At 59.7% G+C, this 57,671-nt stretch carries 45 protein-coding genes and 3 pseudogenes (1 of these 48 running past the window's edge); 9 read left to right on the forward strand and 39 right to left on the reverse strand.

All coding sequences use genetic code 11. The features are described 5' to 3' along the window. Positions 1–120 precede the first annotated feature (120 nt). The 28 genes and pseudogenes from panD to RRH01S_RS24690 form a co-directional block, all read right to left on the reverse strand. Complete coding sequence (panD, locus tag RRH01S_RS24555; RefSeq protein WP_015084481.1) at positions 121–573, reverse strand: aspartate 1-decarboxylase; 453 nt, start codon at positions 571–573, stop codon at positions 121–123. A 441-nt stretch (positions 574–1,014) separates the two neighbouring features. Next, positions 1,015–1,941 (reverse strand): ArdC family protein, encoded by a 927-nt coding sequence (locus tag RRH01S_RS24560; protein WP_042475028.1) that lies wholly within the window; start codon positions 1,939–1,941, stop codon positions 1,015–1,017. A gap of 312 nt (positions 1,942–2,253) precedes the next feature. Further along, positions 2,254–2,841: a hypothetical protein gene (locus RRH01S_RS24565; RefSeq protein WP_042474572.1), complete on the reverse strand. Its 588-nt coding sequence runs from the start codon at positions 2,839–2,841 to the stop codon at positions 2,254–2,256. A 393-nt stretch (positions 2,842–3,234) separates the two neighbouring features. Then, positions 3,235–3,570, reverse strand: coding sequence for a hypothetical protein (locus RRH01S_RS33600; protein WP_080705454.1), 336 nt, complete (start codon positions 3,568–3,570; stop codon positions 3,235–3,237). Next, positions 3,567–4,460 carry a DUF7007 domain-containing protein gene (locus RRH01S_RS24575; RefSeq protein WP_042474577.1) on the reverse strand — a complete coding sequence of 298 codons (894 nt, stop codon included), beginning with the start codon at positions 4,458–4,460 and terminating at the stop codon, positions 3,567–3,569. Before RRH01S_RS24575 ends, RRH01S_RS33600 begins: the two co-directional genes overlap by 4 nt. After that, the gene (locus tag RRH01S_RS24580; protein WP_042474579.1) at positions 4,457–4,933 is read right to left on the reverse strand and encodes a UCP036055 family protein; all 477 of its coding nucleotides are present in this window, start codon (positions 4,931–4,933) and stop codon (positions 4,457–4,459) included. The genes RRH01S_RS24575 and RRH01S_RS24580 overlap by 4 nt, the downstream gene beginning before the upstream one ends. Before the next feature lie 96 nt (positions 4,934–5,029). Continuing rightward, the gene (locus RRH01S_RS24585) at positions 5,030–6,784 is read right to left on the reverse strand and encodes a ParB/RepB/Spo0J family partition protein (protein WP_042474581.1); all 1,755 of its coding nucleotides are present in this window, start codon (positions 6,782–6,784) and stop codon (positions 5,030–5,032) included. A 673-nt stretch (positions 6,785–7,457) separates the two neighbouring features. Then, positions 7,458–12,566, reverse strand: coding sequence for a helicase-like domain-containing protein (locus tag RRH01S_RS24590; protein WP_042474583.1), 5,109 nt, complete (start codon positions 12,564–12,566; stop codon positions 7,458–7,460). A gap of 119 nt (positions 12,567–12,685) precedes the next feature. Next, positions 12,686–13,087: a DUF3085 domain-containing protein gene (locus RRH01S_RS24595; RefSeq protein WP_042474585.1), complete on the reverse strand. Its 402-nt coding sequence runs from the start codon at positions 13,085–13,087 to the stop codon at positions 12,686–12,688. Between the two features lie 12 nt (positions 13,088–13,099). Further along, entirely contained in the window at positions 13,100–13,705 is a 606-nt protein-coding gene (locus tag RRH01S_RS24600) for a DUF1419 domain-containing protein (RefSeq protein WP_042474587.1), read from the reverse strand. Between the two features lie 65 nt (positions 13,706–13,770). Continuing rightward, a complete protein-coding gene (locus tag RRH01S_RS24605; RefSeq protein ID WP_042474589.1) occupies positions 13,771–14,799 on the reverse strand; it encodes a DUF3991 and toprim domain-containing protein in 1,029 nt (342 codons plus the stop codon). 176 nt (positions 14,800–14,975) lie between these two features. After that, a complete protein-coding gene (locus RRH01S_RS34505) occupies positions 14,976–15,152 on the reverse strand; it encodes a hypothetical protein (protein ID WP_037126275.1) in 177 nt (58 codons plus the stop codon). A 293-nt stretch (positions 15,153–15,445) separates the two neighbouring features. Next, positions 15,446–16,372 (reverse strand): helix-turn-helix transcriptional regulator, encoded by a 927-nt coding sequence (locus RRH01S_RS24615; RefSeq protein ID WP_042474592.1) that lies wholly within the window; start codon positions 16,370–16,372, stop codon positions 15,446–15,448. Between the two features lie 50 nt (positions 16,373–16,422). Continuing rightward, positions 16,423–16,832: pseudogene (locus RRH01S_RS34855) on the reverse strand (helix-turn-helix domain-containing protein). A 74-nt stretch (positions 16,833–16,906) separates the two neighbouring features. Next, positions 16,907–17,053, reverse strand: a complete 147-nt coding sequence (locus RRH01S_RS24625) for a LuxR family transcriptional regulator (protein WP_234711723.1) — start codon at positions 17,051–17,053, stop codon at positions 16,907–16,909. Between the two features lie 157 nt (positions 17,054–17,210). Then, positions 17,211–17,963 (reverse strand): triose-phosphate isomerase, encoded by a 753-nt coding sequence (gene tpiA / locus RRH01S_RS24630; protein ID WP_042474595.1) that lies wholly within the window; start codon positions 17,961–17,963, stop codon positions 17,211–17,213. Positions 17,964–17,978: 15 nt separating this feature from the next. Beyond that, a complete protein-coding gene (fba, locus tag RRH01S_RS24635; RefSeq protein ID WP_042474597.1) occupies positions 17,979–19,019 on the reverse strand; it encodes a class II fructose-bisphosphate aldolase in 1,041 nt (346 codons plus the stop codon). After that, complete coding sequence (locus tag RRH01S_RS24640) at positions 19,020–20,027, reverse strand: class 1 fructose-bisphosphatase (protein WP_042474600.1); 1,008 nt, start codon at positions 20,025–20,027, stop codon at positions 19,020–19,022. Positions 20,028–20,121: 94 nt separating this feature from the next. Next, a pseudogene (locus tag RRH01S_RS35305) lies at positions 20,122–21,498 on the reverse strand (methyl-accepting chemotaxis protein); the annotation flags it as partial. An 882-nt stretch (positions 21,499–22,380) separates the two neighbouring features. Then, positions 22,381–22,965, reverse strand: coding sequence for an adenylate kinase (locus tag RRH01S_RS24650; protein WP_042474603.1), 585 nt, complete (start codon positions 22,963–22,965; stop codon positions 22,381–22,383). Between the two features lie 23 nt (positions 22,966–22,988). Further along, positions 22,989–24,947 carry an acetate--CoA ligase gene (gene acs / locus RRH01S_RS24655; protein ID WP_042474606.1) on the reverse strand — a complete coding sequence of 653 codons (1,959 nt, stop codon included), beginning with the start codon at positions 24,945–24,947 and terminating at the stop codon, positions 22,989–22,991. 28 nt (positions 24,948–24,975) lie between these two features. Beyond that, complete coding sequence (gene glpD, locus RRH01S_RS24660; protein ID WP_042474611.1) at positions 24,976–26,511, reverse strand: glycerol-3-phosphate dehydrogenase; 1,536 nt, start codon at positions 26,509–26,511, stop codon at positions 24,976–24,978. A 17-nt stretch (positions 26,512–26,528) separates the two neighbouring features. After that, on the reverse strand, positions 26,529–28,031 hold the full coding sequence (glpK, locus tag RRH01S_RS24665; protein WP_042474614.1) for a glycerol kinase GlpK: 1,503 nt from the start codon (positions 28,029–28,031) through the stop codon (positions 26,529–26,531). Positions 28,032–28,111: 80 nt separating this feature from the next. Further along, positions 28,112–28,795, reverse strand: a complete 684-nt coding sequence (locus RRH01S_RS24670) for an SGNH/GDSL hydrolase family protein (RefSeq protein WP_042474616.1) — start codon at positions 28,793–28,795, stop codon at positions 28,112–28,114. A 19-nt stretch (positions 28,796–28,814) separates the two neighbouring features. Continuing rightward, on the reverse strand, positions 28,815–29,768 hold the full coding sequence (locus RRH01S_RS24675; protein ID WP_042474620.1) for an ABC transporter permease: 954 nt from the start codon (positions 29,766–29,768) through the stop codon (positions 28,815–28,817). A gap of 1 nt (position 29,769) precedes the next feature. Then, complete coding sequence (locus RRH01S_RS24680) at positions 29,770–30,732, reverse strand: ABC transporter permease (RefSeq protein WP_042474623.1); 963 nt, start codon at positions 30,730–30,732, stop codon at positions 29,770–29,772. Between the two features lie 24 nt (positions 30,733–30,756). Next, entirely contained in the window at positions 30,757–32,253 is a 1,497-nt protein-coding gene (locus RRH01S_RS24685) for a sugar ABC transporter ATP-binding protein (protein WP_042474626.1), read from the reverse strand. A gap of 86 nt (positions 32,254–32,339) precedes the next feature. Next, positions 32,340–33,371 (reverse strand): ABC transporter substrate-binding protein, encoded by a 1,032-nt coding sequence (locus RRH01S_RS24690; protein WP_374188768.1) that lies wholly within the window; start codon positions 33,369–33,371, stop codon positions 32,340–32,342. Positions 33,372–33,723: 352 nt separating this feature from the next. Here RRH01S_RS24690 and RRH01S_RS24695 point away from each other — a divergent pair, with 352 nt between their 5' ends. Both RRH01S_RS24695 and RRH01S_RS24700 read left to right on the forward strand, forming a co-directional pair. After that, positions 33,724–34,365, forward strand: coding sequence for an SGNH/GDSL hydrolase family protein (locus RRH01S_RS24695; protein WP_042474631.1), 642 nt, complete (start codon positions 33,724–33,726; stop codon positions 34,363–34,365). A gap of 81 nt (positions 34,366–34,446) precedes the next feature. Beyond that, positions 34,447–35,535 (forward strand): ROK family transcriptional regulator, encoded by a 1,089-nt coding sequence (locus RRH01S_RS24700; RefSeq protein WP_042474633.1) that lies wholly within the window; start codon positions 34,447–34,449, stop codon positions 35,533–35,535. Positions 35,536–35,655: 120 nt separating this feature from the next. Here the strand turns inward: RRH01S_RS24700 and RRH01S_RS35250 are convergent. Next, positions 35,656–36,891, reverse strand: a pseudogene (locus tag RRH01S_RS35250) (methyl-accepting chemotaxis protein); the annotation flags it as partial. 1,601 nt (positions 36,892–38,492) lie between these two features. On the opposite strand from RRH01S_RS35250, the gene RRH01S_RS24710 reads away from it, so the two are divergent. Beyond that, a complete protein-coding gene (locus tag RRH01S_RS24710) occupies positions 38,493–39,251 on the forward strand; it encodes a DeoR/GlpR family DNA-binding transcription regulator (RefSeq protein ID WP_042474637.1) in 759 nt (252 codons plus the stop codon). A gap of 55 nt (positions 39,252–39,306) precedes the next feature. On the opposite strand, the gene hisN is transcribed toward RRH01S_RS24710, so the two are convergent. From hisN to RRH01S_RS24760, 10 genes are all read right to left on the reverse strand, one after another. Continuing rightward, positions 39,307–40,110 carry a histidinol-phosphatase gene (gene hisN, locus RRH01S_RS24715; RefSeq protein WP_042474640.1) on the reverse strand — a complete coding sequence of 268 codons (804 nt, stop codon included), beginning with the start codon at positions 40,108–40,110 and terminating at the stop codon, positions 39,307–39,309. A gap of 3 nt (positions 40,111–40,113) precedes the next feature. Further along, on the reverse strand, positions 40,114–41,052 hold the full coding sequence (locus RRH01S_RS24720) for a choline kinase family protein (protein ID WP_042474642.1): 939 nt from the start codon (positions 41,050–41,052) through the stop codon (positions 40,114–40,116). Between the two features lie 11 nt (positions 41,053–41,063). Further along, positions 41,064–41,993: a phosphotransferase gene (locus RRH01S_RS24725; protein ID WP_042474645.1), complete on the reverse strand. Its 930-nt coding sequence runs from the start codon at positions 41,991–41,993 to the stop codon at positions 41,064–41,066. Next, positions 41,983–43,248, reverse strand: a complete 1,266-nt coding sequence (locus tag RRH01S_RS24730; protein ID WP_042474649.1) for a Zn-dependent hydrolase — start codon at positions 43,246–43,248, stop codon at positions 41,983–41,985. The genes RRH01S_RS24725 and RRH01S_RS24730 overlap by 11 nt, the downstream gene beginning before the upstream one ends. Continuing rightward, positions 43,241–43,999 carry a DeoR/GlpR family DNA-binding transcription regulator gene (locus RRH01S_RS24735; RefSeq protein ID WP_042474652.1) on the reverse strand — a complete coding sequence of 253 codons (759 nt, stop codon included), beginning with the start codon at positions 43,997–43,999 and terminating at the stop codon, positions 43,241–43,243. Before RRH01S_RS24735 ends, RRH01S_RS24730 begins: the two co-directional genes overlap by 8 nt. Beyond that, positions 43,989–45,800, reverse strand: coding sequence for a dipeptide ABC transporter ATP-binding protein (locus RRH01S_RS24740; protein ID WP_042474655.1), 1,812 nt, complete (start codon positions 45,798–45,800; stop codon positions 43,989–43,991). The genes RRH01S_RS24735 and RRH01S_RS24740 overlap by 11 nt, the downstream gene beginning before the upstream one ends. Then, complete coding sequence (locus RRH01S_RS24745; protein ID WP_080705456.1) at positions 45,801–46,718, reverse strand: ABC transporter permease; 918 nt, start codon at positions 46,716–46,718, stop codon at positions 45,801–45,803. 1 nt (position 46,719) lies between these two features. Continuing rightward, on the reverse strand, positions 46,720–47,700 hold the full coding sequence (locus RRH01S_RS24750; RefSeq protein ID WP_042474658.1) for an ABC transporter permease: 981 nt from the start codon (positions 47,698–47,700) through the stop codon (positions 46,720–46,722). A 62-nt stretch (positions 47,701–47,762) separates the two neighbouring features. Then, complete coding sequence (locus tag RRH01S_RS24755) at positions 47,763–49,328, reverse strand: ABC transporter substrate-binding protein (protein WP_042474661.1); 1,566 nt, start codon at positions 49,326–49,328, stop codon at positions 47,763–47,765. Next, positions 49,301–50,770: an amidase gene (locus tag RRH01S_RS24760; protein WP_202034318.1), complete on the reverse strand. Its 1,470-nt coding sequence runs from the start codon at positions 50,768–50,770 to the stop codon at positions 49,301–49,303. Before RRH01S_RS24760 ends, RRH01S_RS24755 begins: the two co-directional genes overlap by 28 nt. A gap of 360 nt (positions 50,771–51,130) precedes the next feature. On the opposite strand from RRH01S_RS24760, the gene RRH01S_RS24765 reads away from it, so the two are divergent. The 6 genes from RRH01S_RS24765 to idi all read left to right on the forward strand — a co-directional run. After that, entirely contained in the window at positions 51,131–51,958 is an 828-nt protein-coding gene (locus RRH01S_RS24765; protein ID WP_042474665.1) for an N-formylglutamate amidohydrolase, read from the forward strand. Between the two features lie 139 nt (positions 51,959–52,097). Further along, positions 52,098–53,495 carry an ethanolamine ammonia-lyase subunit EutB gene (locus RRH01S_RS24770; protein WP_042474668.1) on the forward strand — a complete coding sequence of 466 codons (1,398 nt, stop codon included), beginning with the start codon at positions 52,098–52,100 and terminating at the stop codon, positions 53,493–53,495. Continuing rightward, positions 53,492–54,235, forward strand: a complete 744-nt coding sequence (gene eutC / locus RRH01S_RS24775; RefSeq protein ID WP_042474673.1) for an ethanolamine ammonia-lyase subunit EutC — start codon at positions 53,492–53,494, stop codon at positions 54,233–54,235. The genes RRH01S_RS24770 and eutC overlap by 4 nt, the downstream gene beginning before the upstream one ends. Before the next feature lie 569 nt (positions 54,236–54,804). Further along, complete coding sequence (locus RRH01S_RS24780) at positions 54,805–55,563, forward strand: isopentenyl transferase family protein (RefSeq protein ID WP_080705458.1); 759 nt, start codon at positions 54,805–54,807, stop codon at positions 55,561–55,563. Between the two features lie 76 nt (positions 55,564–55,639). Further along, positions 55,640–57,265, forward strand: coding sequence for a B12-binding domain-containing radical SAM protein (locus RRH01S_RS24785; RefSeq protein WP_042474679.1), 1,626 nt, complete (start codon positions 55,640–55,642; stop codon positions 57,263–57,265). A 112-nt stretch (positions 57,266–57,377) separates the two neighbouring features. Next, on the forward strand, positions 57,378–57,671 hold the 5' portion of the coding sequence (gene idi / locus RRH01S_RS24790; protein ID WP_042474681.1) for an isopentenyl-diphosphate Delta-isomerase. Its footprint extends 315 nt past the window's final position; only the first 294 of its 609 coding nucleotides appear in the window; its start codon is at positions 57,378–57,380; the stop codon falls past the right edge of the window.

A 57,671-nucleotide genomic window follows, 5' to 3' on the forward strand; every position in this document is an offset into this window, starting at 1 on the left:
TAACAACCGGAAAAGGACGTGGCAATGGTTCCTATCGAGGACCAACAGCAATGGTCGAAAGCGGTGCGGCACCAATCCATATCGATAAACGGCCAGGGACGCTGGCCGATTGTGTCAGTGCTATCCGGAAATGGAGGCAGGAAATCCATAGCTATTATCGGAAAGCTCGGAGGTCACTGCCATATCCAAAGAGTTGTCCGCGCGGCGAAAGACCTCGTAGGTGATCCTGTCGACTATTTCGTTGTTTTCTCCCAAGACCAGCACGCGTGGCTTGAGCTTGATGATGTCATCGACTTCGCAAAAGACGCTGGATGCGATGATAATCTCATCGCCTTGCTGGCACGTGCGAGCTGCCGCACCGTTGAGAATGCAGCACTTGGAGCCGGGATCACCATAGAGCACGTAAGTGCTGATCCTCGCTCCGGACATCTTGTTCCAGATCTCCACATATTCCAGCGGTTTCAGACCGACCTCCCGGCAGAAGTCCGCATCGATCGTGATCGAGCCGTGGTAGTTCAGTTTCGCGTCGGTCACTCGAATGCCATGTAGCTTCGCGCCCACGTACTTTTCCACGGCCTGCCCCTCTCCAGTCGATAAATTCGCGATGTTACCTATATTTGTGCGATGCAGCATACCGCAACAACCCACGCGGCGAACTTTGCTCCCTGCAAACAACCTGAGCAGGCGGGGAGGGTGGAAATTCCCTTTGTCGCCATTGGCGCTGGACGCCATGCCCTCGAAACCGTGGGTATGAAACGTTGGAATGGGAGCCAGTTGCGTTTGCTGCACGCCGTTCGGGCGCGATTTGTCACCCAGGAGGATTTATGCGCCAGCAGACAAAGCCGTTCATCGTCGAGAGGAAACCGTCCCGCAAACCCAAATCCGATGCGACGAGAACAGCAATATGGGGCAAGCTGGACCTCAGACAGACTGAGTATCCGCGAACCGCGCCAAAACACCAAGCGCCGACGGCCATCGCCGGTGACGACGGCCGTCGCTGAACCCCTGGCGCGTTCAAGCTGCCCTGCTTGCGCTTTCCGTCGCGCCCTGCAGATCGTGAAGATAGCTGACAGCGCGCTGCGCATGCGCTGCCGCCTGGAAGATGGCGCGCTTGTCGTTTGAGAGAACGGTGAGCCAGGACTGAAGGTACGAGGCGTGATCCGGTCGCGGCTCCAGCTCCGGAGCGATGCCGAGATCGGCACACAAGAAGCAGCTACCGAGCTCGGCGATCAGCTCTTCGCGGGCGCGTTCGGATCGATCCTTGTGATAACGGCTGAGATCCCTGTTCAGCCGAAGCGGGGCGCCGACCCAATGCACGCTCTCATGACTGAGGGTCGCCACATAGGAAGGCGCATCGCGAAAGGTCTCGAACGGCGGCATCTGGATGTGGTCGGTCGCCGGGGAGTAATATGCCTGTGATCCGCCATGCCGGATGACCGCCCCTGTGTTGCGGAAGAAGCGATCGGCAATCTCGATCCGCTCAACCGGATCGAGGGCTGGCGTCGGACGATGGTAGTAGTGGTCAGGTAATCCGTCGATCTGGCCAACGTTGAAAACGGAATATGCCTTGAGAAAGGGAATTTCCCGGTCGACATCGTTGCCGTTGCGGTCGGTCTCCGCCTTGGTGAAGCGGCTGGCGAATACGACGGTCGAGCCGGTTTCGCCCTTGCGAACCGCGGCGCCGAGCTCCAGCGCCTGCTTGAAGGTCATCCACATCGGAGAGGTAAACCCTCTCGCCATCCCCTCCGACCATAGGAGGAGCACGTTCATGCCCGAATAGGGCAGACCATTGTGCCTTAGCGGCCGGGTAATCCGACCTTCGGTGTTCGCGGCATTCCAAGGCTTCATCCAGGGACGAACCCCTTTCTCCAGATCGGCGACGATCCGGTCGGTAATCCTTGTATAGATGTCGGCTCGCTCGCCTTCGGCTTTCCTGCTCATGTCCAAACCTCCTTTTCCGGGGCCGCGCCGATCGCGGCCCGTCGCGGAGGTCCGAAGGCAGGAGCGCAATGGCCTGGAGGGCACCGGAACGGCCGGAACAGCGTGGAGGACGGCGAAGCCGTTGCGGCGACAGGCCGGCTCCTGCAGGACCGGCGACAGGGACGGGCCGCGATCGGCCATCTCCTCAACTCCTTTCCCCGCCTTTCCGTAGACTCAGGCATGGACATGCATAAAGGCCGGCCCCTGAGTGGAGCCGGCTGACGCAATCCGGAATAAAAGAGGAGGGCGGGGCCGATGCCCCGCTTGATGGCTTCAGCCGAGCGCCGCCATTTGCGCATCGGCCGCTTTGCGGTCAAGTGAAGCGCCGGGATTGTCGACCGGGCGATCAAACGGCTTCCAGGTTTCACCGACCACGTGCTCGTAGGCCGCGACGGCGCCCTCGGCTGCCATCCGAAGCGCATGGGCCTGAACGCCCATATCGGCTGCGAACTCACGCTTGCGCTGAGCGGCGCTGTCATATCCGACCGGGCCGTCGAGATCCTCGTCCCGGGCATCGTTCGATGCCTTGGCTGTGGCGTCGCGGGCCTCCGATACCGCGCGGGAGTAGAACTGACCGGCGCCATGCGCTGATCCAACGAAGGCGCCTACGATGCGTTGGAGATGGATCTGCATCGCTTTCTCACCGAGACCTTCGGCGAGGCTTGCCGAACTCGCAGTGACCATCCGCTCATGCTCATCGCGGATCCCGTCGCTGTCGACCACGGCGGTCCCGAAGCTCTCAGCGATCTTGAGGGCTTGCGCGCTATCGGGGCAGGTGAGGCGGACCATTTCGAGGGTCGCGCCCTTGCGGAGCTGCACGATGCGAGAGGAAGAGCGGTTGGAGGTCGCGGGCTTGGTCATGTCGGTTTCCTTTCTTCGGTTTCGTCCGAAGCGGCCCCGGCCCGTGCCGGTCTGCCCTTCGGTGCGGTCAAAAGGAACCGGCGAGAGACGGGCGCTTTCACAGGTCCTGGACGGCTGAGCGAGCGGAGCGGGCTTGCGGCCAAGCGGGGACACCCTGCGCAGGGCGCGGGATCGCTTTGCGAAGTGAGGCTGTCCTGGCCGCTCCGCGGCGCGACAGCGGCCTTGAAACGACCGACCGCCGGTTCAGACCGCAACGAACACGAAGGGCAGGCCGGCACGTGGTTGGAACTTGCACCCCGAAACCGAATGCCGAAACCGATGGCCATCCTCGCAAAGACCCTCGCCGGACACGCGGGATGTGCACTCCGCCAATACGCCGCCGGCGACCGCCTCTCATGCAGCCTGTCGCCAAGCAACTTCGCCTTGCTTCAGCCGCATGGTGGTGATGGCGCGATCCTGACGCTCCAGCTTCCGGGCGAGCGCCTCGATTTCGCCCCGACGCCCGAAGGTCAGCCGATCGACGTGATCCAGAAACAGCACCTCGTCGGACCGGGTCCATCGCGAGCCGGAGCGCTTGTGCGTGCGGTTCCTGGCTTTTGCCTTTTCGGTGACGACCAGGCGCTCGGCGCGCGCGGCGATCTGCCGATGGACGAGATCGAGGTGATGGCACGTTTCGCGCCGCGCTGCCTCCATGCGTGAAAGGAGCACCCACGGACTGACTGGGTTCATGCTCCGGTCCTCCGCTGCCGCCAGCCGATGAAGTCCGAAGGACCGTCATAAACAGCGTGACGCCGCTCCTCGATGACGAAGCCAAACGGTCCGCGGTTTGCGTATTCGCTGCTCGGAACGAGAAAACGGCGTTCGTCGGCACGGTGGTCCCGAATGCCGCCGCGCGTGGCAACCACCTCCGTCATGTCGGCATGGTGGCTGGAAAAGATCGCGGAGATCACGATCCAGTCGCCGGCATGCTTCGCCTCAAAAGCTTCCCGGTCCTTTGTCCAGGATTGGCCGGGCGCCAGTTCGCGGCCGTGGATCGCCTCCCACACGGATGGCCAGCTGTTGCGGATCGTCTCCTCGGCACATTTGCGCTCATAGGCCGTGAACAGGTCCGGGAAGCTATGAGCGACGATGGCCCATTCGGCGTCCTCCTCGTACCAGGGCGAGGATTTTCGCAGCACCGGAAGGACGCGGACATTGCGCCCAGCCGACAGATGAAACCCGCCATGGCAGGCGGTCATATGGGAGACAATGCCCTCGGCATAGATGGTCGCGAGCTGCGACGGACCCCATGGTGTGTTCGCCGCCACGCGGGTCTGGATCCGACCGAGATCGGAAAGTTCTCGCTTGTGCCGCGCGGTCTCGAACACACGAGTGCGAAACGCTGCCTCATCGTTGAGGCGGCCTTCGTGACCGTGGAAATCCTCCCGCGTCAGCTCTGAAAGTGGACGGATGATCCGCCAGGCGCTGGCGAGGAAGCTGACGCCATCACGCGCCGGCACCATTGCCAGGAGGATATCGGCGATCCGGGCGACCGGAAAGCCTGCCGCGCTAACGCCGAATTCCACCGCCGCGTCGTCGGCGGTCGGAACCATGTCGTATTGAAGATCGGGCGTGCTCATGCGGCAACCCTCCCTTCGACATGAGCAGCCGCAACCTCGTCGGCGGTCACCTCCCCGAGGACAGCGTTCGGATATCCGTGTTGTTTCAGCCAGGCCACGGCCGCTTCGCGATTGTCGGCGAGATGGACGAGGTCCGCATTCGCACCAGCGCGGTCGAAGAGGCGGATAGAACCGAGCGCGGGGCGCTCCAGAACCTTGAAGGTCAGATCGGAATCGAGACCGAAGGTTCGGTGAATGCGCATGACGACGGTATTCCTGCCGCCAAAATCCGCCTCATGCAGCGTGAAATACCCCGGCGAGGCGTAGTTGCCGGATTGGCGCGGACCTTCCTTGCGGATCAGGCGGCCGCTGCTGTTTCGGGTCTGCCAGGCAGCCAGCTTCTTCTTGAAACGCTCGGGCGGGCGAGGGTTGCCGTCGGACCAGGCGACGATGGAGCCGATCGGAGCGAGGTCATAGATCAGGGACGCAGACATCAGATATCTCCTTGAAATTCTTCTGTTGATGGAAACGAGACCGCCGCTGGTGATGGCCGGCGGCGGGGTGTCGATCAGATGAGAAAGGGAAGGTGGCTATTCGGCCGCAATCCCGTAGGCGGCTTCGTCCTCGTCGGCGGCGTCGTCACCGACCTGCGGATCGGCAACGTCGAGATCGGCCGCATCGCCGGCAACCCTGCCGCCCGCAAGCTCGTCTACAAGACCTTCCGTCGCTTCGTCGGAGGTGACGGTGTCCTCCTCTTCGACGATCTCACCTTGCTTGAGCAGTCCGGTAAGTTCCTTCGGATCGGGAGCGAACAGAGCTGCCGGATAGACGAAATGCCCGTCCTTGAAGTGCTCGACGAGCGCGGCGCGGGTCTCGCGGACCTTTGGGCGCGGCAGAACCACGGTATCCTTGCACGACGCCTCAAGTGCCTGCCGCGACAGGCAAAGCAGGAAGTCCTCCGTGCCCATGTTCGGGAGATATCCATCCGCACCGATGGCCTCGCCGGCAATGCGCGAGACGATACCGCTGTTCGACATGCCGCGGCGGCAAGAGAGCACATCGATCAGCATGGTGCGGGCGGCAATCCGCAACGTGTCGATGTCGAAGGACAGCTTGCCATCGCCGTCGAGCAGCCGAACCGCGTGGCGCGCAAACCGCTTCGGACCGAAGACGGTGTCGTTTGCACCGGAGTCGACCCGGACATTCAGGCCGGCAAAAGCGAGCACGAGGAGCGCCGTCAGCGTATCGTCCTCGATCGGGGCGCGGGCGAGCGCCTCGTGCAGCGCGTCGGTCCTGAGGTCTCCAATCATGTCGTGGCCCTTTTGCGTGACATCAGGTCGCTGCTTCGGCGCGTCGGTCACATCGTCGCCGGCGGTGGCGCCACCTCCAACGAGCGCTCCCTTGCCCCCGGTCTTCTTTTCCTCCGGCATCCGGTAGTGCACGGTCTGAACCTTGCCGTTCCGATCGAGGTACATGGCGGTGTGGTCGCCCTTGCTTGGCTTGCCATAGACGCGGGTTGCCTTCTGCGGCAGCTTCGCCTCGCCCCATTGCGTAACCTCGGCGATCACGCCCTTCTTGGGCAGATTGTTCGTCATCCATTCCTGCTGGGCGCCGAGATAGGCTTCGACGTTGGTGGTATAGCGGCTGTCATCATTGGCGGGGGCAAACAGATCCTCGATCCATTCGATGCCGTAGGCCTCCCTGAGATCGTCGCCGAAGCTCGCATCCTTTGCATACATGCGGGTTTTACTCAGCGCGTTGGCGATCTGGAACCATGTGACAGGCTGGCCCTTCTTCGGCTTGTGCGCCTTCCAGACTTCCTTCTGCTCATCGAGGTGTGCCGCCGCGATCGTTCGAAGCTGCTGCTCGTTCGGCATGTCGCCAAGCGCCATCTGGTCGAGCATGGCCGGCAAGACGTTGGCGAGCAGCCGCAACTTGCGAATCTGCCGGACGGGCAGGGCAAGCGCGACTGCAATTGCTTCCTCGGTCCAGTCGAGCGCGATCAGGCGTTCGATGCCGCGCCACTGGTCGACGGGGTTGAGCGGCTCCCTGGCAATGTTCTCGACCATCGACCGCATGGCGCCATTGTCGTTAGCGGCTTCGACGACGAGAACCTCGATCTCTTCGAGGCCTGCGGCGATCGCCATGCGGGTGCGCCGATGGCCAGCCTCAATGACGTAGCTGTTCCCGCCACCGACCTCCGGAAAGATGACAGGCGGCTGGATGATGCCGACGGCTTTGATCGTGGCGAGCAACAGGGCATCGGCTTGGGGAGTGGATTTGGACTGGCGGGTGTTGTCCGGGTTGTCCTTCAACGAGCGCGGATCGACCTTCATGATGTGCATGGGATTTTCCTTCTCCGGGATGCGGGACGCGGCTCTCTTGCCGGTCCTTCCTGTCTTCATTTCTTTCGAAGACACCTCCCGGACCGCAGGGCGGGCGGGCCGGCGCAACTGCGGCCGAGCGTCCCTGCTACGAAGGACAAGCGGGGCTGACAGCCCTGCGCAGGTCGAGGGGCCGGGATGCGGAGGCGGCGGTTGAGCGCGAGCGGCGACGGTCGGACCGGTCTGCGACCGGTTTCTTTTCCCTCCTCCTTCTATTGGTCCTCCATCCTTCGGGACGCTGCCGCTCACACTTTTTGGAGGATCCAAGCCTCTCCGACGTCGTGATTGTCCTGAATCACCCGGAGGATGCGAGAGCGCGGTTGATTCAAACGATTGAGCGTGTCGAGCTGATTTCCTGAGCGCGGTGAGGGCGCCGGCGACGCGAACGTTATGGCTGTCGCATCGACAAGCGGAAATCAGGACAAAAAAAGAGGGCCACGAGAAAACTCGGGCCCTTTAGATGTGAAGGTAATTTAAACCTCCAGAGGGGAACAGCTGCTGCGGCGGCACTGGGAGGAAATCCGCCATGTGCATCAGCTGTGAGCACTATGCTCAAATTTCGATCGGAAGGAAAGCAAATATTGTGCAACGCAGCTATGCAAATGCTGCGTTGCATTAAAACCGCTGATCCAGATCAAGCAGCCTCCGCCGGGGCGTCGTCGTTCTGAGCGGACGCGGTTGCAAGAGCATCGTCGACGTCGCGAAGCTGTCGGCGCTTTTCCGCAAGTTCGTCGGCGAAGGCGAAGGTGCCGCCTTCGCGGGAACGATAGGAGGCAAGCCGCCGGTGCGCTTCATCCAGACGATGGCGATAGCGCTCCCGCTCCTCTTCGAAACCGTCGAGCGCGTGCTCGAGTCGCGAAATCGCGCCGAGCGGGGTGACGGTGACCGCAAGATCGATCTCGTAGGCGGCACCAGTGCGCTGGAGCGTGGTGGCGTAGCGATACCCGTCACCCTTTCCGAAGCGCTCGCCGTCGTAGGCGAGATCGAAGCCGCCAATGGATGCGAGGTGTACCTCGCCCTCTTGCTGGAGCTGGAGGAGCGTGAGGATTTCCTTCATCAGCGCGCGACCGGCCTCCTTACGCTCATCGTAGTCTTTGCCGAGGACCTTTATCGCAAAGGCGTCGCCCGCCGTGGGCACAAGCAGACCGATATCCTGGCCGATCTCGCCGATGCGCCGGGTCGACACCTCGATGTCACGCTCGGCATCGCGCATCTGCCGTCGCACCGCGTACTGGTCATCATCATGCGCGGCGCGCAGCCTTTCCAGTCGCGCGATATCGGCCTCAAGGCCAGCCTTCTGCATCAGCCGCTCGTCGCCGGAAGCGATCGCCTTGGCCATCGCGAACTGGTTGGCCTGCCCGTCACCGAGGTCTTCGAGCCGGCGGATCGAGGTATCTCCGCTCAGCGCGGCGGCTATGAAGCGGGCCTTTCGCTCGTTGTTCTGCCACATGGAAGCGTCGAGACTGCCCTCAGTGGCATAAGCGAAAATGTCGACGACATCATGCTGGTTGCCCTGCCGGACGATGCGACCCTCGCGCTGTTCGATCTGGGACGGCAGCCACGGCACATCGAGATGGTGTAGCGCCTTGAGCCGGAGCTGCGCGTTGACGCCGGTTCCCATCGTATCCGACGATCCGATCAGGAACCGAACCCGGCCAGCCCGCACGTCGGCGAAGAGCCGCTGCTTAGCCTCGGTCTTCTTGTAGTCCTGCATGAAGGCGATTTCGGACGAGGGAACACCGAGCCGCACGAGCTCGTCACGGATCCAGCGGTAGGCCGAAAAGCCGCGAGTTTTCTCGACGTTGATGGTTCCGAGATCGCTAAAAGTCATCTGCGCGGCACCCGGCAGCTCGTAGGGTTTTTCGTCCGGCCGGACGTAGGTATCGTCGCTCGTCTCCTTCCAGATCCGGAAGGCATTGCGGACGAGAAGGTTGAGCTTATTGGCCTCCTCGTTGTCGTTTGCCGGTATGACGAGGCGGAGATCGATCGCCGCATGGCGGCCGTCGGTGATGACCGAGAGCAGGATATCGTCGCCGGGCTGCGCCGGCCCCTCGCGCATCTCGATCGCCTTGATGCGGGCATCGAGGATCTGCTGATAGGCCTTGAAGGCAGGCGTCGGCTTTGCTGTGAGGATCTGCCGTCGACCCGTGGAGATATCCGGCACCTTGACGTACTCGCGGAGATCCGCAGGCATGACGACATCAGCAAAGGCTCGGAACATGGCGATCAGTTCCGGGACATTGACAAAACTCGCGAAGCGGCTGACCGGCTTGTATTTACCGGACGGTTGGATCTCCAGCTCGGTCGTCGTATCACCGAAGCAGGACGCCCAGGCATCGAACTCGTGCAGCCCGCGCTCGAGCAGCGCTGCATGGCCGAGCAGGCGCTGGATCGAGAACATCTCGCCGAGCGTGTTGGTGATCGGCGTGCCCGAGGCGAGCACGAGCGCCCGGCCGGGGTTTTTGGTCTCGATGTAGCGAGACTTTACATAGAGGTCCCAGGCGCGCTGCGAGCCGTTCGGGTCGATACCCTTCAAAGTGCTCATGTTTGTGGGGAAGGAAAGCTTGCGGAATTCCTGCGCCTCATCGACGATGATCTGATCGACACCGATTTCGGCGATGGTGAGCAGATCATCCTTGCGGGTCGCAAGCCCTTCCAGACGTTCCTGCAAGCCTTCCTTCAGCCGCTCGAGGCGCTTGCGCGAGACGCGGTCCTCGCTGTCCACCTTTGTCAACAGATCCTCGTAGAGTTCCAGCTCATCGTGGATCATCTGTTGTTCGAAGGCAGACGGCACGGCGATGAATCTGAACGCCGAATGCGTGATGATGATCGCGTCCCAGGTGGCCGTCGCCGCGCGTGACAGGAAGCGGGCGCGCTTGTCCTTCGTAAAATTCGTCTCGTCGGCAACGAGAATGCGGGCGTTTGGATAGAGCGCGAGAAACTCGCGGGCAGCCTGTGCCAGGCAATGGCCGGGGACCACGAGCATCGCCTTGGCGATAAGCCCCAGGCGGCGCTGCTCCATGATCGCAGCCACCATCGTCATCGTCTTGCCGGCGCCGACGGCGTGCGCAAGATAGGTCGAGCCGGAGGAGATGATCCGCCAGATGCCGCGTTTCTGGTGCCCATAAGGAGCAAAGGCGCCTGAGGTGCCGGGAAGTTTCAGATGAGAGCCGTCGAATTTGCGAGGCGCGATATTGTTGAAGCGGTCGTTGTAGACCCGCGCCAAGCGGTCGATGCGATCCGGATCTGTCCAGACCCAGTTCTGGAAGGCTTGCCTGATCTTCTGCAGCTTGTCGCGCGCGGCCTCGGTATCGACGACGTTCAGAACACGCCGCTCGCCACCCACATCCTTGAAGATGTCGAAGATCTGCGGAACCCGGCTGTTCAGCGCATCGGCCAGCAACTCACCCGCATCACGGCGGCTGGTGCCCCATTCCGATGTGCCGGCCGCAGTAAGCCCAAGCTGCAGGGCCTCCACGGTCCAGCTCCCGAGCTCCGGCATGTGGTGGATCCTGATCTCGGCGCCCATCATCTCCTTCACGAACGCGACGACGTCGCTCGCCGGTATCCACGGCGCACCGAGGCGCGCGGTGATGTCGGAGGGACGAAGATCGGCGGGCTGCACCGCCTGAAGCGCGCGAACATTCCGCCCGAAGACGGGATCGAGCTCGGCGGCAGCTACGGCCACAGCCAGCTTGGTACGAACCGGCCCGGAGAGATAGGCATCGGAGGTCTGCCAGGAGCCGTCCGCGGGATCCCGGAAGATCGCGTCGCCGAGTTCGTCGACGACCGCATCGGCATTTCTGTGCAGCAGCTCGGCGATATGCTCGATGTCGACGCGACCGCGTTCGTTAAGCACGACGGCCAGCGCGTCCGCGGCGCTGGTGATTTCCGGCGGGGCAGGGGGCGAGATCACACGCTCGGAAAAAATCGGACCCGGTTTCGCCGTATCGGTGTCGAGGTCGTAATCCTCGATCGAAGCGACCAACCAGCAATCGGGATCGTCGAGGAACGGCTGCAGGTTCGGACGGCGGTGCGTTTCGCGCATCTCGCCGGATTCCTCATCCTCGCGGATCGAGACCGTGGTGTGGTTGATCGGACCGAAATCGCGTACGAAGCTCGACCAGGCGATGCGCAAGCGAACCTGCAGATCCCGCCATGGCCGATCCTGTTCCTGGGCCTTCAGCACCTCGCGCACCGCATCGCGGATCAGAATCAGCTTCTTGATGATGCCGACGTGCTTTTCGGATAGGCCTTCCCCTGATCGCCCTTTTCGTACGTTCACCGCCTGCGGAGATCCGCCGACCATCTGCATGAGACCGCGCTTGATGTCGATGAAGAAGCTTCCTTCCCTGATCTGTCGGTTTTCGGGCCGAAGATCGATGATCTCGCCGAGCTCATCCTCGAGGTCGATGTCGATCGCGGTTGCCTCGCCGTCATAGCGGCCTTCGGGAAGGAGCCGGATGGCCTGCAGCAGAGCCGCCTGCAGGTCTTCCTCGGCGCGCGGCCGGCAGGTGTAGGTTTCGCCAAAGGGTCCGGACGTGAGAGCATGATCACCGAGAACGAAACCGGGATGCCGTGCGAACCAGCGGTTGATGCGAATTGCGCCCTCGTCCTCGCTTTCGGGCCGCAGCTCCTCGAGATCGAGCCAGGCCAGATCGCTTGTCGGTTCACCGACCTTGCGCTTGCGAAAGAAGAGAAGGTCGACCACGACATCCGTGCCGGCGTCCTGGCGGAAGCTACCCTCCGGCAATCGGATCGCCGCGATCAGGTCGGCGGTCTTGGCGATGTGCTCGCGCGCCGTCGGGTCCGCCTTGTCCATCGTCCCGGAACTGGTGACAAAGGCGGCGAGCGCGCCGGGTTTCAGCAGGTCGATCGAACGGGCGATGAAATAGTCGTGCAGCCGAAGCCCGAGCGAGCGATAAGTCCGGTCAGAGCGAACAATCCGATCGGAGAAGGGTGGATTGCCGATCGCGAGATCATAGATCGGCGCCAGATCGGTTCGCACAAAGTCGCCGTTGATGATCCGCGCCTTCGGCTGAAGCAGCTTGACGATGCGGGCGGTGACGGGATCGAGTTCGACGCCGGTGAGGAAGGTCCTGTCGCGAAGCGCCGCCGGCATGAGAGCTGGAAACAGGCCCGTACCGACACCGGGCTCGAGCACGCGGCCGCCACGCCAGCCCATGCGCTGCAAGCCCGACCAGATTGCCCGGATGATGAACTCCGGCGTGAAATGGGCATATTGCGTGCAGCGGGCGAGTGAGGTGTAGTCAGCATCTGAAACAGCACTTTCGAGCGAGCCGCCGAGCTCACTCCAGCCCTTCCGGAAATCGAGCTCGCCAGGACGGCGGAACATCCCGTTCGCCAGTTCGCTCGCGCCGAAGCCGGTGAAGCGGACGAGTTGCGCCTGCTCCTTCGGAGTGGCTGGTCGATCCTGCTTCTCGATGTTGCTCGCGATCAGGATCGCCGCAACATTGACGCGGGCGCGATCCTTCCAGGATGCGGCCAAGCCTCGATCCGCATCGTCGAGGTAGAAGTTGCACCGGTTGCCCTGCCGCCGGGGCACCGGATGTTCTATCGTCGCGACCGGCAAGGCCGGCGCGGGAGAGGGCGGCGGCGGTTCGGGGTCGTCGTCATTGGCGGCGACCGTATCGAAGACGCCGAACGCTGTGACACCAAGGCCGAGGCCGGACGAGAGCGCGCTGCTGCCGAACACGTCGAGAGTGAAGGGATTGTTGCTCATGAAATTTTCCTCGGGAAATGGCGAGCGTCATCACCCCGCGGGAGCTACTTGCGGGACTGAAGGACACTCAGGGGGTTTGGGTTTGGTGGCCAAACGGGCCGGACTGGTCGCGAATTGCCTTAAGACTTCGCGATCAGGCTGAGCTGCATCGAGTCTTGACGAAATACGATACGAAGGTGCGTCGCCTCCGGAGCAGCCGTCATCATGGCTTCCAGCTGTTCCGCATCGATGAAATCGACGCCGTCGTCGCCGCCGAAGGTTCGGCGTTTGACGTCGAACCAGTCATCATTGGTGCGGGGATCGCATTCCTCGGCATAGACGACCAAAGGCTTGGTACCATCTGGCAATTTGCCGTTCGAGAGAAGGTAGACCCCATGGTCGCCGACGAGCCAGAGGCCCGGCTTTTCGTCCTTGCCAGGGCGCAGGCCGTAATAGGGATTGCGAAAGCCGCCATGGGCTTCCGCGTCGGCACGACCGCGGGCGATGACCTGGCGGACGGATGTGAGCGGGAAGGAAAGCATGGTGTACCTCCTTCACGCGGCGATTGGCGAGGGGAGGTGGCGCAGCTGCACCGGCAGCTTGCCTGTGACCTCGTCGTCGGTCAGATCGTCCAGCAGTTTTACCGTGCGGCCCATCTTGCTGCCGAAGAGCACGATTGTGCGCTTACCGCGCGCGGCTTCCTCCCAGCTATCGCCGGCAAAGCCACGATAGTCGTCCGCCGCGATGCTCCAGATGTGTTCCAGGCGTTCCTCGCGCGTCATGGCGCGCACGGGCCGGCTCTCACGCTCGATGATTGCCACGCGCATGCGCTCGGCCGCTTGCCCGTCGGAGAGGTCGCAATAGCCATGAAAATGTCGAATGGCGCCATCGATCGGCAAGGCGAAGAACACTGATGTCACCGAACCAGTCAGAAACTCGCGCATTGCAAACATCGCGCCGCGGATCCAGAGCGGTGGCAGGATCTCGAACATATAGTCATGCTCGCCCTCGCCGATCTCAAACCATTCGCCGGCATAGAGCGGCGAGGCGTCACCCTCCCAACGGTTCGGACGCTGGGCGTGCCGGTCAAACATGCGGAACATTTGCTGGCGTGAGGCCACGCCCTGGAAAACCTTGCGGATTGTGGGAGAGGGATTCATCTGCGGCTCCTTCGGATGGTTTCGGACCGAAGCGCAGCACTGTCCTTCCGACCTTGCCATCCTCTTCAGTCCTTCATGACACCTTCCGGGCCGCCGGCATCGCGGCCGGCCGGGTCAAGGGCCGGCTCCGCCGGGCGAAGCTTCCCTTGACGCGGGCGGTGCGAATGCGGCACGCCGCCTTCCTTTCTTTCCCGTTTTTCTTTCTCCCTGATCTTCAGGGTCTCGTTCCAGTCCTCCTCGGGCGGGCGGAGCCTCGACCAGTCGCAGCCGGTTTCGTGAGCGAGCGCCCGCAACCGCTCGGCAAACATCTCTCCTTGGGGATTGGCGTCTGTCGCGGCGACGAGGAGAGCATCGGGCCGCGAGGCCAACTGCCGCAACGCCCCCTCCGTTGACGGCGACCATCCGCCGCCCGTGCTGAGATACAGCGTCCCGTCCCGCGGCCCCTCGATGGCGGCAAGGCTCATGGCGTCGATCGCAGCTTCAGTGACGGCCAGGCGCAACGCTGTCTCCGGCCCGAGACGGAAGAGAACCTTCGTTCCTCCGGAGGCAAAGCCCCGATACTCAGGCCCTCGCGCCTCCCAGCCGGTGACAATCCCGGCATGGTCCGTATGCGCCGCCCACATGCTGCAACATGGACCCTCCCGAAGGCGGTCCTGCCTGATCGCGGCGCGGAGCAAAGGGACCGGCAGGAAACGGTCCCCGTAGAGATAAGCCCATGTCGACGAGCCGGGCCACGGACGACGACGTCCTTGCCAACGCTCAGGTAGAGCGAGATCGAATCCTTGATCGTGCCTCGAAGGCAGCCATTCCGGCTCGGTGATCGCGAAACCGACGAGGTCGGCGACCCTCCCGGCGCCTTCGAGAAAGCCGACATGATCGAGATGCTCGACAAGTCCGAACACATCGCCTTTTGCATCACTCAACGGGTCGAACCATCCGCGCCCCTCATGGGTGACGATGATGATCTCGCTCCCTCGGCGAAACTTGACCGCCCGACGGGTACTCTCCTTCGCATCGATGGCGAAGCCCGCATGCTCAAGAACGGCGGCACAACTCACCTGGTCGCGCAGCGCCTCTATATCCTTTCTGTTCATGCTTTTTCCTCTTTGCCTTCCTTGCCCGTCATTTCGCGGGCGCGCTTCCACCAGCCGCGAAGAGCAAAGGCGGCAAGGGCGCGGCTGACAATTGTCGGATCATGCAATAACCGCCCGCGGCGCAGCCTCCCTTGCGGCCTGCCGCTCGCGAGCGGCAACCCGAACGGCAAAGCGGCTCAATGAGCCGGCCAAGGGAAGAACTCGTGGACGATCTCGAGATCGTCGTCAGCGTCGATCTCGTCGGAAGGAAGCACGCCGTACTCGCCATCGACCGAGAAAAGGGTGACCGGGACCATCAGGTCGCGGGAGAGCTGGAAGGCGTGGGACTGAGCGAGGGAAAGATCGTGCGACATGTGAGAGGCTCCTTCGGGAGCGGGCCAATCCCGCTCGATGGCTCCTCAAAAGGCCCGACGGCGGGCGCGATCACCGCGAGGCGAAGCCGAAGCGGCCGCAGCTTGCTAGTGGACCCTTTACGGGTTGATCGTGGAAGATCCGGCGCCGGGCTAGGACGCCATCACAAAAGAGCGGGATTGGGCTGCTTCCGCTGGAGATAAAGGATCCACGCACGCCTATCGAATCTGCAGCAGTTTCCCGCCGCCCCAGCACCTACGATCGTTTCCGCCTTCGCTACCGCTCGACCGGAAACTCAGCGCATCCGGACCGTTTCCGAAGGCGTTTCGCCGAAAGCTTGATAATAGGCCGCCGCGAACCGCCCCATGTGGGTGAACCCTGCATTGCGTGCAACGTCAGCAATCGATCGGGAGCCACGATCGCCGATGAGAGCTCTACGGGCAGCTTCGAGGCGAATCGCTCTGAGATAGCCCAAAGGCGTGGTGCCTTTGAACCGTTGGAAGGCCCCCTGCAATGCCCTGACGCTCGTACCGGTCTCGGCTGCGATCAGGGCGACCGTGATGGATTGGGCCAGGTTTGCATGCAGGTAGTCGATGGCGCGTTTCACATGCCATGGGACAGCGGGCGAGACCGACTGTTCCAGTCGCGGCATGTAGCTGTTAGGAGCGACCTCCAAAAGTGCGATCATCGTCGCCTGAAACAGCCGCTCGATGGCAGCCGGTGACAGTCGATCTGCTTCTGAAAGATTGAGGCAACTCCAGACAAGATGGCCGAGCGCCGCCAACCGCAATCCTTTCTCGGAAGTCAGATCGACAATACGATCGAATTCGAGATCCGTCGTGACGGGACCATCCAGCAGTTCACTCACTTGCTGGACCATTGCCGCCTTTTCGAAGGACAAGCCGATATAGCTGGAATGTTCATGAGGAGTCAGCTCGTCGAAGTGCGCAAGATCTTCCAGAAAACCTGTTGCTCGGGTGGACAGGAAACGCGGCGAACCGGAACGCATCTCCGATGCACTCGAGGAGGGCAGGTAAAGAACGAATGCATCGGGCGCGTCATCGAAGCCAAGTTTCAGGGCTGAACGGCACTTTCCCTTCCAGGCGCTGAAACGGCCGAGGATGTAGTGTGTATCTCCTGCGGAACACACGTGGTCGCGGTCCAGCGGACCCGCCGGGCCGGCTTGCACCATGTCACCGTGTTGGAGTGCAGTATGATGCAATAGAACTCTCCAAATCTTCAAGCTCGCGGCGAAACAGGATCGACCCGAACCTATACGTCCCCCCGGGGACCGTTCACTGCCGTCGCAGCCATTGCCTTGACGAGGGATATGACCTGCCGGCGAACCGCAGGTTCCGCAATCCTGGCGAATGCGCCCTTGAGATCCCTGCCTTCGTCGGATTGGAGGAAGGCGCCCAGTCCTGTTTCCGCGGTGGAACCTCTCAGCCTTTTAGCTTGTCCGTCTCGGGTCTCGGAATTGAAGAAGGACGACGCCGGCACGCCCGGCACATTCGCGACGTTGGGCAACCGGCTCCCGCCGACGCGGTTCATGCCCTTTTCGTATTTCTGGACCTGCTGGAACGTCACGCCCAAAGCCTCGGCAAGCTTGGCCTTGTGCGGATCCTTGCCCCGACCTCGACATCGATCGGGCTCGGTGTTTTGGTCGCATTCTGATTTTTCACATGATTGGTCAATTCATCGCCATACCTGTCGTTGAAGGATCGTGGGTTTGCTGATCGCCATCCTGCGGCCAACGTCAGTCGGGCTTCGAAAGGCTTGCCTTTTCGAGAGCCTCCTGCATCGTGCTTGCCTCGAGTGCGACAAGCGCTTGCTCGAGAAATCCTTCAATTTCGATGACGCTCCTGCCCTGGAGCAGGGCGATTTCATCAACAGTCTTTCCCATCGACACCCATCGAAGGCAGGTCTTTTCGATGGGCGAAAGCATCCAATGTTCCATGACCAACCTGCTTTCGTTGGTGTTTATTTCATCCTCGAGCAATAGGGCGAACGATCCGCCCTATTGGTTTGTCTCGGGCTTCTGCAACAGACGGGCGGGTGGCCTATGTCCCGGTCGCCTCGCAGATCCGAAGAAAGCTCGCGGCGCGCAGGCTTGCGCCGCCGACCAGAACACCGTCGACGTTTTCAAGAGCAAGAATCTCGGCCGAATTCTCAGGCTTGACTGATCCACCGTAGAGGATCCGCAGCTGAGCACCGACCGATCCATAGGCATCGATCAGACTGGATCGGATGCAGGTATGAGCGGCAAGGATTTCGCCTTGGTCCGGCACGCGTCCGGTCCCGATCGACCAGACCGGCTCATAGGCGATGACCAAGGCGGTTTCGTTTAACGCGGCGGGCAGGCAATCCTGCAGCTGGCTTTTTAGGACGGCGAGGGTCTCCTGGCGGAGATGCTCCGCTTCCGTCTCGCCCACGCAAATCACGGGGATCAAGCCGGCGCTGAGCGCGATCTCGGCCTTGCGCCTGACGATCGCATCCGTCTCGCACTGATACTGCCGCCGCTCGGAATGACCTAGTATGACGATGCGGGCGCGGCAGTCGGCGATCATGCGGGCGGATATGTCGCCGGTGTAAGCGCCACCTTCCTGAGCGCTGCAATCCTGGGCGCCGAGAAGAATCCGGCTTCCGGCGGTTATCCTCACGGCGGATTGCAGAAGCGTTGCCGGAGGACATATAGCCACGTCTGCACTCAGTTCACCGATGTTCCATGCGACCTCTTCGATCTCGGAGAGATCGGCCGTAAGTCCGTTCATTTTCCAGTTGCCGACGATGAGCCGGCGGGGAGAGTTGCTCAAGGTCTTACCCCCAAATTAGTGGCTATAGCGCTTCGCCATCTCGGCGAGCGGCAGGGGTTTGATGCCGGAGGCATGTCCGGCGGCGCCGAACTGCTCGTATCGGTCGCTACAGACCGCTGCCATCGCCTCGATGCCTGGGGCGAGGTATTTGCGGGGATCGAACTCGCCAGGATGAAGGGCAAAGACGCGGCGGATCGCTCCCGTAAACGCCAATCTGAGGTCCGTGTCGACATTCACCTTCCGAACGCCGTGTCGGATGCCTTCCTGGATTTCTTCGACCGGAACGCCATAGGTTGGTTTCACGTCGCCACCATGCGCGTTGATCAGTTCCTGGAGTTCCGCCGGCACCGACGACGACCCATGCATGACGAGATGGGTATCGGGCAGACGGACGTGGATCTCCTTCAGGCGCTTGATGGAAAGGATGTCACCGTCCGGTTTGCGGGAGAATTTGTAAGCGCCGTGCGACGTGCCGATGGCGATGGCGAGAGCATCCACGTTTGTCAAGCGTACGAATTCGGCGGCCTCTTCGGGATCCGTCAGCAGCATGTCGCGGCTGAGCTCGCCGTCAAAGCCATGTCCGTCCTCCGCTTCGCCGCGTCCGCTTTCCAACGAGCCGAGATGGCCGATCTCGCCTTCGACCGACACGCCGACGAGGTGCGCCATTTCCGACACCTTGGAGGTGACGGCGACGTTGTCATCGAAGCTGAGAGGCGTGCGGCCATCTTCCGAGAGGGATCCATCCATCATCACGGAGGAGAAACCTGCAAGAATAGCCGACATACAGGTCGACGCCGAATTCCCGTGGTCCTGATGCATGCACACTGGGATGTGCGGATACATCTCGATTGCGGCGCGGATCAGATGCGACAGCGTCGCGTCGCCTGCGAAAGCACGAGCGCCGCGGCTTGCCTGCATGATCACCGGGCTGTCGGTGCGGGCCGCAGCCTTCATGATGGCAAGCATCTGTTCCATGTTGTTCACGTTGAAAGCCGGGATGGCGTAGCCATTCTCGGCGGCATGGTCGAGCAATTGACGAAGGGTGATGAGAGCCATTTAAGAGCCGATCTTCTCTTGCGAGGGATGGATTTGGTGAAGTTGCACCAGGCGTTCGATTTCGTTGCTCGACCCGAGCAAGACCGACACGCGCTGATGATGAGCCTGTGGTTGGATGCGAAGGATGTCTTCGGTTCCGGTGGATGCTGCACCGCCGGCCGCCTCGATGAGGAACGCCATGGGATTGGCTTCGTACATCAGGCGCAGCTTGCCGCCGGCGCGACGATTGGATTCGTCCGCCGGATAGAGAAACACCCCTCCACGCGTGAGAATGCGATGGACGTCGGCGACCATGGAGGCCGTCCATCGCATGTTGAAGTCTTGGCCGCGTGGCCCAGCCGATCCCGCAAGGCATTCGTCGACATAGCGGCGGATCGGTTCGTCCCAAAAACGTTGACGCGAGGAGTTCACGGCAAACTCGTTCGTTTCCGTTGGCACGCGCATCTGAGCATTGGTTAGTTTGAATTGCCCATCGGATGGATCCAGCGTGAGACCGACCACGCCGAGGCCGAATGTGATCACGAAGAGCGTGGACGGCCCATAGATGGCATAGCCGGCGCAGAGATAATCCCGGCCTTTGCGCAGAACATTGGTGTCACCGTCTGCCTGGACCTGGCTCACGGCAAAGATCGAGCCGACGGAAAGGTTCACCTCAAGGTTCGATGAGCCGTCCAATGGATCGACGTAAAGAATGAGGTCGCCAGCGGCAGGGGCTTTCAACCACGTGACTTCCTCCGCCTCCTCCGAAACATAGGCAGCGAGCGACGTCGCCTCTCCGCATGTCTCGCGAAACACTCGATCGGCCAGGACGTCGAGGAGCTTCTGATCTTCACCCTGGATATTCGTCGTCCCGGCGCTGCCAATATGGTTCTGAAAGGCTGCTTCCTTCAGATGGTCGGCAACTACGGTTGCGGACGCTGCGATGCTTTCAACCAAGCTTGCCAAGGCAGGATCGACTTTCCTCTGGAGCAGATAAGCGCCAAGTTCGGTGTCTGGTGTGATCGTCATGTTTCAACCTGTCATGTGAATCCCGAGGGATCCGATTTCGCTACTCCGCTTCAAACGCTGTTCCTGTCCCGCCATGTGCAATTCGGTTGCAACCTCAAGCCGCGCTTTGGCTGGCCGGTTGGTGCGACAGTTCCTCTGCGCTTGAGAAGCCCAATTCTCGTGCATTTCCTTCGATCTTGAACTGCTGAACCAGCCCCAGCAGGCTGTCGGCCTGGGAGGCGAGTTCGCGGCTTGCGGCCGTCGTCTCCTCGACCATCGCCGCATTGTGCTGTGTCATCTGGTCCATCTGGTTGACGGTCGCGTTGACCCCCTGCAGCGCACTCGACTGGTCGTGGCTGCCGCGGGCGATCGTCTCGACGTGGTGGCTGATCGTGACAATCTGGGTGCTGATCTTCGCAAGAACCGCGCCGGTTTCCTGAACCAGATGAGAGCCGGTGTTGACCTCGGTCGTCGACTTGTTGATGAGGACCTTGATCTCCTTGGCTGCCTTGGCGGAGCGTTGCGCTAGTTCGCGCACCTCCTGGGCAACGACAGCGAAGCCCTTGCCGGCATCGCCGGCACGGGCTGCCTCGACGCCGGCATTGAGCGCCAGCAGATTGGTCTGGAAGGCGATCTCGTCAATGACGCCGGTGATCTGCTCGATCTGGCGGGAGGCTTCTTCGATACGTCCCATGGCGTCGATCGCATTGTTGACGACGATGGCCGAGTCGTCGGCGCTGCGCTTGGCCTGGCGAACGATCTGGTCGGCATCCTTGGCACGCTCCGCCGACGAGCGAACCGTGACGGTAATCTCGTCGATGGCGGCGGCCGTTTCTTCGAGCGAAGCAGCCTGCTGTTCGGTACGTTTGGCAAGATCCTCAGCCGCCTCGGCCATCTGGTTGCCGTTGCCCTGGATCATTTCGACATTCTCGCGGATCTGACGCATCGTCGCCTGCAGGTGCAACATCGAACCGTTGAAGTCCTGTCGAAGCTGGTCGAGTTCTCCGTCGAGAGGAAGAGCGATGGTCACCGTCAGGTCTCCGCTCGCGAGTTTGTGCAAGCCGGACGCAACCGCCTCGACGGCGCTGCTGATGGCAGCCGCATCGCGGGTCTTGCGCAGATCGTCTTCCTGGCGTTGTTGCCGTGCGAGCGACCGCGACTGTTCCGCCTCACTTTCGATGCGGATCTTTTCGACCGCGTTGTTGCGGAATACGTCCAACGCTCTTGCCATTTCGCCGATCTCGTCGCGCTTTTCGACGCTGCCGATCTTTTCGTCGAGTTTGCCGGACGCAACCGCCTTCATCGATGCAGTCAGCGCTTCGATTGGAGACTTGATGGTTCGCAGCAGCAGGAAAGCAGCGATGCAACCAAAGAGCAGGGCAAGCACGGTCGTCACGACGGATATATGTTGCGCCTGATCCTGTGCGACGGAGGCATGATCACGCTGGACTTGAGCGAACTCGAGGATCTTGTTCCAAGAGTCGTTCATCCTGGCGCTCGCCGCCTGGAATGCCGCGTCACGAGCCCCGACTTTGACGAGGAGCTGATCGAATGCCTCCTGCGCCTGAGCAATCACCGCAACGGCCTTATCGGACAATTCATGGATGGGACCGTTGGCCGCGTGCTGTTCCTTCACCTTACCGAGATAGAAGCCCAGCCCTTTGAGGCGACCTTTTACCTTCTTGAGGGTGTCTTCATTCATTCCACCTAGAAAATCGGAGGAGGCGATCCGAAGTTCATAGTTCATGGAGTTGATCTTGTTCAGCGTTTCCGCGGTCGCCGCTTGTGCTGCCGCTTGGTCAGCGGGGATGTTCAAATAGGTTTGCAGTTTGGACTGCACATCCGACAAGGTTGAGAGATCGCTGGAAATCCCCTCCCGAAGTTTCCTTTCGTCGCTGTGCATTTCCCAGAGGCCGTCGATTGTCTTTGACACCTCTTCAGCAATCGTCCCTGCGGCAAGCAGGCTCTGTCGTTCATCCTGTTCTTGAGCGAACGACAAGCTCGTCGATATCTTGGCGCTCTGGTCGGCGAGCAGTGCCTTCAGCGCATCGCGCTTTGCTTCCGTCGCCTCGAGCAGGAAGGAGTTCATCCCGTCCTGAGCCTGCTTGATCGCCGACAGCGTGACCATCCCGCTCGAGCTGCTGGCAAGCTGGGTATTCAGCATGTTGCCCGAAAGATAGTTGACGAGGCTGAGCCCGGCGATGCCGATGAGTATCGGCGCCAGAAGGCAAAAAATCTTAGTCCGTATCGGACCGCGCAGCAGAAGGAAGTCAAAATGAATGCCCATGATTCTCCACCCAAGATAACGAGGTCCAATAATAATTATTCTGAGTGAATGAATATTGAGTAAAATCGATCTCGAATTGCTAATGTTTCAGGAATATTCCGCTGCGGTTGAATCCAGAACCTCCAGAATCCGGGCGGTCACGTCATCGACGGCTGCAAGACCATCAACCTGAAAGTACGGCGACCGATCCTTGTAGAACTCGCTGACCGAAAGGGTCTCGGCCCGATACGCCTTAAGGCGCAGTTCCAATGTCGCGGCATTGTCATCGGCGCGTCGCGCGCCGGCAGACTCCGTCGCTCTTCGGCAGATACGGTCGTAGAGTTCTTCCTCCGGGACAACGAGCTCGATGACGGCCGTCAAGGAATGCTCACCGAGCGACTGATCCAACGCGGCAGCCTGCGAGATCGTGCGCGGAAACCCATCGAGCACGAATCCGCGCTCTGCTTCCGGACTGGCAATCCTGTTTGCAACGATCGCCGAGACGGTGTCATCGGAAACGAGCCCGCCAGCTGCCATCGTCGCCGCGACGGCCGAACCGAGAGGCGTTCCCGCCTTTACCTCGGCCCGGAGGATGTCGCCCGTCGACAGATGCGGGATGCCGAGCTTTTCGCAGATGCGCTTGGCCTGCGTCCCTTTGCCGGAGCCGGGCGGGCCCATTAGTATCAATCTCATGGGGTAAGTCCTTTCCTTCGGTCTCACGCTGCCTCGGCCCTGTTCTGCCGGTTGGCGATCAGATCATCGACGACAGCCGGATCGGCAAGCGTCGAAGTGTCGCCCAGCGAGCCGAAATCGTCCTCGGCGATCTTGCGCAGGATGCGGCGCATGATCTTTCCTGAGCGAGTCTTCGGCAGGCCCGGCGCGAACTGGATCTTGTCCGGCGAAGCAATCGGGCCGATTTCCGCTCGGACGTGCTTGACCAGCTGCTGGCGCAACTCTTCGGACCCTTGGCTGCTCGCCATCAGCGTGACATAGCAATAGATGCCTTGACCCTTAATACTGTGCGGATAGCCGACGACGGCTGCCTCAGAGACGAGGTGATGCGAAACCAGGGCGGACTCGACTTCCGCCGTGCCGAGCCGGTGACCGGAGACGTTGAGAACGTCGTCAACGCGGCCGGTGATCCAGTAGTAGCCGTCGGCATCACGGCGACAGCCGTCGCCAGTGAAATACTTGCCCGTGTAGGTGGAGAAGTAGGTCTGGATGAAGCGCTCGTGGTCGCCATAGACCGAACGCGCCTGACCCGGCCAGCTGTCGGCGATGCAGAGATTGCCGTCGGCGGCACCTTCGATAAGCTTGCCTTCCGCATCCACGAGCTCCGGCTTGATGCCGAAGAAGGGGCGGGTGGCGGAGCCGGGCTTGAGGTCGGTCGCGCCCGGCAGCGGCGTGATCATGATGCCGCCGGTTTCCGTCTGCCACCAGGTGTCGACGATAGGGCAGCGCCCGTCTCCGACCGTGTGATAATACCATTCCCAGGCTTCCGGATTGATCGGTTCGCCGACCGAGCCGAGGAGACGCAGGCTTGAACGGCTTGAGCGTTTGACGAAATCATCGCCGGCGCCCATCAGCGAACGGATGGCCGTCGGGGCGGTGTAAAAGATGTTGACCTTGTGCTTGTCGATCACGTCCCAGAAACGGCCGGCATCCGGGAAGGTCGGAATTCCCTCGAACATCAGCGTCGTCGCGCAGTTTGCGAGCGGCCCGTAGACGATATAGGAGTGGCCCGTGACCCAGCCGACATCGGCCGTGCACCAGTAAATATCGCCGTGCTGGTAGTCGAACACATATTCATGGGTCATCGAGGCATAGACGAGATAGCCGCCGGTCGTGTGGAGTACGCCCTTGGGTTTGCCGGTCGAACCGGAGGTGTAGAGGATGAAAAGCGGATCCTCGGCCTTCATCGGCTCGGGCGGGCATTCCGCCGAAACAGAGCCTGCTTCCTCGTGATGCCAGAGGTCGCGGCCCGGCGCCCAGCCGATCTCCGCACCGGTACGGCGGATCACCAGGACGTTCTTGACCAGGACATGACCGCGCGCGGCGATATCGATCGCCTTGTCGACATTGGCCTTCAGCGGAACCGGCTTGCCGCCGCGCAGGCCCCCGTCGCACGTGATGACAAAGGTCGATTCACAATCGACGATGCGGCCACCCAGCGCCTCGGGCGAAAAGCCGCCGAAGACCACGGAATGGATCGCGCCGATACGGGCACAGGCGAGCATCGCATAGGCCGCTTCCGGCACCATCGGCATGTAGATGGTGACGCGGTCGCCCTTCTGGACACCATGCTTCTTCAACACATTGGCGAGGCGGCAGACTTGCTCGAAAAGTTCGTTATAGGTGATCCTCTTGTCGACAGAGGGATCATCGCCTTCCCAGATGATGGCGACCTGATCGCCCCTCGTCTCCAGGTGCCGATCGATGCAGTTGTAGGCGACATTGGTCTCACCGTCTTCGAACCATTTGATCGAGACGTCGCCGGTAAACGAGGTGTCCTTTACGCTGGTGTAGGGCTTGAACCAGTCGATACGCTTGCCGTGCTTGCCCCAGAACTGCTCAGGGCTGCCGACGCTTTCCTCGTACCATTCCTGGTACTCGGCCTTGTCGATCAGCGCATGGCTCTGCACCGGCTTGGTAACCGGGTATATCTTTTCCGACATTAAAACTCCTCAAACCCGCCAAAAAATCTCACTGCGCGGCAACCTGCCGCTGGACGACCTCAGAGATGAAACTGTCAAGAAGGGACACTTCGCTGTGGCTGAGATGGAGCCCCTTCTTCGAGCGTCTCCAGAGAATGTCCTTCGTCGTACGTGCCCATTCGTGCTCCATCAGGTAGAGCACTTCGGCTTCGTAAAGGTCCGACCCGAAATGCCGGCCGAGATCCTCGATCTTCCTGGCAGTGCCGAGAAGGACGGATGCCTTCGTGCCATAGCGGCGGACAAGCCGGCGCGCATGCGAAGTGGCGAGGAACGGATAGGCCGTGTGAAGCTTGGTGACCTCTGCCTCGTAGCCTTGAACCGGAAAGTCGCCGCCCGGCAGATGGCTCTTGGCGGTCCAGGGGGCGCCCTTGACGCCGATCGCCTCGCCGACCTTCTCCAGCGCATGTTCCGCCAGACGCCGGTAGGTGGTGAGCTTGCCGCCGAAGATATTGAGGAGCGGAGCCCTGTTGACCTCGCTGCCGACGAAGCCATCAAGCTTCAGCACATAATCGCGCGTCGCCTCCTGCGCCTTCGTGGCACCATCGTTGAAAAGCGGGCGTATCCCTGAATAGGTCCAGACGATATCGTCCTGCCTGACCGGCTCCTTGAAATATTCGCTGGCCGCCTTGCAGAGATAGTCCGTCTCCTCTTGCGAGATCCTGACATCCTTCGGATCGCCGCTAAAGTCGCGATCGGTGGTGCCGATCAGCGTGAACTCGTCCTCATAGGGAATGGCGAAGATGATGCGATTGTCGGGATTTTGGAAAAAGTAGGCGCGCGGCCCTTCGAACTTCTTCTTGACGACGATATGACTGCCCTGGACGAGGCGCACATTGCGGGCCTCGTTCTTGCCGAAGGCGCCTCGGATGACATGGTCTACCCAGGGACCGGCCGCGTTGACGAGCATGCGCGCGCGGTGAACCGTCGCGATCCCGGAGACCGTATCCACCGTCTCGATCGTCCAGAGCCCGTTCTCGCGCCGCGCCGAGACCACTTTGGTGCGCGGCATGACCAGCGCGCCCTTGTCGGCAGCATCGCGGGCGTTCAAGACCACAAGCCGGGCATCGTCGACCCAACCGTCGGAATATTCGAAGGCCTTGGTGAAGAGCGCCTTCAGTGGTTTGGCCGCCTCGTCGCGGCGCATGTCGAGAACCGCAGTCGGCGGCAGCAGCTTGCGGCCGCCGAGATGGTCATAAAGGAAGAGCCCAAGCCGGATCAGCCAGGCCGGGCGGATGCCGCCCTTTTGGTAGGGCAGCACGAAGCGCATCGGCCAGATGATGTGCGGCGCCATCGCCCAGAGCACCTCGCGCTCCATCAGCGATTCACGCACCAGTCGGAACTCGTAGTGTTCGAGATAGCGCAAGCCACCATGGATGAGCTTGGTGGCGCCAGACGAGGTGCCGGAAGCGAAGTCGTTCATCTCCGCCAGCGCAACTGAGTAGCCGCGACCAACCGCATCACGCGCGATCCCGCAGCCGTTGATACCGCCACCGATCACGAACAGGTCGTGGATCTTATCTTCCATATCGATCTCCCGTGACGTCACGCCGTTGCCGCGTAGGAAAGCGTGCTTGCAACGGCAGCGCGCCATTTCCGATAGCGTCGTGCGCGCTCGTCAGTGTTGAGGTTGGGGGTGAACCTGCTTTTCGCCTTCCAGTTCGCGGCAAAGGTTTGAAGGTCGGGCCAGACGCCGGCCTGCGAGCCAGCCAGTGCCGCAATACCGTAGGCAGTCGCTTCCTGGCTTTGCGATCGCTCGATGTCGCTTCCCAGGCAATCGGCCAAAGCCTGCATGGCCCAATCGCTACCCGACAGGCCGCCGTCGACGCGAAGGGTCGCGCCCCTGACCTCCATCGGGTAATCGCAGGCCATCGCCTCGAGCAGATCGCGCGTCTGGTAGCAGACGGATTCCAGGGTCGCCCGAGAAAGCTCTGCGATCCCTGTGCCTCTCGTCAGGCCAAAAATCGCGCCACGGGCTTGCGAATTCCAGTGCGGCGCGCCAAGGCCGGTGAATGCCGGCACCAGATAGACGTCTTCCTGTTCGTCAGCCAGATGCGCAAGACGGCCGGTCTCGTCGGCTTCCTTGATGAGCTTCAAGGAATCTCTCAGCCATTGAACCGCAGCACCCGCCATGAAGATCGAGCCCTCAAGCGCGTAGGTTGTTTTGCCATTGAGACGATATCCGATGGTAGAGAGCAGACGGTTGGACGACCGGACGATCTGATCGCCGGTATTCAGGACCACGAAGCATCCCGTGCCATAGGTCGATTTAAGCATTCCGGGTTTGAGGCAGGCCTGGCCGATCAAGGCTGCCTGCTGGTCGCCCGCAAGCGCCCGGATCGCAATTTGAGCGCCGAAGTGGCCGGCAATCGTCTGGCCGAAATCGTCAGCACAATCCTTCACCTCGGGCAAGAGAGCCCGCGGCACTCTGAAGGCGCCCAGCAATTCGTCATCCCAGCGGTTCTCGCGGATATCGAACAGCGCCGTGCGTGACGCGTTGGTCGCGTCCGTTGCGTGCACAGCGCCGCCTGTGAGCATCCATGTCAGATACGTGTCGATCGTGCCGCACAGCAACTGGCCATTCTCAGCCGCGCGCCGCGCGCCGTCGACATTGTCGAGGATCCAGGCGATCTTCGTGGCGGAAAAATAGGGATCGAGCAGAAGACCGGTTTTTTCTTGAATCAGCGGACCAAACCCATCCGCGCGAAGGACTTCGCAGGCGCCGTAGGTCCGCCGGTCCTGCCAGACGATCGCAGGATGGATCGGCTTCCCCGTCGACCGCTCCCAGACAAGGCATGTTTCGCGCTGGTTTGTGATGCCGATTGCCGCAACGTCCCGCGCTTCGATGCCTGCCCGCTTCAGAGCATTGCGGGAGGTCTCAAGCACAGACTCCCAGATTTCGGTGGCGTTGTGTTCGACCCAGCCGGACTTCGGAAACGACTGCGATATCTCTTTTTGATCGATCGCGATCGGCTGGGCATCGGGGCCGTAAACGATGGCACGGGAGGACGTTGTCCCCTGGTCGATCGCCAGAACATAGCCGGTCATGGAAGCCTCAAATCTTGTTGACGGGAGGGGACCGCCAGCGTCCTGGGAGGGAGACGCTGGCGGCCGGCGGCGGAAGACTGCTAAGCTGCAGCGTTCTTCGCCTCTTGTGAGAAAATCGCTTCGACCTTCGCCGCGATTGCCCGGCCGAGCGTGATGTTCGTCTCGGCAGAGAAATGGATCCCGTCGCAGCCATCGGTCTTGACGAACTCGCCGGCGTCGAGGAAGTCGACCTTCAGGAAATTGGCGAGCGCCTTGTACTGCTTTGCGAGTTCGAGGGACTTTTCGTAACCACCACCAAACATGCATTCGAACCATGGGTCAGGCATGGGAGCGAGCGGCGGCGGCGAAACGATCAGGAGCTTCGGCGCAGGGTAGGGCGTGCCGATACCACCGGCACAGGTGAGAACCTGTCCTGCAAGCTTGCCCATGCCGTTGGCGATCTCGTAGGGCGTACGGCGGAAGTAGGACTTGGTATCGTTGGTGCCGAGCAAAATGATCACAAGATCGAGCGGCAGGTGGCTGGCGAGCGCCATCGGCAGATAGGCGCTGCCGTTCAGCCGGGGATCGTTGGGGTCCTCGACGCTCGTTGTGCGGGCACTTAAGCCCTCCTCGATGATCGCATAGCCGTCACCCAGCGCCGCTGCCATGGCGCCGGTCCAGCGCTGCTCAAAGGGGTATCTGAGGGTAGGGGACGATTCCGGCACCGGAATCCATCCCCATGTGAGTGAATCCCCAAAACACAGTATTGAGCGGCTCTCTGCCATATCGTTATTCCTCCGATAACTACGAGTTGCGTGCCTTGAGGCCGTAGAAAATGGCCGCAAGCAGGATGATGAGACCTTGCGCGATGAGCTTCCCGGAGTCGCTGACGCCGAAGGACGTCATCACGACAAAGAGGAGCGCGAAAGAAAGGACACCGAAGAACGGCCCCCAGACGCCACCTTCCCCCCGGCCGAACACCACGCCGCCGAGAATGGTCGCCGCAACGGACAGGATCGGGAGATCCAGGCCGACACGAACGCTCCCGACCGCAATCGACGCCGTTTGAACGAGGGCGGCGATGCCGGCGATAAGGCCTGCGAGTGTGTGCGCCACGACAACCGTGCGTTCGACGGGAACGCCCGAGAAGTGCGCGGCTTCCGCATTGGCACCCACGGAGGTGACGTAGCGCCCGAACACCGTTCTCGACAGAAGCAGGGACAACAGCGCCGTCAGCACGACCCAGAACAGAACCGGGAGCGGCAGGGGACCAAGTTTCACATTGTAAATGGTGTTGAAGTAGGCCGGCACGTTCCCCGGCGGCTTGCCGCTGGACAGGAACTGGACGGCACCCACAAGGATGATGCTCACGGCAAGGGTCACAATGACCGCCGAGACACGCCGCTTGCCGACCATGAAGCCGTTGAACAGGCCAATTGCGGTGCCGGTGAAGAGCGCCAGCAGGACGAAACCTGTCGCCGACATTCCAGGAAGAAGGTTCGACGAAATGAAATAGTTGACGAGCAGGATGATGCCGCCGCCTGCAAGGTCAATGCTCTTGACGCGCATGACGAGCAGCTGTCCGAGGACGAGAACGCCGAGAGGGGCGACCTGGCGAATGAAGATCCCCATGACATTTGCATTGAGCATCTGCGGGCGCGAGACGAATAGAACGAGCAGAAGCAATGCAAAGACGTAATACGAAGGCGCGACCCTGAGCATTCGCTGAATTGCGGGATTGTTCGCGAAGCCTGACATTTTAGAGCCCCATCTTCTTGCGTGTCTGGAAACCGACGACAAGCAGCAGGATGCCGCCCTTGATCGCCGTCTGAATGAACGGCGAAACGTTGACCAGATTCATGCCGTTGGAGAGGAGCGCTAGCACCAAGGCTCCGATAATCGTTCCTTGCAGGCTGCCGACGCCGCCGGAGAGTTGCGTGCCGCCAATGGCGACGGCAGTGATCGCATCGAGCTCGAAGAGAAGACCGACATTCGGATCGCCGGACACGATGCGGCCGGCCAGGAACACGCCGGCAAGAGCCGCAAAACACGAGCAGGCGACATAGGCCAGGATGACATTGCGCTTGTCGGCCACACCGAAGTTACGTGTGGCGTCTTCCACGCCGCTGGAAATGCCTCCGCCGATCGCGAAGAGATGAAGTCCGAACCGTGAGCCGTAGAGCAATTTCCAGGCGACCAGGGCAACGCAAATGCCCCAGAATATCGGCATGGGGATGCCGAGGAACGACCCCGAGACTGAGCTGATGACGACATCCGGAATGGTCCCGCCGGAGACGGGACGCAAGATGCGCGCAGCTCCGAGCACGATATATTGCATCGCCAGCGTCGCGATGATCGGATGGACGTTGAGACGGGTGATCACAATGCCGTTGGTCAGGCCGAGCAAGGCCGCCAGCAGGAAGACTGCCGGTATCGTAATGTAGCCCGGGGCGTCCAACGCCAATATGGCTGTCGTGAAGCTGATCAGCGATCCGACGGAAAGGTCGAGGCCGCCGACGAGGATGACGAACAGCTGGCCGACCGCCGTGATGATCAGCGGCATTGCCTGGGCGATCAGGTTGAACAGGTTTTCACGGTTCAGGAACTGATCTGTCTGAACGATCAGCGCAATACTGAGGACGATGGTGATCAGCAGGGGAACGATCCAGAGACCTTGGCGGTTCTGACTTCCCGTAAATAGTCTTGCAAGGGTCTTAGTCATTGGATTGACTCTCTGATTTGGCGTTCACGCGCTCAAGGCGGCGTCGAGGATGTCGTGCTCGGTGGCCTTTGCGGCGGGCATCTCGGCAACAACCGTGTCGCCATGGACGACGTAGATGCGATCGCAGAGACCGATGAGCTCCACGGTTTCCCTCGACAGGACCAGCACGGCCCCACCGTTCTGCGTGAAGTCGCGAAGCAGCTTGTAGATTTCCGACTTGGCGCCGATGTCGACGCCGCGTGTCGGCTCTTCAATCAGCAGGATGTCGAGATTGGCGGCGATATAGCGCCCGAGCAGAACCTTCTGCTGATTGCCGCCGGAAAGAGCGCCAACTGGTGCAGACGTGTTGATCGTCCGCACGTTCAGCCGCTTGATCGTGTCGGCAACGACCTTCCGATAGTTCTTCGCGGGGGAAAAACCCCTCCGTGCCGAATGAAGGGCAATCTCGATATTGTGGGCAATCGGAAGGTTCAGGAACAGACCCTCTTCCTTGCGATCTTCAGGAACGAAGCCAACGCCCATCTGCTGTAGCTTGCGGATGCCGTTCTCGTTCGGCACGGGCAAGGCAAGTGACTTCCCCTGGAATGTGACAGTGCCGGAAAACGGCTGGAACTGGCCGACGAGCGAGCGCATGAGCTTCTGCTGCCCTTGCCCTTCCAGACCCGCGAGAGCAACAATCTCACCCTTGGAAACATGGAGCGAGAAAGGCTTCGTCGACGCGCCGATCTTGAAGTGCTTTATGTCGAGCATCGGCTCACCGGATGGCGAGGGGTTTCTTGCCGGGAACAGGTCTTTCAATTCCCGGCCGACCATCATTGCGATCAGCGACGTCGGCGTCATTTCGGAAAGGGGGCGCGTGCCCACCAGCTTGCCGTCTTTCAGGACCGTGACCGTGTCGCAGATCTGGAAGATTTCATCCATCCGGTGCGAGATATAGACGATCGCCTTGCCCGCATCGCGCAGTCGCCGGATATGCTTGTTCATGATCTCGACATCGGCGGCATTGAGAGCAGCCGTCGGCTCATCGAGAATGAAAATCGAGGCATCGGCCTTGATGCCATGGGCGATCTCGACGAACTGCCGTTCGGCGATGCTGAGATTCGAAACAAGGGTCCGCGGATCGAGGTCGAGCGAAAGCTCCTTTAGCGCTTTGCTGGTTTCGGCATTCATGCGCCTGTAGTCGACAGTGCCGAAGCGCGTGACCGGCTCACGCCCGAGAAACATGTTTTCGGCGATCGTGAGGTTCGACAGGAGCGTCATTTCCTGGAAGACGGTCGATATGCCGAAATCAAGTGCCTCTTTCGGATTGACGAAGGAGATCTTGTGGCCGTTCTTGAAGATATCGCCACTGTCTGGCCGATGAACACCCGCAAGGATCTTCATGAGGGTCGATTTACCGGCGCCATTCTCGCCCATCAGGGCATGCACCGAACCCGGCAAGAGCTCCAGCGACACTCTATCAAGTGCCAGACTTCCGCCAAACGACTTTGAAATGTTCGACATTTCTACAAGGTTGGCCATTGCTTCCTCCCAAATCACGCAATTCCGTTCCGGTGGCCATCCGCCGGTTCCGGAACGAAACCGGCGGACGCGCCGCGGGAGAATGATTACTTGCTATAATACTTCTTCAGATCGTCTTCGGAGAGCTGAGACGGCCACCAGACGTTCGCGGAGAGATCGTCGCGGTAATACTTCTTGACCTTCTCGAGATCCCAGCCCGGAGGATTGTAGTCGTAGTGCTTGTAGAGCTGCTTGCCCTCGAGCAGAGCAATCGCGGCGTGCACGCCCTCGGCACCCTGGGCCGGCGAATATTCTGCAGAGATCGACTCGAAGCCGTCGTTGATCCACTGGCCGAAGAACCCGTTGTTGCCTTCGCCCGAGATCGGCGGGATCTTGGCGCCGAACTGCTTGAAGACGTCGACGCAGGCGCGCGTCATGTCGGCGCCCGACGACCAGATGCCGTTCACATCAGGGTTGTTCAGGTAGAGGGTCTCGCAGACGCTCTTGCCCTTGTCATACTGCCAATCGCCATGCTCTTCGGCGACGATCTTGACGTTCGTGCCCTTCAGCGCTTCCAGAAGACCATTGTAGCGGTTGGTGTCTTCCGGATGGCCGGCGAGACCGCGCAGCACCCAGATCTTGCCGTCGTTTCCGACCGTCTTGACGAGCCAGTCGCCCATCACCTTGCCGAAGTGCTCGGCGCCGCCCTGGATTTCTGTCGTGTAATCGTCCGTCTCTACGCGGCCGGTATGGACGATGACCGGAATGCCAGCAGCAATCGCCTTCTTCATCGATGCGTTGGCGGAGGTGGAAGTGACCGGCTGGACGATGATCGCGTCGACCTTCTGCGCGATCAGATCTTCGATGTCGGCAACCTGCTTCTTCTGGTCAAAGCCGGCGTCGAGCAGGATGAACTTCTTGATGCACTTGTTGGCAGCAGCAGCAGCCTCGGACTCGTGAGCGACCTGGACCGTCCAGGTATTGGCGTTGACGCCAAAGTCGCTCATGCCGATGACCCAGCCGCAATCCTTCTTGTACTTGCCAGCTTCGGTCTGCGGGTTGTCGCCAGCTCGCGGCGTGATGCCGTCCATGAACTTGACGTCATCAGCCCAAAGCGGGCCCGCGGTGGATGCCACCACAAGCGTCGCCCCGAGAATAGATTTCAGATAGCCGTTCACTGAGAATTCCTCCCTTGCACAAACACCGTCGTCCTCATCGACGTCGGATCTCCATTGACACGGAGACGCACTTATCCAGGCCGCTGAAGCGGCTTTAGTCGCGGGCCAACGCCATTGGATGACTGGGGTTGGCTATGTTCAGTTCCTGGAAATCTTGCTCTCCCATTCATAGAAATGCCACACCTCTAAAACGCTGTCAATAATTATTCAGATTGAATGAATATCAATAAACTTGCGCCATAGATCGACAAAGGCCATAATCCCCAGAGAATGTTCATGCGTCTTTATGATTTGCCATAAAGGTGGGGAGGAAATGCGGTCAGTCTTATGTTACGGCGACTCGAATACGCATGGCCAAATTCCGGGGGGTTCGCCGCTCGACCGATACGGGCCAAACGAACGCTGGCCTGGCGTTTTGAGACGGGAGCTTGGAAGCGCGTGGTACGTCATCGAGGAAGGCTTGAGTGGCCGCACAACGGTTCGCGACGATCCGATCGAAGGAACGATGAAGAACGGCCGATCCTACCTGCGTCCGTGCCTCATGAGCCACGCGATCCTCGACCTTGTCATCATCATGCTCGGGACGAACGACCTGAAGGCGCGCTTCGGCCAACCACCCTCGGAAGTGGCGATGGGGATTGGCTGCCTGGTCTACGATATCAGGGAACTGGCGCCCGGCCCGGGCGGCAAGCCCCCCGAAATCATGGTGGTTGCTCCGCCCCCAATGCTGAACGATATCAAGGAATGGGAACCCATATTTTCCGGCGCCCAGGAGAAATCCCGGCGTCTCGCCCTTGAGTTTGAAATTATTGCCGATTCGCTCGAAGTCCACTTCTTTGACGCCGCGACCGTCGCGTCGTGTGATCCTCGCGATGGTTTTCACATCAACCGGGAAGCGCATGAAGCCTTGGGAACAGCGCTTGCCAGGGAAGTCGAGGCGATCGGTTGGAGATGATGATATTGCCGCAACGACACGACAAATGGATGCCGGTTCATCTTTATGCCTTACTCGGCGAGGATCGCATTGATGCCTGATATGCGTTTTGCACCACCCAATCCCCTGCGTATTGCCGATCGGGCGACGGGCCTAAACGCCGTGAGCGTGCGCAGCTACAACGAACGCCTGCTGCTGTCGCTGCTCCTTCAAAACAGCGAGATAACCAGATTGGAGATCGGCGAACGGACAGGTCTCTCCGCCCAGACGATTTCGGTGCTCGTCAGATCGCTGGAACAAGAGGGATTGGTTCAAAAAGGGGAAGCACAAAAGGGACGTGTTGGGCCGCCAACCGTTCCAGTAGCCCTCAACCCCGAGGGGGCCTTCTCGATTGGCATCAGCGTTGGCCTGAAGCGGACGGACGTCGTTCTGATCGATTTCGTTGGCGCCGTTCGCTATCATATGCAGCTTCCCAATCCGCAACCCGAGCGCGATAGCAACCAAACGATGTTCATCGACACCATCCGGCAGGCGATGAACATCGTTCCGAAGAATGCTCAAAAGCGGCTGGCCGGTATTGGCCTGGCTCTGCCGTCGAGCGCATCGGAGGGTCGTGAGGAGAAAGCCTATTTCGACTCTCTGCAAAAGGAAGTCGAGGAGCTCACCGGATACTCGGTGTTCGTGCAGAACGACATCACCGCTGCAGCCAGCGGAGAGAGCATGTTCGGCATTGCCAAGCCGTTTTCCGACTATCTCTATTTTTACATTGGCGCGAACCTCCACAGCCGGCTGGTTTTGAAGCACCAGATTCATCACGGCAATTCTGTTGTCAGTTTCGATGTGGGCGCGGCGTCACTGGAAACCATGTTGACCGCCGCGGGTGCGCCGACGGATCATCTTTGGCAACCACTTGCACCGTGGCCGGAGAACGGCCTGGTTCTCGAATGGGAAGGCAGACTCGCGGAAAAGATGCGCGGCATCGTCAGGTCGCTCACCCAATTTGTCGAGCTGGAAGCCGTTATCGTATCTTCATTTGTGCCGGCGAGTGTCTCTCGGAATGTGTGCGCCTCGCTACAGAAATTGGTTCCCGAGGTCGCGGTCATGCCAACGAGTATCTTGAGCGCACCAAAGGCAGTCGGCGCGGCAAGTCTGCCGTTCATGTCAAGGTTCATGGTCGAGAGTGGTGTCTAACTGATCGGGGCGGCCATCAGCGTCCGGGCAAATTCTCATCCAGCCGGCAACTTTGGTTGCCGGCCCCAGAACTGACTTCGACGAAGATGAGGGCGCTAAATCCATTTGGACTGCCGCAAATCAGGCAGCCCTATGCAAGCCCAATTCTCGTCCATTTCCTTCAATCTTGAACTGCTGAACCAGCCCCAGCAGGCTGTCGGCCTGGGAGGCGAGTTCGCGGCTTGCGGCCGTCGTCTCCTCGACCATCGCCGCATTGTGCTGTGTCATCTGGTCCATCTGGTTGACGGTCGCGTTGACCCCCTGCAGCGCACTCGACTGGTCGTGGCTGCCGCGGGCGATCGTCTCGACGTGGTGGCTGATCGTGACAATCTGGGTGCTGATCTTCGCAAGAACCGCGCCGGTTTCCTGAACCAGATGAGAGCCGGTGTTGACCTCGGTCGTCGACTTGTTGATGAGGACCTTGATCTCCTTGGCTGCCTTGGCGGAGCGTTGCGCTAGTTCGCGCACCTCCTGGGCAACGACAGCGAAGCCCTTGCCGGCATCGCCGGCACGGGCTGCCTCGACGCCGGCATTGAGCGCCAGCAGATTGGTCTGGAAGGCGATCTCGTCAATGACGCCGGTGATCTGCTCGATCTGGCGGGAGGCTTCTTCGATACGTCCCATGGCGTCGATCGCATTGTTGACGACGATGGCCGAGTCGTCGGCGCTGCGCTTGGCCTGGCGAACGATCTGGTCGGCATCCTTGGCACGCTCCGCCGACGAGCGAACCGTGACGGTAATCTCGTCGATGGCGGCGGCCGTTTCTTCGAGCGAAGCAGCCTGCTGTTCGGTACGTTTGGCAAGATCCTCAGCCGCCTCGGCCATCTGGTTGCCGTTGCCCTGGATCATTTCGACATTGTCGCGGATCTGGCGCATCGTCGCCTGCAGCCGCGTCAGCGAACCGTTGAAATCCTGTCGCAGCTGATCGAGCGACGGGGCGAAAGGATGCTCAATGCGATGATCCAGTTTCCCCTCGGCCAGATTCTTCAGACCGGTCGCCAGCGCCGACATGGCCACTTCCAGCTCTGCCGCGCTTCTTGCGCTTTCGGTCTCGCGCAATTGTCGCTCCTGTTCGAGCATCCCGTTGCGGTGGATCGCCTCATCCTCCATTCGCACCTTGTCGACGGCGCTTTGACGAAAGGATTCGAGCGCCCGCGCCATAATGCCGATTTCGTCGGAACGCGACACGGATCGGATCTCGATCGTCTGGTCACCGTTGTTTAGGCGGTTCATCAGGCCGGTGATGTCTTTCAAGGGTTTCGTGAGGCGGGACGAGAAGATGTAACCCACGATCCCCATGCCGAACAGCACAGCCAAGGTGGTCAGACCAGCCCATTTTGCTAGTTCATCCGCTGAGGCAAGAACCTTCGCCTTGTCTTGACCAATGACCAGAAGGTGCGGTTGCCCAAAAAGCGTGACCGGTACATAGGAATAAAAAATTAAGCCGCTGGCGGCGTCGGCGAAGAGGGAGCCACTCTTTTGGTCTCGGGCAGCCTGGACCAGCTCCGGCGCTAAGCCGCCTTCCGCGACGTTGCCGGCCCTCAATGTGCCATCGGCGCCGATAAGAAAAGCCTCGTCAACACTCCGGCCAAGCCCTTCGGGCGAAACGAGCGCCAGAAGCTTGGCTGGTGCGATCCGGATCACGACGGTGCCACGTTTGACAACAGAGCCCCAGACGACGTTGGCAAGTGGCTTAGCAAGAAAAGCCGAAACGTCGCTTTCCTCGCTTTTGAACGGTATGAACCCCGTCCGGTACACCTGATCGGCGGGCCCGGCGACGGATGAATCAAACAGCGACTTCAGGGACGCGTTCTTCGGGTCCTGAACGGTCGCCATGAACTCCGGTCCCTTGGTAACCGTGTAGACCAGCTGGCCATTGTTATCGATGACGAAGATATCGCTCAGATCGGCATTCTTCCAGGCGCTGAACAGTGGCCCATGCACCGAGCTATGCTTGACGGAATAGAGCATCTTGACCGTCGATCCGTCGAAAGCTGCTCTTTGTTCAGGAGTCTTCGACATGTCTTGGAACGCCTCGCGTACCTTCTGGTCAGACATTGCGATGGCCTTTCCGGCCTGCTCCGTCATTTCCCCGAGCGACTGGCTCTGTGCAATTTCGGTCAGCGTCTGCGCTACCCGTTCATCATAGGCTCTGAGCGCCTTCGACTGATTTGCTGCGATTGCCTCGAGGCGGATCTTGCTCGCCTCTATCAAACCGTTCTTTCCGATCTGATAGCTCAATGCCCCGACAGACGCGCAAGAAACGATTGCTGTTCCTATGATCACGGCCGCAAACTTAGCTTTGATGGACCGCATGCGGTGAAAGAGTCGCAAAGAATTGTGGGAAATCTGCATTTTGAATCCATTTCGAGTTCAAACAGTTGCAAACCATCATTGCTGATACTTCTGAAAAATCCGTTACAGATCGTATCTTCCCCACTATTTTCAATAGTTTGTACGAAACTCCCGTCGAACCTTTTTTAGGTTCTTCAATGTTGTTTTTGTGTATTCAACCTCAATTCGCCGATGATATCGCTTCAAAATTGCAACATATCCACATACGGGCGGAGCTAGGCGGGAGTTCGTCCTCACCGGAGCACGGTACTGAAATGGGTGTTTCTGTGACACGAAAGTTCACAGGACATCACATCAGCAGCGATTCGCGGGCGGGCAGGGGGCGTTTCCGGATTCTCATGCCGTGGAGATCAGTGCATTTTCGTTTGAAAGATCCGCAAACACCACATAAATACACAAATCCAAGGAAAACGTCGTGGGCTTTCCGGTTCACGGTCACCACACTTACCAACGCATCTCGCCAACCTTACCTCCAAAGATTTGCGAGATAGGTTCGCCGCTTACAGGGATTGTCAGCATCAACGTTGCTGCCGGCCCGCACCGACCCGAGGAAGAAGCTGTCAATGTCGAGCGAAGTCCGCAAGGAAGTCATTCTGGAACGGCTCGATCGTGACCAGCGTGTCAGCGTTCTCGAGCTTTCCGCGGAGTTTGGTGTCTCGGGTGAAACCATTCGGCGCGATCTGAAGGACCTAGAGGCCGAGGGGGTCGTGCGGCGTGTTCACGGTGGCGCTATACCGGCCGGGCGCACCGCAGACGTACCGATCACCGATCGAATCAGGTTTAATGCGCTCGAAAAGGATGTGGTCGCGCAGATGGCGCGCAACCTGATCAACGATGACTGTGCCATTTTTCTAGATACCGGCACCACCACTTTATCCCTTGCGCGACACCTGGTTGGCTTCAAGAAGCTACGGCTGTACACGAATTCCCTGATGGTCGCGCAAGCCGCCTGCCAGCATTTCGGCGTCCGGGTCCAGATGACACCTGGAAATCTCCGCCCGATCGAACAGGATCTGGTCGGCTACGACACACTGTCCTACATCCAGCAGTTCCACTTCGATATGGTCTTCATGGGTGTGGCGGCGATCAAGGCGGAATATGGCTTCATGGACTACGAAGAGGACGAAGCGAGAATCCGCCAAGCTCTGCTGAAGCAGACCGCCCGAAGCATCATGCTGGCCGACCATTCAAAGTGCGGCAAGACCGGCAATGTGATTACCGCCGCATTTTCCAGCGTAAACACGTTGGTTTCCGATCAGCGCCCGCCGACGGATATTCTGGCGGCGGCCAAAAGGGGCGGCCTTGAAATCATCCACGGTTGACCGTCCGCCGAAAGCATCAGGTTGGTAATATCCGCCAGCTGAAGGAGAGACGGGGTCACTCTCCGTGCAGAACGCCCATGATTTGAGTGTGAAGCGCGGCATTTGCAGCAGCGACGATCCCGCCGCCCTGCTCGGCGGGCCTACCATCCCAGTCGGTCACAACGCCGCCCGCCTGTTCAATGATCGGGATCAGGGCAACAATGTCGTAGGGATAGAGGCCCGCTTCAACGACGCAGTCGATCTGGCCTGCCGCAAGCATGCAATAGGCATAGCAATCGGTTCCGTAGCGGGCGAGCCGAACCTGTTTTTCGAGCCGGTCGTAGCTGGCTCTGCGATCAGGTTCGAAGATGGCCGGCGTCGTCGTGAACAGGGTCGCATCGGCCAGGTTTTGCGTCGAAGTTGTCGAAAGCCGCACTCCAGCTTCGGCACGTGGTCCTTCGTAAAAAGCGCCATTGCCGGCTGCATAAAACAATTCGCCGATAAAAGGCTGCGCCATCATGCCGGCGACGGCTTGGCCGTTCTCCGTCAGTCCAACAAGAGTCCCCCAAAGTGGAATACCGGAGATAAAGGATCGTGTTCCGTCGATCGGGTCAATGACCCAGACATAGCCGGCATCCGCCCCTTCATTACCGAACTCTTCGCCCAAAATACCGTGGCCAGGATATTCAGCCCGAACGAGATCCCGAATGGCTCTTTCCGTTTCCCGGTCGGCTTCGGTAACCGGATCGAACCCACCTGCGGCCTTGTTGACAACTGCGCCTGGCAGTCGAAACCGCGGCAATGCCTCACGCGCAGCTACAGCCGCCAAGCGGCGAAAAAAATCAGGCGAGACCAGGTTTTCGTTGGTTTGAATGTGCATGTGTCAGACCGCCTTCAGCCACTGCGACCATAGCGGATTGTTCATCACGAAACGTGCCCGCATATGTTTCCAGAATCCATATTTGAAAAAGTCGAAATCCAGACGTGAGACTTCGTTCTGCACCATGGCCCAAGTCGCCCATTTGAGGTCGACGAGCGCCTTGAATAGCGAGATCCGCGCCAGGATACTCGGGTCCGCCCGACCATAATATTCCTCGATCAGTTCCTTCTCAATCTCGGGCGAGAAGCACATCTCGCAGAACCAGAGCGCCAGTTCGGCGGCGCGATCATTGGTGGACGCGTATTCGAAATCGACGAGCATGACCCGGCGATCGGAATGGAGGAGGAAATTGCCGGCCAGCGTATCGTTCATGCACGGCGCCAGATCGAGACCTGACGCCTCCAGTGCGCTGCGCGCCTCGCGATAGCGCGCATTCATCCAGCTGAAGTTGCTCGGAAACTCGCCGCCCAGATCTAGAGCCTGCTGGAAATGTTCGTCGATCATATCGAAGGTCGTCTTTTGCTGCGAAAGCGGCGCGGTGTCGTTAAAGGCCTTCAGCGCGCGAAGACCATTCAGGCGTATGACCGGATCCAGAAAGTCGGCATTGGTCGATGTTCTCAGCCCTTCGACGAATTCACTCACCTCGACCCCGGTTTCGGGGAAGAAGTCGATGATCCGAGCCCCGACGCCGGCTTCGTGCGCCTTGCGCCCAGCTTCGTTCGCGGTTCTTCGGTCGATGAACATTTCGGTTCCGGCGCCAGGAATCTTCACGAAGAAACTGTGTGGCGCACCGAAGACGTAGACGCGCCAATTGGGGTTGCTGATGCCGCCGGGCACCGGTTCGTAGGAAACATCGAGGTCCCGCCAATCCGCGACGGCTGCGATCGCCTGCTCGATCGCCCGTTCCGCCTGCGATGCGCCTTCGCCTAATCTGCGTCTCATCGCTTTCTCCGTCAGACCTGTTTCAGCCATGTCTCGAAGCGTGGTCCTTCGATGACTGTGCGGGCTCTCAAAAGCCGCCATTCGGCATATTTGAAGAATTCAACATGCTTGCGTGGCGAGTGGGCGGCATTGATGAAGCCCCAAAGCGCCCACATGAGATCGTCGGCCGCACCGTAGAGACGGGCGCGCGCCAGCACACCGGCATCCGGCTTTCCGGTTGCGATCTCGATCGCCAGCAGCGCCTCACCATCGAAGGGGAGGAGTTCGGCCAGCACGGTTCCGATATCGTACGCGGGGTCCGCCTGGCGCGCCCACTCGAAATCGACCAGCCGAACCCCGTCGTCCGGCCCGACCATGACGTTCGACGAGACGCCGTCCGCATGGCATGGGACCGTATCGACACCCGCGGCGGCGATGGCGCCGGCAATCCGCTGGACGGCAGCCGAGACGGTGAATACCGGTGCTGGCAGGATGACACACGGTTCTTCGGCAACTTGCCGGTAGGCGGCAACGAGATCGAAAACACTGCGCGCTTCCGCAAGCGGTTGGGCTTTCTGGAAGGTGCGTTTCGCCGTCAGAAGATTTTCGAGAACCCGCGGGCGGCGAAGGACATCGGCATGGCCCCAGGCCCATTCCTCATCAAGCGCCTCGAACACCAGTACGCCGTTGGAGGGATCTGCATGGATGAGACGCGGGGCAATGCCCAGTTCGCCCGCCTTGCGGCTGGCCTCCGCAACGCAATCCAGTGCGATAAATTGGGACATGTCATCGTGGAAACGTTTGACGAAAACCCGCGGCTGATCGGCCTTGCTTGCAAAAAAGCAGAGATTTTCGACAGCGCGGTGAATGGGCGATACCACTCCGCCAATCGGACCTGAGAGGGTGGCGCCCGAAAGGCCGACCGCTTCGAGCGCAGTCTGAATTGTAGCATCATCCTGCATGGAGCCCTCCTTCAACGAGATGGCGAAGTGTGGTCGTCAGCACCGTCAGACCAGCTTGCACGTCGTCCGGCTCGGTCAGCTCGTCGGGATGATGGGCAATGCCATCCACGCTCGGAATGAAGATCAGGGCGGACGGTATGCCACTGTTTTGCAGGGCAACGGCATCATGGCCTGCGACGGAACGCATGGTCAACGGCTCGAAACCGCAAGAGCGGGCCGCCCGGCCGACAAGCGCCATCAGCCCGCCATCCATGCTGGCAGGGTCCCGCAAAGTATCGGTGACGATTTCCAGCTGCGTGACCGTATCGGCGGCCGCCTTTTGAAGCGCGGCAAGTGCGAGCTCGCCGGCTGCGTCCAGTTCCGACACGTCGGGCCCCCTCAGTTCGAACCAGACAGTCGCTCGGTCGACCACAACGTTCGGCGAGTTGGGCTCGACCACGAGGCGCGCCGCCGATCGATGGAGGTGGGGATAGCTTGCGGCGACGACCGCTTCGAAGGCGGCAATCCCTCGCGCGGCGGCGAGAAGTGCATCGCGGCGATCGGCCATCGGGGTCGGGCCGGTGTGCGCTGCTCGACCGATCCAGCGCACGGTCGACTTGCGCGCCGCCCAGGTTCCTTCGACGATCCCGATACGTCGGCCCGCTTCGAGCAGTTTCCGTCCCTGCTCGACATGCAGCTCGACATAGGCCGCGGGGGAGGGAGGAACTATCCCGCTTTCGCCGTTGATACCGACCGCCGCGAGCGCGTCCTTAAGGGATATGCCGTCCCCGTCGCGCAGTTCAAGTGCATCACCGAGTGCGAGAGCGCCGGAGAAGACGGCGCTGCCGGTGAGGCTCGGTTGATAGCGAGCACCTTCCTCGTTCGTCCAGTTGACGACCGCGAGATTATAGTGCGGTTTGCACCGTCCACGTTGAACCTCCGCGTGAATATCTAGCGCAGCTTGTCCTGCTGTCAGCACACCAAGTGTACCGTCGAAACGGCCGCCTCGCGGCTGGGTGTCGAGATGCGAGCCTGCAAAAATCCAGGGGGCATCCCGACCGGCCCATTCGAAGCAGGCAAACTGGTTGCCAATTGCATCATGCGTGATGTGCGCGGTCGCTTGCTCCATCCAAACGGCAAAAACGCCTCGCGCCATGCCGTCCTCGGCGGTTGCCGCTAAACGTGTCACGCCTGCTCCAGGCTCGGCGCCGATAGCAGAGATCCGGTCGAAGATCGCATCGAAATCGTTTCGCGGGATTGTCCCTGCATCAAGCATGAATGATCTCCATTTCTTCAGCCCGAACGGCGCCAAGGATATCTTCCGGCGGACGCCGGTCTGTAACGAGCGTGCCGATTTCTTCGAATGGAGCGGTGATCACATTGCCGACCCTTCCAAACTTGGAATGATCGGCCAGCATGACGCTTCGTGACGATCTTCTGATCAGGATCTGGCGAATTCGCGCCTCGTCCTCTTCATAGTCCATGAACCCATATTCCACATTGATTGCCGCCGCACCCATAAAGACCATGTCGAAGTGGAACTGCTGGATGTAAGAGAGCGTGTCGTAACCCACCAGATCCTGTTCGATCGGCCGCAGATTTCCGGGCGTCACGTGCACGCTCACGCCGAAATGCTGGCAGGCCGCTTGCGCGATCATCAGGGAATTCGTGTAGAGCCGCAGCTTCTTGAAGCCGATCAGCCGGCGAGCAAGCGCAAGCGTCGTCGTGCCCGTATCGAGGAAGATCACACAGTCGTCATTGATCAGGTTACGCGCCACGCCGGCGACCGCATCCTTTTCGACCGAGTTGAGCTTGATGCGCTCGGTGATCGGCGTGTCGGCCGTTCGACCTGCTGGAATTGCGCCGCCATGCACGCGCCGCACGGCACCTTCTGCTTCGAGGTTCTTCAGATCGCGGCGAATGGTTTCACCCGAAACACCGAATTCGGCAGAAAGTTCGACGACGCTGACGCGCTGGTCACGGCCGAGGCGCTCCAGGATGATCTCCTTGCGGATCTCACTGGACATGGACCGCCTCGTCCTCGTGCCGATGCAGGCAGGCTGCGTAATTCCCGCCCTCGCCCCCCTGGAGCATCGGATCGGTATTTGCGCAATCGGTCTGCGCGCGCGGGCAGCGGGAGCGGAACGAGCAGCCGACAGGAAGATGAATAGGACTTGGCGGCTCGCCGTCCAGGAGGTATTCCGCGCCCGGGAAACGGTTTTCCTCCAACGTTGGCATGGCGCTGAGCAGCGCCCGCGTGTACGGGTGGTGGGGATGTTCGAAAAGGGTTCTGTTGTCCGCCAGTTCGACGATGCGCCCAAGATACATGACCGCAACGCGGTGACAGATCCGACGGACCAGCGCGAGGTCGTGAGATATGAAAATATACGAAAACCCGTGCGCCGCCTGAAGCCGTTTGAAGAGATCGAGAAGCTCGGCCTGCTCGACCTGGTCGAGCGCCGACAAGGTCTCGTCGAGGATCAAAAGGCGCGGCTTGAGCACCAGCGCCCGGGCAATGTTGATGCGCTGGCGCTGACCGGCGCTAAGGCCCACCGGCAATCGATCGGCAAGTTCCGCATGAAGACCCACTTCGCGCATGGCCTCCCGTGCGCGTTGCTCCGCATCGCGGCGGCCGACCCCGTGGATCAGAAGCGGCTCTTCGATCATGCGGATGATCGACATCCCCGCCGGCAGCGATCCGTAGGGATCCTGCAACAGCAGTTGGAACGATTTGCGCATCTCGGTCAACGAGCGAGCAGAGAGACTCGAGAGGTCTTTTCCGAGGAACGCAATGCGCCCGACGTTCGGCTGTTCGAGCCACGCAAGCAGGCGGGTAAGCGTGGATTTGCCGCAACCGCTTTCACCGACAATGCCAAAATTTTCACCTGCATTGACGGTAAAGGACACGTCTCGTACGGCCTTGACTTCGTTGAAGGCATTGAACGCATCGCGCCGGCGTACGCTATAGGTTCGTGTTGCATTCTCGACGGTCAGGACAGCCTCACCGTCTTTTGCCTCCGGTGCCGATACGTTCTTCCATATCGATGGAATGCGGGAAAGTAGTGCGCGCGTATAGGCTTGCTGCGGATTGGCAGTAATATCAGTAGTCTTGCCCTGTTCGACGATGCGGCCACCTTGCATAACCAGCGTCCGCTCGGCGATCTGTGACACCACGGGCAACGACGAAGAGATAAACAGGAATGCCGTATCGAGACTTTCCCTGAGATTGTCGATGAGCCTGATAATCTGGGCAGCGACCGTAACGTCGAGCGGCTGCGTAATATTGTCCGCAATAACAAGCGATGGCTCGGAAACGAGCGCATCGACGATCATTACACGCTGCATCATGCCGCCGGAGAATTGGAAAGGTGCCTCATGAAAACGAGAGCGCGGCGATGGAATATGCACCCGGCCAAGTAGATCGAGAACCTTTTCCTTAGCTTCCGCCTTACCGATATCAGGCCGGACAGATCGAAGCTTCTCGATGATCTGATGGCCGATTGGCAGCCGCGGATCGAGCGAACCCATGGGGTTTGCACCAATGAAGCCAATGCGGTTCCCTCTGATCGACCTGAGCCCCCGGGCATCCAGCGAGAGGACATCTTTTCCTTCGAAGATCACCTTCCCCGAAGAGACTTCCAATGGTGCGCGAATGGAGTTCACCATTGCGCGCGCAAGCACCGACTTGCCCGATCCGGCCTCGCCGACAAGGCCGAGAACTTCGCCTGGCTGGAGGGCAAAGCCCACATTGTCGACGATGCGCCGTTTGCTGCTATCCCGCAGGAGATCGACTGAGAGACTGGAGACAGTGAGAATTGGATCACTCATTTACGCATCCCCTCTCAGAACCGCATTGCGCGCGCGTTCCAATGCTGAACCCATCAGATTCAGACAAGTCAGCGATATCAGCATGAATAGGCCGGGCATCGTCGCGATCCACCATGCGTTCAGCAAATACTTTCGTGAATCCGCAATCACGTTCCCGAATGTCGGTGTCGGCGGCTGAACCCCGAGACCGAGAAAGCCCAGGATCGACTCGAAGATCATCATGCGGGCGATGTCGAGAACCGCAACGAACGCGATCGGCGGAAGCACAACGGGAGCCACGAAGAGGAGCATGATTCGAAGATCGGACGCGCCGAGCACACGCTCGCCGAGAACGTAACCACGGCTGCGTTCCCCGAGAGCAACTGAACGGGCGACACGCGCATAGAGCGGCCATCCTGAAAGACCAAGCACGAGGATAATCGCAGGCACTGTTGGGCGGGACACACCGAGGATGGTGATGGCAAGAATGATCATGGGAATTGAGAGCTGAGCATCGGTCAGCCGCATGATGACCGTATCAAGCCAACCGCCACGAAAACCAGCAAGAAGACCGAGACTGCAGCCTACGATGAACATGAGGATCACGGTCGTCGCACCGATGAACAGCGAATAACACAGTCCGACGAGACAGCGCATGAGGACGTCGCGGCCGAGCTGATCGGTACCGAGCACGTACGGCCATTGCCAGCCTTCGGAAGGGAATGGTGGGACAAACTTGTGGTTGTACGCCATCTTGAGCGGATCAACCGAACTGATAAATGGCAGGAGAATCGCAAGTCCAAGCAGCAATCCGAAGCCAATGAGGCCAATGCGAAAGTCGAGGCGCGCCACGGCAATCTGCAACATGCGCCGGGTCGGTGTGGTGCCTCGCTTGACGATGGTGCGCTCGCCGGCGCTCTGTTCTACGATATCGGTCATCTTAATATTCCAGTCTCGGATCGATAGTCATCGCGATAAGATCGACCAGGATGTTGATCACCACGAACATCACGGAAATGAAAATCGCGACGCCCTGTATGAGCGGAAAGTCGCGCTGTTGAACGGCATTGATCGTCAAGAGCCCCAAGCCTGGATAGTCAAAGATGAACTCGACCACCAAAACGCCGCCCAGAAGCATGCCGAGCTGTACGCCGAGCAGGTTGATCAGCGGGACAGCCGAGTTGCCAAGCACATGCGAGAAGATGGTGCGTCCACGGCTGAGTCCTCTCACCGGGGCAAGCTGAATGAAGTCCTCGCGCAACACCTGCGCAACAGAAACGGTCAGCGTACGCAGGATGAACGGCGCAATCTCCACCGCCAGCACGATTGCCGGAAGAATGGTGTACTCGAAGCCCTTATAGCCGATCGCAGGCAGTACCCTGAGCTTCACCGACAGAAAAAGCGTCAGAACAATGCCAAGCCAGAAATTCGGCGTCGAGACGAAGATCGACCCCAATGCGAGGGCGAGCTTGTCAGGCCAGCGGCCCTGATACAGCCCGCCGGCGAGGCCGAGTGGAACAGCAACAAGCAAGGCGATGACCAATGCGACGGCAGCGAGCTGCAGGGTCATTGGCAATGTATCGAGAATAAGGTCGAGAACTTTCGCCCGCTCTTCCCGTGTCGGGTCGTTATAGGCCGAACCGGCCAGGCTTGCACCGCTCTTCGGCCTGACGAACGACGTGCCTAGATCACCGGTCGCCAAATGGCCAAGATAGGATACAAATTGCAGCGGTATGGCCCGATCAAGACCAAGTTCCTTTGCCTTCATCGCCACCACCGCATCGGGGGCCATGCCGCCCACGATAAGGCGCGCGGGGTCACCCGGCACCACACGCAACAACGTGAAGATGATGAATATCACGAGAAGGATGATCAGGCTTCCCTGCAAAAGCCGTCTCAACAGGAATGATAGAAGAAACATGAACTTACCCTAGTCTATCGGGGCCAAGGCGGCCGCTGCGAGGCAGCGGCCGCAGCGCTGGATCAGGCCAATGTCGCCTTATTGGCGTCCATCATACCATTCGGATAGATGTACAGACCACTTAAGCCATCACGCATGCCGTGGATGAAGACTGACGTGAAGAGAGAGAACGAAGGCGTCTTGGTCGCCAGCAACGGCATCAGCTCGGTCTGAATGACCGTCTTGCGCTCCTCGGGCTTCGAGGCGTTGCGCTCCTTATCGAGGGCAGCATCGATTTCCGGATCCTGGATGCCGCAGATGCGGTGCGTCGTCGAGTGGAAATGCGTGCGCAGCACGAGGTCCGGCTCCGGCGAACCGGTCGACCAGCCGCAGTCGATCATATGGCCAGGCCCGCCGCCGGGACGATCGTAGAGCGCGTCGCCCCAGGCCGCGACTTCCATGACGTTGAGTTTTACCGGGAAGCCTTGTTCCTGAAGCATGGCCGTGATGGCCTCGGCATATTCCTTCGTCTTCGGGTAGAAGCCCACCGATGTGATATATTCGAGTTCGGGCAGTCCTTCGCCCTTCGGGAAACCGGCTTCCGCCAAAAGCTTCTGGCACTGGTCCGGGTCGTACTTTGGATAGTTCGGGATATCGACATAGCCGAACTTGACCGGAGACACATAGCAGTTCGAGGCATGGCCAGAAACGCCGAGAATATCGTCGATCACCGATCGGTCGATCGCGTGGCAGACGGCGCGACGCAGTCTCCAGTCGTTGAAGGGCGGCTTCGAGCAACGGAACCAGAGATACTTGTTTTCGACCGAGATCGCCTTGTGAAGCTGGAAGCCTCCGGTCTTTTCGATCGTTTCGACCTGTTCCGCTTCAAGGCGTTCGATAAGGTCGGCTTCGCCGTTCAACAGTGCCAGTGTCCGGGTCGTCGCGTCGCCGACAAAGCTGAAATTGATGCCGGGAATCGTCGGCTTGCCGAGGTAGAAATTGTCGAAGGCCTCGAGGACGGTCGTGTTGCCGTCCTGTTTGACGAACTTGAATCCACCGGTGCCGTTCGGTCTGGCAGATAGCGTCTTGGGGTCGGCAACGTCCTTTGCCGACATGATCGGCAGAAACGAAGAAAGGAACCAGAAAAGGCTTGCGGGGTAGCCGGCCTTGTCGGTTTTGACCCGCGCGACGTAATCGCTGACGACTTCGACTTCACATGGACCGGGATACCAAGCAGCCGGCCGGTCCGGGCGACTGGCATATTCGAACGTCGCCTTGACGTCTTCGGCGCTGAACGGCTTGCCGTCGTGGAAGGTGACGCCTTCGCGCAGCTTGAATTCGAGCGTGTGCTCGTCGACCAGCTTCATCTCGGTCGCCAGTTCCATGACGAGTTCGTCAGGTTTTTCCGGCGTCATCGGTGCGCGGGTCAGATAGCCGAACACAAAGCTTTCAAGGTTGATCTGCGCCAGCGTCGTGTGAGACGAGGGGTCCCAGTTGCCGGTCAGAGTTTCGGCCGAGAGAAATTTAAGAACCTTGTTTTCCGCGGCATTGGCCGGATTGACCAGGAACTTGGTATTGAGAACAGGCATGCCGAGCGCGATGCCCGCAAGCGCCGAACTCTTTAAGAGCGATCTTCTATTGAACTCCATGACGACATCTCCACAGTTGATTTGCTGGGCGTTCCCCACCCCATCTTGTCGCCAGCAACGACAAGCGGAGGATTGTTGTTTTTGAAAATATGGTCTTCGGCCTGCTGGCAAAACGCCATGACAAGCGCATCGGCATGACGGCGGCCGACGACCTGCAGGCCAACGGGCAGTCCGTTGACGGTCAGGCCGCAAGGCAGCGAGGCTGCCGGGTTGCCTGAAAGATTGAAGGGATATGTAAAGGGCGTCCAGCCCGTCCAAGCGAGGACTTTCGAGGGCGACTGGAATCCTTCGGGCGCCTCCCGGTCAGCCGAAAACGGCTCGACCGGGATGGTTGGCAAGAGGAGCAGGTCAATGTCTTCGAAGAGTGCGTGCACGTGACCAGCAAATTCCGCGCGCGCTTTCGCGGCCGAGAGATAATCATTGAGATTGTAGCCCGCCGAAGCTTCGACAAGGGCGCGGAAACCGCTGCCGAAATCGGACAGGTCGGACTGGGAGCCATAGGCGACGCCCCGGCCGGCAACCCAGAGAGTTTCAAAGATACGGATCGGGTCTTCCCAGTCCGGGGAAACCGAACGAACTTCGATCGTGAGTGCCTGCGTGAGCGCATCGACTGCTTCGCGCACGACCCGATCGATTTCCGGCGCGACTTCGAACCCAAAGAGGCTTGGAGCAAAACCAATCCGCAGCGACTTTGTCGATCGCGTTTCGGTGTAATCGGCTTCGTCGTCCGGCAGCGCCTGATGATCTCGCGGATCGGGCCCCTTGGCGATATTGAACAAGAAAGCGCTATCCTTTGCCGAGACGCTCATCGGGCCGGCGTGGGACAACATCTCCGTTGCGCTCCAGGGCCAGGCCGGAACGCGCCCCAACGAGCCCTTCATGGCGAACACACCGCAGAATGCCGCCGGGATGCGCACGGAACCACCACCGTCGGACCCCAATGTGAAGGGAACCATCCGAGCCGCGAGCGCAGCACCCGAACCGGAGCTCGAACCACCACTGGTGAGCTTAGGGTCCCAGGGATTGCGTGTCGGACCATAGAATTCGGAAAAGCCGGAACCGGACCACCCCATTTCGGTGGTCGTCGTCTTCCCGATGATAATAGATCCGGCGTCAATCATCCGCTGGACGATCGGCGCCGTCGCCTTGGGAGCGAAATCCTTGTAGGCACGAGATCCGCGCTGGCAGAGCTGCCCTTCGACGAAGAAGAGATCTTTGACGCCCATCGGGATACCGTGGAGAGGACCACGGAACCGACCTTCGGCCGCTTCACGATCGCAGGCTCGCGCCTCGTCAAGAGCCTGTTCTTCAAACACCTGACTGAAAGCATTGACGATGGGGTTCAGCCGCGCGATGCGCGCCAGGCATTCCTTAACGAGCGCTTCGGACGTGAGCTTGCCGGAAGCAATTGCTGAGCTGAGCGAAAGAACTGAAAAATCCACGATTGCGATCTCCTTGGAATGTGGATTTATGTGGACTTGTTGCATTTGTCAACACGATCGATGAGTGCTTTCGAATTTTTGCGGCCGGAAAAATCGTCACGTGGGTCATCCCAGCACACAGCAGGAGCATCGGCATAAGAAATCGAATTGGGCACGCACCGCGCAGGATTGCCTCACAAAAAGGCATAGTTTGCAGGCATTTTGCCTAGGGTTTCGGCAGCCTTCCGAAAACGGTGAGCGAAGGAGAGGCGTGGCGGAGATGAACCATCGCCCCGTAAAGAAGGCTATATCAAGCTATGTGGAGATCATGTTGCTTTTATTGTTTTCGTTGATATGGTGTGGATATCAACGGAGACTAAAATGGGTAAATTCTCGTTGCTCGGCGCTGGTGACTCTGCAATCGCGATCGAAAACAAGGCCGCGCTCGGCGACATTGTGGTCGTTTGTGAGCATGCTTCGCGTTTGATCCCGCGAGCACTCGGCGACCTCGGTCTTGATACGTCGGCACTTTCAAGTCACATCGCCTGGGATCCCGGTGCACTGAAAGTCGCGGGATATCTTTCGACATCTCTCGATGCGGTTCTCTGCTACCAGCGCTATTCGCGACTCGTTTACGACTGCAATCGCCCGCCGGAGGCCGCGTCTGCAATCGTCGGAAAGAGCGAGATCTATGACGTTCCGGGAAATCAAAACATCTCGGAAGCAGATCGTCAGGCGCGGATCAGGGAAATCTATCTGCCCTTTCGCGACGGCCTCTCTGAAATTCTGAGCGCACGCAAAACTGAGGGGCGCGCGACCATCCTTGTGACCATCCATAGTTTTACCCCGATCTATTTCGGCAGGCGGCGCGAAGTCGAGATCGGAGTATTGCATGACAGCGACTCCAGGCTCGCGGATGCGATCCTCGCGGAAGCCGAAGGAACCGATCAAAACTATGTCGTCATGAGGAACCAACCATACGGTCCGGCGGATGGGGTCACGCACACACTTATCGAGCAGGGCATCGCAAACGGCATACCGAACGTCATGATAGAGGTTCGAAACGACCTTTTGGCGCGCGCGGATGGACAAGCAGCCGTTGCGGCGTATCTCGCCACCCTCATCCAAAGGGGCGTATCGGAAATACAGCGCGGAAAATTGCCCGCCGCACCCACGTCAATCGACACGCCTGCCGGCCCGCAGTCGTGATGTTGCAAGGTCACCGTCGTAACGCCTGGCACGGTTCTTGCGTAGCTGCCTTCGAAACCGACCGCGCGAGCCTGCCACCAACTCTCAGGGTGGCCGCGTTCCAACCCCAAACTTTGGCCTGAAGCATGGCCACGAGCGGATGACAATGTATTCGATCATTTTAGGGCGCGAGCGCCATGTCTTCGAGGATTTGAAATCCGTCATGGCCTGTGCCTCGCCGCCAAAGTCGGGCGATGTGCTCGCGGGCATAGGGGCGTCAAGCAATGAGCGGCGGGTGGCTGCCCGCTGTGTGCTCGCCGACATGCCGCTCAAAACTTTCTTGCAGGATCTGTTGATCCCGTATGAGACCGACGAGGTCAGCCGGCTGATCATCGATCGCCATGACCGGGCAGCATTCGCGCCGGTTTCGCATATGACGGTCGGCGAGTTTCGCAATTGGCTTCTTTCCTACGACGCGACGACTGAAAGGCTGGCGGCGCTCGCGTCGGGCCTCACGCCGGAAATGGTCGCCGCCGTCTCCAAGATCATGCGCAATCACGATCTGATTATTGTTGCCGGCAAATGCAGCGTGGTCACCGCTTTCCGCTCCACCATCGGCCTGCCGGGAAGGCTGTCGAGCCGCCTTCAGCCCAATCATCCGACCGACGATCCGGAAGGTGTGGCCGGTTCGACGCTCGACGGGCTGCTCTACGGTATCGGCGATGCTGTGATCGGCATCAATCCGGCCACCGACAATCTCGATGCCTGCACCAGGTTGATGGTCCTGTTCGACCGGCTGCGCGAACGGTTCGAGATTCCCACTCAATCCTGCGTATTGACCCATGTTACTACCTCCATCAAGGCAATCGAGGCCGGAGCACCGCTCGACCTGGTCTTCCAGTCAATTGCCGGCACCGAGGCTGCCAACAAAGGTTTCGGCGTCGATCTTGCCGTTCTCAGGGAAGGCAATGAAGCCGCGATGTCAATGAAGCGCGGCACCGTCGGAACCAATGTCATGTACCTCGAGACCGGGCAGGGCAGCGCTCTTTCGGCGAACGCCCATCATGGCGTGGACGAGCAGACGGTCGAGGCGCGGGCTTATGCCGTGGCGCGGGAATTCAGCCCGCTGCTCGTCAACACCGTGGTCGGTTTCATTGGTCCTGAATACCTGTTCGATGCCAAGCAGATCATTCGTGCCGGGTTAGAGGATCATTTCTGCGGAAAACTGCTCGGCGTACCGATGGGGGTCGATGTTTGCTATACCAACCATGCAGAGGCAGACCAGGACGACATGGACAATCTTATGGTGCTGCTGACCGTCGCAGGTGTCAGCTTCCTGATTGCTGTCCCCGGCGCTGATGACGTCATGCTCAACTACCAGAGCCTTTCCTACCACGATATTCTTGGGCTCAGGCATCAGTTCAATCGTCCGCCCGCTCCGGAATTCGAAGCATGGCTTCATCGCATGGGCATGCTTGATCATTCGGGCCGTCTGGCGCCTGCCAGCGCCTCGGGCCAATTCTCTCACAATCTCTTGAGCTACGGGGTGTCCGCATGAGTTGGGGCCGAGACCCGTTTGAGCGTTTCCGCAATTCTACACGTGCCCGGATTGGACTTGGAAGGGCGGGCGACGCATTGCCCACAGCGGCAATTTTAGATTTTCAGCTTGCTCATGCCAGGGCGCGGGACGCCGTCCATGGCCGAGTCGATTTCGTTGCTCTCGCCAAGGAACTTGCGCCAGTTCCGACGATCCGTATCAGGTCGTGTGCGGCGGACCGGACCGTCTATCTAGCGCGCCCGGACCTCGGTCGTCAGCCGCTTGCTGCCGATCTTCCGGTGTCGGGGGAACGCCACGATATCGCGTTCGTTATCGCGGACGGGCTGTCGGCATCGGCGGTTGAGCGCCATGCGGTCCCGCTCTTCAAAGCGTGTATTAAGCGTCTTGGGGGATTCAGTATCGCCCCGGTGATATTGGGCGAACAGGCGCGGGTGGCATTCGGCGATGAGGCTGCGGCGGCGTTCGGTGCTGAGGTGGCGATCGTGCTAATCGGCGAGCGGCCGGGGCTAAGCGTGCCCGACAGTCTGGGTGTTTATATTACGTTCCAACCGCAGTCGGGACGACGCGACAGCGAACGCAACTGCATTTCGAATATTCACGCCGACGGGCTCAGCTATGAGGTTGCGGCCGACAAGATCGTTTGGATCGTTCGAGAAGCGCTGCGCTTGCAACTGACCGGTGTTGACCTCAAGGAAAACGCCGAAGGCACGGCAAGTACGCTGACGCACGGGGATGCATAGTCAATAGGGCTCGGGAAGGTTGGCCTTATAAAGCGCTTCCTTGATGGACTTTGTTCCAAGCGAGAGCACTGCACGTCGCAAATGGTCCTCGATCTCCGCTACGCTCTTTCCTTCGAGCAATGCGGTCTCCCCGAGGGTCTTGCCCCTACCTGCATTGTTTATGACCACATTCAGGGTCGGGTATGCGCGCCGTCCAGCACATGGTCGTTGTTTAGCGGCGGCACACCCTGCAAGTTGATCACCCGCAGGGTCGGTTGGGGAATCGATGTCAATTGAAACGAAACTTCTAGTACAAGCATTGGGATTCTGGCATTACAATCAGTATATTTACATTATTAATGTATATTTAATGTTTTCATCCGTATTGCGAACACCAGTCTCCGTTGCTAAGGTTGCACCCGGAACAAATACTATCATTATTTCTGAATTCGAGACTTCGAATTCGGACATTTGTTCTTTTTATACTGTGCGCGGCGCATACTTTTCAATACCCGATCAAGCGGCACGGTTATCAGATCGTGCCGCGTCACGCCCGATGGCACCAGTTACCAAAAAAGAGCGAGATGCGAATGCTAATCTATCTTATTTATGGACCCACCTGCAGCGGAAAAACAGACTTGGCAATCCAAATTGCACGAGAGACCGGATGGCCGGTTATCGCGCTGGATCGAATACAATGCTGCCCTCAAATCGCCACCGGCAGCGGGCGTCCTTTAGAGTCGGAGCTGCAATCCACCCAGCGAATCTACCTAGATTCGCGCCCACTCACCGAAGGCGTGATGGAAGCAGAGGCCGCTCATCTCCAGCTCATATCGGAAATAGAGGATCGCAAATCTTCCCCTGGCCTCATCCTCGAAGGCGGTTCGATTTCTCTTCTGAACTGCATGGCCAAGGACTCCTATTGGAATGCCGGTTTCAGGTGGCACGTAAGGCGCCTGCGTCTTGCGGCTCCGGATGTTTTCCTGCCGCGGGCAAGACTTCGAGTTACGGAAATGTTTGCCATCAAGGACGAGCGCCCATCCCTGCTGGAGGAGTTGGCGGATCTCTGGAACCAGGAAGTTCTCCGGCCAGTATTGGAGGACATCGACGGATATCGCTGCGCGATACAGTTCGCCAGGGAAAATAACATCGAAATCAGCGAGTTGTTACATCTCGATCCGATGCGGCGGGAGGCGCTGATAGCGGCCATTGCCGAGGAATATCTTGAACACGCGCGGTGGCAAGAGCGCGACTTCCCTGACTGGCAAGAAGGCGGGAATGTTGGCCTCACTCCTCTCTCGGCTCCACATGATACCGGGAGCCCACCGGACCTTAGATCGTTGGGCTAGGTCTACTCATGAGATTCAGCAAAAGCTTACTTTCGAGCTACGCGTCAATCTGAAACTTTGCCAACCGTGAGGTAAAATGACTATCTTGCTCATCTCCGGAATGGGGCCGGAATTTCCCGATAACAGGCTGCTGCGTGGTTCATCCTTCGAGCTCCTTATCAATCCTGAAGTGGCTGCCGTCGGCTCTGGTAGGGCCCGATTTGATCTCTCGCGCCTTCAGTATAAAGCCGACGATGGGGGGGGCGTGCCGTTGCTTCGTGCACGTCGAGATGGCGGCGGGGCAAGGGCTATGAGCAATAGCTCTGCTGCCAAAGGCGCGTCCCAACCGGCTCGAACGTTCCACCTCACGACCTTCACGCTGCAGTCCATTCTCACTGAGGGGGGAGTTGAGTTCGACGCAATGCCAACTGAAAATATCTGGAAAGGGGTTGGAGACGAACCCGCTGGTTCTTACGATGTCGTTCTCCTCTCAACCACCTTCATCTGGGATCGGCGCAGCTTGCTTCAGGCGATAAGTTGGATCGAGCTGCGATTCCCCGATGCAATCCTGATCCTTGGTGGTCAATATAGCAATCTCAAGTTCATGCAGATTATGCGAGATCATGGGAGCGTCGATTTTATCATTCGCGGAGATGCTGAATTTGCGCTGCCGGATTTGCTCAATAAGCTCAAGGGAGGTGATCCTACCAGCGTTCCTAATCTCGTGTTTCGCGATGTAAATGGCCGACCACGGCTTACGCCGATCGCCTATATCGACCTGGACCAATACCCGTCACCCGCGCTAACCGGTCATGCACCGGTTGTACCTTACGAATCGATGCGGGGTTGTCCGTTCAGTTGCAAATTTTGCTCATTCCCGGCTGCATCGCCCCTGTGGAGATATAAGTCCGCAGATAAAATCGCGAGCGATTGGGAGCACTATAAAGTTCAAAACGGCGCAAGCTACGTCAAAGCGTTGGATTCAACGTTTACCGTACCTCCGAAGCGCCTCAGGGAGCTTTTGCCGAAACTAGCTACCATCGACATTCAATGGGAAGCATACACGCGAGCAAATTCAATCAAAGATGCCGAGCTCGTCCATCAGCTCGAAGACGCCGGCTGCAAATCTCTGTTCATCGGCTTCGAGTCAATGAGCGATGCGAGCCTCAGGAACATGGACAAGAAAGTCACGGCGCGAGCAAATCGTGTAGCTCATGAGCTTCTAGACGGAAGCACGATCAAACATTTCGTGTCGTTTATTGTCGGTTATCCAGGAGAAACTCCCGATATGTTCGAGGAGACGAAGGCGTTCCTTGTCAACGAGTATTCCGGAGAATTCGCTCTTTACGTTTGCATGCTTCAGGACGAGACTATGCCTGTTTGGCAAGATGCAGAACGCTTCAACCTCAAAGTTGATGACCCGAGCGGCGAGGCACGGATCTGGAGCCACAACGGGATGGACTCCGATACAGCGCAGCGATTGCAGCTCGAAACTCTAAGGGAGGTTCGTTGGAAAAGCGACACCGCAAACTTCCGATCTTGGCAACACGATTTCGAGGGTCCGCTTATAAGCAATGACTCCGGACATCGGAACGCCGTAGTAGAAAAATTAGTCGATCGTCTCGGAATGATCAGTGCGGACGTCGAGGACGAAGGGCAAGCGCAGCGTCTTGAAAGTCAACTTCTCGAGCAACTTAATGGATATGGTGTGACGACGGCTTGACCCTGAGTTTAACGACGCCATGCGTTCACTTCCACACGTTGCCATTTCTGAAGACGCTGATGACCGTCCACCGTTCAGGTTGCATGCAGCTTTCCAACCCTGGAGGTGTTTGATGAACACTTCGACGAATGCACTCTCCGAAAAGGTCATTTTGTGCAACGAGCATGGTGAGGCCATCGGCACGGCTCCAAAGTCCGAAATCCATCACGCCCATACACCGCTGCACCTTGCCTTTTCGGTCTACATTTTTGATGGCGACAAGAAGCTGCTCGTGACGCGGCGGGCATCGGACAAGATTACATGGCCCGGTGTTCTCACCAATAGTTGCTGTGGGCACCCGCGGCCGGGTGAATCGTTGATTGAAGCAATCGAGCGCCGGGTTCGAAAGGAATTGGGGATAGAGGTA

The organism is Rhizobium rhizogenes NBRC 13257 (assembly GCF_000696095.1).
Lineage (GTDB): Bacteria > Pseudomonadota > Alphaproteobacteria > Rhizobiales > Rhizobiaceae > Rhizobium > Rhizobium rhizogenes.

Bases quoted from the DNA above. Each gene is read 5' to 3' on its own strand.
- RRH01S_RS24560 (WP_042475028.1), bottom strand. From the start codon at position 1,941: ATGAGCAGGAAAGCCGAAGGCGAGCGAGCCGACATCTATACAAGGATT.
- RRH01S_RS24565 (WP_042474572.1), bottom strand. From the start codon at position 2,841: ATGACCAAGCCCGCGACCTCCAACCGCTCTTCCTCTCGCATCGTGCAG.
- RRH01S_RS33600 (WP_080705454.1), bottom strand. From the start codon at position 3,570: ATGAACCCAGTCAGTCCGTGGGTGCTCCTTTCACGCATGGAGGCAGCG.
- RRH01S_RS24575 (WP_042474577.1), bottom strand. From the start codon at position 4,460: ATGAGCACGCCCGATCTTCAATACGACATGGTTCCGACCGCCGACGAC.
- RRH01S_RS24580 (WP_042474579.1), bottom strand. From the start codon at position 4,933: ATGTCTGCGTCCCTGATCTATGACCTCGCTCCGATCGGCTCCATCGTC.
- RRH01S_RS24585 (WP_042474581.1), bottom strand. From the start codon at position 6,784: ATGCACATCATGAAGGTCGATCCGCGCTCGTTGAAGGACAACCCGGAC.
- RRH01S_RS24590 (WP_042474583.1), bottom strand. From the start codon at position 12,566: ATGAGCAACAATCCCTTCACTCTCGACGTGTTCGGCAGCAGCGCGCTC.
- RRH01S_RS24595 (WP_042474585.1), bottom strand. From the start codon at position 13,087: ATGCTTTCCTTCCCGCTCACATCCGTCCGCCAGGTCATCGCCCGCGGT.
- RRH01S_RS24600 (WP_042474587.1), bottom strand. From the start codon at position 13,705: ATGAATCCCTCTCCCACAATCCGCAAGGTTTTCCAGGGCGTGGCCTCA.
- RRH01S_RS24605 (WP_042474589.1), bottom strand. From the start codon at position 14,799: ATGAACAGAAAGGATATAGAGGCGCTGCGCGACCAGGTGAGTTGTGCC.
- RRH01S_RS34505 (WP_037126275.1), bottom strand. From the start codon at position 15,152: ATGTCGCACGATCTTTCCCTCGCTCAGTCCCACGCCTTCCAGCTCTCC.
- RRH01S_RS24625 (WP_234711723.1), bottom strand. From the start codon at position 17,053: ATGGGAAAGACTGTTGATGAAATCGCCCTGCTCCAGGGCAGGAGCGTC.
- fba (WP_042474597.1), bottom strand. From the start codon at position 19,019: ATGGCTCTCATCACCCTTCGTCAATTGCTCGACCATGCCGCCGAGAAT.
- RRH01S_RS24640 (WP_042474600.1), bottom strand. From the start codon at position 20,027: ATGACGATCACACCAGACACCGAACTTGGCGCTTATCTGCTCCAGAGG.
- RRH01S_RS24650 (WP_042474603.1), bottom strand. From the start codon at position 22,965: ATGAGATTGATACTAATGGGCCCGCCCGGCTCCGGCAAAGGGACGCAG.
- acs (WP_042474606.1), bottom strand. From the start codon at position 24,947: ATGTCGGAAAAGATATACCCGGTTACCAAGCCGGTGCAGAGCCATGCG.
- glpD (WP_042474611.1), bottom strand. From the start codon at position 26,511: ATGGAAGATAAGATCCACGACCTGTTCGTGATCGGTGGCGGTATCAAC.
- glpK (WP_042474614.1), bottom strand. From the start codon at position 28,031: ATGACCGGCTATGTTCTGGCGATCGACCAGGGGACAACGTCCTCCCGT.
- RRH01S_RS24670 (WP_042474616.1), bottom strand. From the start codon at position 28,795: ATGGCAGAGAGCCGCTCAATACTGTGTTTTGGGGATTCACTCACATGG.
- RRH01S_RS24675 (WP_042474620.1), bottom strand. From the start codon at position 29,768: ATGTCAGGCTTCGCGAACAATCCCGCAATTCAGCGAATGCTCAGGGTC.
- RRH01S_RS24680 (WP_042474623.1), bottom strand. From the start codon at position 30,732: ATGACTAAGACCCTTGCAAGACTATTTACGGGAAGTCAGAACCGCCAA.
- RRH01S_RS24685 (WP_042474626.1), bottom strand. From the start codon at position 32,253: ATGGCCAACCTTGTAGAAATGTCGAACATTTCAAAGTCGTTTGGCGGA.
- RRH01S_RS24695 (WP_042474631.1), top strand. From the start codon at position 33,724: ATGCGGTCAGTCTTATGTTACGGCGACTCGAATACGCATGGCCAAATT.
- RRH01S_RS24700 (WP_042474633.1), top strand. From the start codon at position 34,447: ATGCGTTTTGCACCACCCAATCCCCTGCGTATTGCCGATCGGGCGACG.
- RRH01S_RS24710 (WP_042474637.1), top strand. From the start codon at position 38,493: ATGTCGAGCGAAGTCCGCAAGGAAGTCATTCTGGAACGGCTCGATCGT.
- hisN (WP_042474640.1), bottom strand. From the start codon at position 40,110: ATGCACATTCAAACCAACGAAAACCTGGTCTCGCCTGATTTTTTTCGC.
- RRH01S_RS24720 (WP_042474642.1), bottom strand. From the start codon at position 41,052: ATGAGACGCAGATTAGGCGAAGGCGCATCGCAGGCGGAACGGGCGATC.
- RRH01S_RS24725 (WP_042474645.1), bottom strand. From the start codon at position 41,993: ATGCAGGATGATGCTACAATTCAGACTGCGCTCGAAGCGGTCGGCCTT.
- RRH01S_RS24730 (WP_042474649.1), bottom strand. From the start codon at position 43,248: ATGCTTGATGCAGGGACAATCCCGCGAAACGATTTCGATGCGATCTTC.
- RRH01S_RS24735 (WP_042474652.1), bottom strand. From the start codon at position 43,999: ATGTCCAGTGAGATCCGCAAGGAGATCATCCTGGAGCGCCTCGGCCGT.
- RRH01S_RS24740 (WP_042474655.1), bottom strand. From the start codon at position 45,800: ATGAGTGATCCAATTCTCACTGTCTCCAGTCTCTCAGTCGATCTCCTG.
- RRH01S_RS24745 (WP_080705456.1), bottom strand. From the start codon at position 46,718: ATGACCGATATCGTAGAACAGAGCGCCGGCGAGCGCACCATCGTCAAG.
- RRH01S_RS24750 (WP_042474658.1), bottom strand. From the start codon at position 47,700: ATGTTTCTTCTATCATTCCTGTTGAGACGGCTTTTGCAGGGAAGCCTG.
- RRH01S_RS24755 (WP_042474661.1), bottom strand. From the start codon at position 49,328: ATGGAGTTCAATAGAAGATCGCTCTTAAAGAGTTCGGCGCTTGCGGGC.
- RRH01S_RS24765 (WP_042474665.1), top strand. From the start codon at position 51,131: ATGGGTAAATTCTCGTTGCTCGGCGCTGGTGACTCTGCAATCGCGATC.
- RRH01S_RS24770 (WP_042474668.1), top strand. From the start codon at position 52,098: ATGACAATGTATTCGATCATTTTAGGGCGCGAGCGCCATGTCTTCGAG.
- eutC (WP_042474673.1), top strand. From the start codon at position 53,492: ATGAGTTGGGGCCGAGACCCGTTTGAGCGTTTCCGCAATTCTACACGT.
- RRH01S_RS24780 (WP_080705458.1), top strand. From the start codon at position 54,805: ATGCTAATCTATCTTATTTATGGACCCACCTGCAGCGGAAAAACAGAC.
- RRH01S_RS24785 (WP_042474679.1), top strand. From the start codon at position 55,640: ATGACTATCTTGCTCATCTCCGGAATGGGGCCGGAATTTCCCGATAAC.